Here is a 57671-nt window from a genome sequence, read left to right as displayed (position 1 = left end):
TCCTGGGCAGCGTAGCCCACAAAACTAAAGACCAGTACCACGTCATCGTCGGGCACACTCACCGAAAACTCTCCATCGGGATTGGTCGTCGTACCGCGCTGGGTTCCTTTGATAATCACATTGACACCGGGCAGGGCCTCTCCTTTTTCGGCATCGGTCACCTTTCCTTTCACAATTTTATCAACCATTTTGGCCGCTTCTGGTACGGCAGAAAAAGGCGTTTTCAGGGCATTTTCGGCGGTGCCTCCTACGGCTTTCGGGGCGGTTGGAAGGTCAGTTTCGGGAAATCGCGCCTCACTCTGGTCCGACCTCCTCTCGGCACGTTTGTCACTAATGACGTAGCCGCCGTTCTTTGATTTTTTATACCGCAACCCCAGCGGCTTCAGCACGGCGTCGAGGTTTTGCTCCAATTTCACGTTGGGTTTGACCACGTTGCTCATCACCGTCAATCCTTCCACGTTGCGGTCAAAAAACAATATATCGACCTGATACTGCTCTTTGAGTTCGCGCAAAACTTCTTTCAGTTTCTTTTGGGAAGGTTTATTAGGAGCGTCTTTGCTTTGGGCGGTTTGCGCACTGGCCAAAAGTTGTGAAAAACTTGGCTGTACTCCTCCCAGCAATACCCCCAACAACAGGAATTGTATTGTTTTTTTCATTCGCAGGAAATTTTTATGTTATGGATTGGTGGTAATGATGATCTTGTTTTCTTCTTTTCGGTACGACAGATTGGCGGCTTCGGTGAGGGTTTCCAGCAATTCTTCGGCATTATTGGCCGTAAAAGAGCCAGAAAGCGTCCATTGGGCTAACTCCGTTTCGGGGATTTCAACGGGTATCCCAAAATTATCTTCAAAGAGCTGGGCTACTTCTTTGAGCGTGGTTTCTTCAAATACGAATCGGTGGTCCTGCCAGGCTGCATAGTTTTGGGGCTTGGCAATTTGGCGGAGACTGGCCTTTCCACCAGCATCCATCGTGACCAAGTCGCCGGGTTTCATGGTGAGTTGTTTTTGGGCGTTTCCTTCCTGAAAGCGCAGTTGCACTTTGCCTTTGTTGAGCACCACTTTGGTAGCAGCAGGACGGGTATTGACCACAAATTCCGTTCCCAGCACCACCACATCAAACGCCCGCCCGGTCTTTACCACAAAACTCTGATGGTTAGCCATATGCGTAACAGAAAAATTGGCCTCACCCGTCAGATACACTTCTCGCGTCTGGTGCCCGAATCCAAAACGCGGCACTTTGAGCGACGAGTTGGCATTGAGCACCACTTGGCTGCCGTCTTCCAACTTCAGCGTGCGGGTTTGGCCGTAGGCGGTGGTATGGGTTTTGTACAAAAGATTTTCTCTAAATACCCAACCGCCCAACAGCACCAGAAAAGTAATCGAAGCTGCCATCATTAAACGGGATGAAATACGCCGCTCCGCCACAAACTCTTCGGTTTCCACTTCGTTCTCGTTTTGCTGCGCCATGCGTGCCCGATGCCGTTCCAAAGCGGCCTGCGGGTCAGCCACGTATTGTGGGTGTTCGCGTTCCCACATGGCCAAATAACCGTAAAACAGCTCGCGGTTTTGCGCGTCCTGTGCCCAATTCTCGATCATCTGCTTCTGAAAAACAGTTGCCCTTCCGGAGAAATAATTGTACAGCGTTTCTTTGGTCACTTGCGTTTTCATATTGAAACAATTTAAGAGCAGGACGTTTTTAGCGCCCAAAATAGGTAGTGGTGTGGATAGTAATTAAATTCAAAACCAATCATTGCCTGCAAGGAGCATGAGCATCAGCCATTTATCTTTCAATGAGGTTCGAATCTGACGAATGGCCTGGTATAAATGCGCTTCGATGGTACGAAGCGAAAGGTTTAACTCAGTGGCAATTTCCTGATATTTCTTTCCTTCAAAACGATGCATGACATAGATCTGCCGACGTTTGAGCGGCATATTACTGATGGCATTTTCTAGGTCGTGATACAACTCTTCGTACTGAATGATGGAATCCGGCTCCGACGCCGAAGGGCTCAGGTAGTGGTTGGCACTGTCTAATGAGGTAGTGCGGCGCATTTCGCTGCGTACATAATCAAAGGCTCGGTGGCGCACTGAGGTAAACAAAAACGCCCGATAGGAAGTGGTCACGGTTCTGTACAGGTGTTCGGAATGAAACTCGTAAAAAATATCCGAAACGATATCTTCGGCAATGGCTTTGGAGGATACATAACGCACGGCGTGGCTGCAAAGCAAAGGATAATAATACTGAAACAGCAGCGCAATGCCCGCGTCAGCATTGGCCTCAAAAGCCTTTCGAATCATCAACTCAGGGTCAAGCACGGCCTGTTTAGCCGACGATTGTCCCGAATCGCTCCTCCTGAAAAGCGGTTGTGCCTTATCTTCCTCCTCTTGCATATTCTGCCTGAACGGTCTCATTTTCTATATAAAGATAAGTTTTTTCTTGGAAACGTATAATTTAACCTCTGTTTTAAGATAGACGTTCTGCACCCCAAAAAACACTTAGTGGGTTTTATTTTTTTTTCAATAATTTTTGGGATGATTATAAAAACGCCGCGCTTTCTTTCATTCCAAAGGGTTTCCGAGAAGTAAAAAAAGAGCACATAATCGCTTTAGCATACACCGATTCTCTATTTCGGCAATCTCTTCGATAATTCCCCATGAACACTGTCCCAAAACTATTTTTTTTACTGATTTTCCTGCCATCAAGTCTCATTATGGCCCAAAAAGACACCGTGATTGTCAAAAATATCACCTACGCCGAGGCCGACGACAAAAAATTGACGTTGGATATTTACAAACTCAAAACGCAAAGTGAGCCCTATCTCATTGTGTGGATTCACGGGGGGGCGTGGCACTCGGGGAGTAAAGAAAATCCACCCCTGGGGATGTTGACGCACGGCTACGCGCTAGCAAGCGTTGATTTTCGGGCTAGCACCGAAAAAGCCTTTCCGGCGCCCGTTCACGACATCAAAGCGGCCATTCGTTTTTTGCGGGCCAATGCCACCCAATACGGCTATAAATCAGACAAAATCATTATTTGGGGTGCCTCTTCTGGCGGGCATTTGGCGGCATTGGTCGCCACCACCAACAACAATCCCACCCTTGAAGGGACGCTGGGTAACTATCTCACAACCTCCTCTTCCGTGCAGGCCTGCATTGATTTCTTCGGCCCTACCAATTTTTTGACCATCCTGAGCCAATCAACACCGCACGGGCTGAATGTACGCTTGCCCGCGCTGGCCATTTTGTTGGGCAAACCCGTGGAGCAAGTGCCTGAATTGGCCAAAGCTGCCAGTCCAGTTTATCAGGTCAGTGCAAGTGCCCCTCCCCTTTTTATTGTGCACGGCGAGCAAGACAATCAGGTGCCCATCAACCAATCCATCGAGTTGATGAGTGCCTACAAAAGCAAAAACCTACCCGTTCAGATAGAGTTTATCCCCAACGCAGGGCATTCAGGTCCGGCGTATGGAACCAAAGAACTGATGGATAAGATGGCGGTGTTTTTGAAGGGGGTGGGGTTTTAATAGAAAGACAAACACAAAAAAGGGCAAAAAAAGGCAGACGCAAACGGTCCGCCCCTACCGATTCGGTTTTACATTTTTTATTTTTCAGTTCTGCGGTTTTGCGGTTATTCAAAAAGAGACAGACGCTAGAAAGGACAGACAAAAAAAAGGGCAGACGCAAGCGCCTGCCCTAGAGTTTTTCATTGATGATTACTCCAACGGATGTTCTTTCAACAGTTTTGAAGAATTATAGATGTCGCTTTGACCTGCCGTAGCAGCGCGTACTGCTTTGACTTTTTCGGGCGAAATCGCGGAGGCTTTATTGCCAAACGAGTTACGAACGTAAGTCAATACAGCAGCCACCTCTTTATCGTTTAACAAACCGCCAAAAGGCGTCATCGGTACTTGCCCAGGGTATTGTTTACCGCTTACTTCAATCGGGCCGAGCAATCCTTTCAAAACTATTTTGATTAAACGCTCCTCATTTCCCTGCACCCATTTGCCCGCAAGTGGCGGGAAACCAGAGGCCGATAGCCCCTTTCCATCTGCTTGGTGACAAGTAATACAGTAGCCTTCTTTGCTATAAATGGTTTTCCCCAATTTGAAAGCTTCCAATTCAGCCCCTTTCAATGCCGAAACCACTTCAGCTTCTTTTTTCTTAGCCACATTTTCTCCATTTAAGTGTGCTACTGCTGTTTCGTGGGCATGAATCATCCACTCGTCAAGCGGTTTCTTTTTGGCTTCGGCCAAAACAGCCAAGCCCTTTTCTTTATCAATCCAAGAGGCCGCCACAATCGCCACCAGTCGCACGCGGGGGTTTTCATCTTTGACCGCCTGCATCAACAACGCTGCTTGGTCGGCTACTTGGTGCCCAGTGTAACGCACCACCTGAACCGCCGCCGCTCTAACGCGGTAATCTTTGGCTTTGAGCAATTGACGCAGCAGTTTTTGGTCTACTTTATCCAATCCCCAGCTTACCCACAATGCTTCCAGCAAATGATGTTCGTAACGCGCATCTGCTTTGTTCAAACTTGCGGCCCATTTCGTTATTTTTGGCAATACTTCGGCAGCATCTCTACCTCTCAATTCACGACGGGTACGATAGCGGGTACGGTATTCGGGCAATTTGAGATTGTCCAAAAGTACATCAACACTCGCACCGTCTATTTTGGCGGGAGTAAGCAGCGGACGGGAAGGGTACGTAATCCGGTATACTCTTCCGTGGACGTGGTCGCGCAGTGGATCACGGGCGTTGTGCTGCATGTGTCCGATAAGGATATTATGCCAGTCAATAACATACAGCGAGCCATCAGGTGCAATTTCCATGTCAACGGGGCGGAAATTACGATCTTCACTCACAATCAAATCCTGACGGTGTTTGGTCTTGTAGCCCGTACCATCGTCCCAAATTTGGTGTTGTTTTGTCCCCAAAAATCCGATGGTGTTGTTGATAAGCATATCTCCCTGTACTTCATCGGGAAAATGGCGGCTCCACAAAAATTCCAATCCAGACGTAGGACGCACCATGTGGTCTTTTTCAATCAATTGGAATGACTTGTGCGTAGCCTGTCCGTAGCGCGGCAACACCGAGCCCGGCAACATCCAACGAACGTCAGGGCTGGAAGTTTCAGCAAAAAACGGCTGCCCCCAATCATCAAAAGCAATCCCCCAAGGGTTAGGGATGGCCAATTGGGCGGTACGCTCTAATTTATGCAATTGCGGAGCATAGCGGTAAAACCCACCGTTGGTAGCCCGAACGGGGCCGTAAGGTGTTTCTACATTGGTGTGTAAAAACACCCCTTCTCCCGTATAAATAGCTCCTGAAGGATCGGCGCAAAATGCGCTGCTGTTGTGGTGGGTATCATGGTCGTCAAAACCGCTCAGAAGAATTTCTACTTTATCGGCCTTGTCATCTCCGTTGGTATCGGTAAACAATTTTAAGTTGGTTCCTTGAGAAACGTACACCCCTTCTTTGGCAATTTCAAAGCCAAGCGGCAGGTGCAAGCCATCGACAAACACTGTCTGTTTATCGGCTTTACCGTCACCATTGGTGTCTTCCAAAATCAAGATTTTATCATTGGGTTTAGCATCTCCCGGCTTATAGTGGGGGTAGCTTGGCATGGTTGCCACCCATAAACGTCCTTTGTTATCAAAAGACATTTGTACGGGATTGGCTAAGTCATTAAACTCAGCTTCTGAAGCAAAAAGCTCAATTTTATAGCCCGCTGGCACTTTCAGCTTGTTGAGCGCATCTTGTCCGTAGAGGTAGGTAAGACTACCGTTTTTCTCGGGATTGAAGTTGGTTTTAACGGGAGGCAGCGGTGTGGTGTTTTTGTCGGCGGCGGCAAGGTCTGTTTTTTCGCCTTTAGAAGCGGCCAACCAAATGGCTTTGTCACGAATATCGGTCATTTCCCGAATTTTCTTAATCTCAGCGGGATAGTTGTCGGGGCCAAAAGGATTGTAACGACGCCCGTACACGTGTACCCCATTCGGAATTTTATAGTCGTTGTGCCACATCCAGTTTTTCTCCATAACGGCATCGTGCACCAATTTGCGGTTGGCTTCGGCTTTAGCGGCGGTTTTTCCAAACAGTTGGTCCGTCAATAAAATGCTCAGTTTTTTATAACCCGCTTCGTTGAGTTGCAATCCATCGATGGTCAACGGCTCTTTGCTCTCATTGTACCATTTTTGCGAAGGTGTAAAAACATCCACAAAAAGTACGTTGTTTTGGTCGGCTACTTCCTGCATGGCTTTGGTGTACAAGAGCAAGTTTTCATTCTCCTTTTTGCCATTGGGCAAGTCGTACATAGCCGATAAATCTTCAAACGCAATGGGTGACACGAGCGCCAATTGCGGCGGCGTTGTTCCATTATATTTTTGGCTCAAAGTATGTTTGATAAACGCATCAAGTTCTGCTTTGTAGTTGGCCAAGCCTGCTTTTCCCTGATAGGATTCATTAAACCCAAAAAAAGCCACAATAATGTCCGTTTTAAGGCGAGTTAGCCACTGGTCGGGGGTGTCAAAATGGCCCTCGCTGTTTGAGTAGTTGGCGTATTCGGTCTGAAATTTTTCAGCCCCGGGAAACGCCCAAGGCGAATTTCGGCTGGCGTGCGGGCGAAACCCAGGGGTATCACCGCCATCGCACATGTTGCGGATAAAGAGCGAACTTTCGGGATAGCGAACGTGCATTTCGGTTTCGAAGTGACCGTAATTCATCATTCGTGACCCCAAATTATTGCCAATCAATGAAATATGGGCCCCATTTCCAACTGTCAGGGTATTGGATTGATTGAATTGGAAAGAGCTGAAAACAATCAACATCAATCCAATGGCGATGAGCAATCCCTTGATTCGTATTCTCATTGGGTTTAGTTATTTTAATTTTATAAATCGTAATTAATAATGATGTATTCAGTACTGCTCTACTAGTTTACAATACCTCGGTAAGGCACATTTATTTCAATTTTACCTTTCCATTTTTTAGGAACGGGCTTGCCCAACAACCAATGTATTGCGTTGATAGTGAGCCGCTGAACACCTTCTTGTTGAAAATCTTCGGGGTGTCCCAGCGTCGTAAAAAATACTTTGGCGTTGGCTTTATTTTTCCACGTCCAAGCTACTGGATTATCAATGGCGGCTTTGTCAGGATTTACTGATTTTCCCATCAGCAGCGGGGTTGCATCTTGCGGCGGATAATCGGGGCGAACGCGGTACAACCACGAAGCCGCGTGAAAAGCAGAAGGTACGCCCGTCAGAATCGGGTGCTTGGCCGCTTCAACAATCACCGTTACGTCGGTAGTACTTTTGTGTCCGTAGTGGGTGTGGCCTGCTTTGCCCCAGCCTGGAGGAGAACCAAAAGCCCTTTCTCCGAACGCATTCCAAGCTTCGGAAGCGTGTCCTTTCGGAAAATTAAATGCGTGCGTAGACGTTCTAAAACCCATCACTGGCTTGCCAGAATTAAGGTATTCGTCAAGGTATTGGAGCTGGTCAGGCGGCAATTGACGCCAGCGCAAGAAAAACACTGCCAAATCTGCGTCACGGAGTGCTTCTAACCCAGGGATATTTTTTTCGGCGTTTTGGTTAGGAAATGACTTCAGTACTTGGGTACGTACGCCGTAGTTTTTTTCTAATTCAGCCGCAATGAGCGGGAGGGTTTGTTCGCCGCTGTACTCATGGTCGCCAGCTACAAAAACGACAAGCGGTTTCTTTTTTGGCGGAGCTGTTTTTTGGGGAGAATCAAAGGCAGAAACGGCAGCGATGCCCAACATCAGGAACAAGCCCGAAAACCAATGGTTAGCAACCAGGCGACTTATCGTACGCTTTATCATGCAGTGTGTCATTAAGCGGGTGTTAAACAATTCTATACTTTTTAACCTAAAAGCTATTTGTTGTTATGCAAAATCGCTAATACTTAAAAAGTCATATTTCTAAAATTTATACCGTAAGCACCGAAAAAAAGGTGCCTACGGTAAGAAATCACTTCTATCTACAAAACATTTATCAATAACCAGTATTCTGCTTCAACTTATTGTTGTTGCGAATTTCGGCGGTGGGGATCGGGAAGAGCAATTCTCTTTCTTTGAGCACAGGGCCGTACGAAAACTTATGACCGACAAAATCCTCAAACTTCTTAGTCGTTACGTTAAACGCCTTGCGCAGGCGGGTCATGTCATACCAAGTTTTGTTTTCAAAACTCAGCTCGTGCCAGCGCTCTTTCCAGATTGCCTCTCTGAGTTGTGCTTTGGTCAAACCAGCCAAATCGGGTAGTTGAGCGCGTCGGCGAATGGCATTAACAGCTTCATACACCGCCGCTGAGGGGCCATTTGCTTCGTTTTCGGCTTCGGCATAGGTCAGCAAAACTTCCGCGTAGCGCATCATGGTCCAGTTCAAGCCACTGCTTGTGGTGCTGAGTTGAGCTTCGGTATCGAAGTGTTTGTACAGGTAATAGCCTCCCAAATTACGGGTTTTGGTACGGTCGCTCCGCAGTGAGAAAGAAGTGTAATAAAATTGCTTTTCGGCCGCTCGTTTGTCTCCATTTTCGTACGATTCTACGAACTCTTTATTGGCAAAAATAGCCCCAGTCTCATCCGTATAGGCCGAGATACCTTGATTGTACGGAATAATGGATGTTTGCCAATTGGAAGGCAATACGAAAGCGACATATTGCGCCATGAAAATGTTTTCGCCGATGTTCTTTTTAGCAGGATTACGCAAATCATCATACGAAGGGAACAAGCTAAATTTGCCAGAATCGACTACCTCCTTGGCCTTATCAGCCGCTTTTTTGTAGTATTCAGCGCCTTTTTGCAAGGGGAAGCCCGCCATGGTAAGGTATACGCTCGACAGCAGCGACTTAACCGCCCCTAAAGACACACGCCCAGTGGCATCGGTGTACGGCAAGCCGGAAGCTTCCGCTTCAATCAAATCGGCTACGATTACCTTATATACCTCTTCTGGCGATACCTGCGTAGGGTATAAATCGGGCGATTTCAAATCAACTGGCTCTGTAATGAGCGAAATGTTGCCGAAGATGCGCACCAAATCATAGTAATACAACGCCCGCAGGAATCGTGCTTCTCCCAAATAGCGCTTTTTAGCGGCTTCGTTCATCGAAATACCCGGTATTTTTGCAATCGCAAGGTTGGCATTGGCAATACCCCGGTAGTGACTAGTCCAGTACGTGGCACCGTAACCATTGTCTGAGTTATTGACCAGATTCCGCACAAAAATGCTGTTTTGGGCCTGCCCCAACTCGGTGTTGGCCAAGCCAGTAGCAAATTCAAGCATCATCCATGGCGCACCGCCAAATCCACCTCCCAACACGTTCCGAAGGTTTTCGTAAATGGAGTTCACCACACTTTCGGCGTGTTCGGGCTTGGTGAAATAGTTTTCCATTGTAAAATTTGAACGATCGGGCTCTTCCAAAAAATCGGAGCAGCTCACCCCGCACAAAACCAATGTTCCGCTCAGTATCAGTTGACTAAAAAACTTTATAGTGTATTTCATTAGAGTATCCATTAAAAATTACACAACTATTACAATCCGATGTTTAACCCAACCATAAAAACGCGCGGTTTTGGATAGGCATACAAATCAACTCCTTGGTCAAATGCCGAACCAGAAGTTGATACTTCAGGGTCATAGCCTTCAAACTTGGTGTTAAGGAAGAAGTTTTGTACCGAAACAAAGGCTCTCAAACGATTAAGGTGGATTTTCTCAATCATTTTTGGGGAGAATTTATACGACAGAAGGATGTTTCTACCTCTCAAGAAAGAGCCGTCTTGCACGCGGTCGGTATCGTTGTTGGTGTTGTAACCCGCTGATACAGGGCGCAATTCGGCAATATTGGTATTCTGATTGGTAGGCGTCCACGCATTCAAAACGGTCTTGAAGCTGTTGGCAATTCCTTGGCGGTCTTCGGCCGAGTGCTTGCTTCTAAACAATACGTCGTTGCCGTACATGAATTGCAGGTCAACCATCAATTCCAGATTTTTGTGCGTAAAGGTGTTGATAAACGTACCAAAACCATCTGGAATACCTTTACCAATTACCACGCGGTCATTGTCGTTGATACGTCCGTCATTGTTTACGTCTTGGTATTTGATATCACCTGGCTTTTTGAGATACTTAGCCGCTTCTGATTCTTCAGCTATGCTCCAAGTGCCCTGGTGCACAAACCCGAAAAATGACCCTACTGGCTCGCCTTCGCGGATGATGGTAGAGCCGCTGAAAATATCCGCTCCGCCCGTAAGCGCAATTACTTTGTTGCGGTTGAAGGAGATATTAAATGATGAATTCCACGAGAAATTGCGGCCTGCTACGTTGACGGTGTTGATGCCCAATTCTACCCCACGGTTTTCCATGCTACCGATGTTTTGACTTACCGTCGTAAAACCGCTACTTGAAGGTACGGGTGCGCTCAAAAGCATATCAGTGGTGAGTTTGCGGTACACGTCGGCTTCGAGCATGATGCGGTTGTTAAACAGACCCAACTCTACGCCCGCATCCACTTGTGCCGTTTTTTCCCAACGCAGGTCCGGATTGGCGAGGCGGTTTACCCCGATACCAATTTGGCGGGCGTTGTTGAAAATCACCGAGTAGTTGCCCAAACCAGCCAATGCCTGATAAGCCGTAATTTCCGAGTTGCCCGTTACGCCGTAGCTGGTACGTACTTTGAGGTTAGAAATAAAAGGCACATTTTGCATGAAGTCTTCTTCAATAACTCTCCACGCCAACGCCGCCGAAGGAAATACCGCGTAGCGATTGGCAGAACCAAACTTTGAAGAACCGTCAATCCGCCCCGTAACTGTGAGTAAGTATTTGTCTTTGAGGCCGTAGTTAATCCGTCCGAAGTATGAATTCAAGCCATACGCACTCGTTCCTGACGTAGGAGCAAGCGCCACTGCCCCCGCACCGAGGTTGTTGAATTGAAAATAGTCATCCTGAAAACGCTGTGCTCTCGCCTGAAAATTGAAGCGATCTACGTGCTGCCACGCCAATCCCAACAAGGCATTGACCGAGTGAATTTTGTTGATTTTGGTATTGTAGGTCAGGTAGTTTTCAAACTGCCACGAATTATGACGGTCGCCAGTGATAGATGCATCACCGCCTTGGTTGCGCGAAATATAATTCAGGTTCCGACCTCCGTAGTAATCAATACGCTGGTTGATGATGTTGGTTCCCAATGTGGTGCGCAGTTCTAAGCCTTTTGCCAATGAAATATTGGTATAGATATTCCCCAACATGGTTTGGGTCTTGAGGTAATAAAGCCGCTCAGTAGCTACGTGAATAGGGTTACCGCCGCCTTCCATACCGGGATAGTCTTCGTTGCCTCCCCAACGTCCGTCAGGGTATTTGACTGGAATAATGGGCAGCGCTTCCAATACTTGTCGCATCGCAATGATACCACCAGCACCCAGTGGGTCTACCTGACTTTCGCTCTGGTCATTGTAGCTGAGCGAACCGCCTACCTTTATCCATTTTTTAATTTGGCTATCCATCACAAAACGAGCCGAATAGCGTTTAAGCCACGATTCTTTCATCAAACCATCTTCGTTGCGGTATCCAAGGTACAAGCCAAAGTTATCGCGGGCGTTGCCACCGCTGAACGCAAGTTGGTGATTTTGGGTAAACGCTTTTTGGAACGACTCATCCTGCCAATCGGTGTTGTAAAGCGGCTTACCGCTTGCATCAAACAATAAAGGGTTTGTACGCTTGGTTACTGGATTCACGTACTTGCCACCAGCCCAACCTACGGGGTCGTATTTTTTAGCATTTTGATACGCAATTTCTTCCGTTCTCAAAAATTCTTCCGAATTGAGCAAAGGAATTTTACGGGGCAATGTCCCAACGCTGAAATCCGTATCATAACTAATACGACCGCCGTCCTGACTGCCACGTTTGGTGGTCACCAAGATAACGCCATTGGCGCCGCGAGCACCGTAAATAGCCGTAGCGGAAGCATCTTTTAACACTTCAATGGAGGCAATATCGTTGGGATTAATGTAATCAATGGGTGTGCTTCCGTTGGCCAAATCGGTGGCGTTCAAAATCACACCGTCAATGACGTACAAAGGGTTGTTGGCTACACTCACGGAGGTATTTCCCCGAATACGAATGTTGGCACGACCACCCGGGCGGCCCGAGTTAACCGACACATTCACCCCCGTAATCCGCCCACCAAGGGCCTGATTCAAAGACGCCGACGGGCGTTCCAGAAGGGTTTCACCTTTTACGGTTCCCACGGCTCCCGTCAAGTCGGATTTACGCTGCACTCCATAACCCACCACGATTACCTCTTCCAACGATTTGGTGTCTACTTTCAGCGAAACATTCAACTGTGTTTGCGCGCCCACGGTCAATTCTTGCGTCAGATAACCTAAAAAACTGAACACAAGCACCGCGTTGTTGTCGGGTACATCAAGGTCAAAACGTCCTTCAGAATTGGTCGTTGTACCACGCTGCGTTCCTTTCAAAACCACACTCACACCAGGCAACCCAGCATTGGCTTCATCCGTAACAACACCTGATATTTTACGAACCACGGGGGCCGTGGCTTCGATGGGCACTACCTTTGGCGCGGGAGTGACGGTGGGTGCAGCTTCTTTTTCTGGGGTCAGAATAATCTGATTTCCAATTATTTCATACCTCAAATGAAGAGGTTTTATTAGCTTACCGAGCACTTCCACCAACGGCTCATTGGAAGCACTGAGCGTAATTTTCCGATTGGAGGGAAGCGTAACTGGGCGATACGCAAATCGTATTTTGACCTGTTTTTCAATCACCGTCAACGCCTTTCGTACGTCCTGATTCTCAACATTAATGGTTACTCTCTGCTGGAGTATTTCCTGCGCACTGGCCTCCCGGGCTAAAGAGATACCCGTAAAGATCAATGCCAACACACATTGTATCAACGATATTTTCATGAGATGATACACAAGGGGTTTAAAACGTACCGTTTTTTTCATTAGTTTTGATTGTTTTTGTGAATAATTATAGCAAAAACTCCTCCTTCACGTCTTTACAGGCGCTTGCTGATCGGTCAAAATCACAGGGAGGTAACGGCATCAGCGGTGTGCGACCACTGCTGATGTTTTTTTTGTCAGGAGAAAAACGACGGACTCTTCATAGACATAAAATTGTTAAAGGTTAAAGAAGCATTTTGTTGTTTAGGTAGTATTGTATGTAACAAATGGTGCGTTTTTTGTTAGAAAAATATTCTTTTTTACTCAGGGCATTTTATAAATCAACATCCTTTACTGTATATAATCACCTGACCATCAATCAATTTGTATCGAGCATCTAGCACTTTACAGATTACTTCAAGTTTTTGAAACAAGTTTTCATCGGTCAGGTTAATGGTCAGCGTGCAGTCTTTGAGTACTTCTTCGTCAAACACCACCTTTATCCCGTACGATTTTTCTAGGGCCGCAAATACCTCCGTAGCAGGGGCCGCTTCAAAAACAAACCGGGCCATTTCGACGGGCGGTAACAGCAGCAACGGAGCCTCTACCAATACTTTGCTGATGGTGGACTCGCTACGGTGAAAAACCGCCTTTTGATTGGGAGTCAGTACAACACCCTTTACTTCAGGGTCTTGCTGGGCGTCGTTCCGCTCGGCATACACCGAAACCCGTCCCGACTTTACCGCCACCGTCACATTTGGGTCTTTCTGATACGCCTTTACGTGAAAACTAGTACCTAAAACTCTAGTAACCAATCCATTAGAAAATACCAAAAACGGCCGCTTTGGATTTTTTTGCACTTCAAAAAAAGCGCCGCCTTCTAAATGTACCTCCCTTTTTGAATCATCGAACTCAACTGGATATTTGAGACGACTGTTTTTTTCCAGTTTAACAATGCTACCATCCGGCAGTTGGAGCAACATGGTTTTGTCGGCTCCGTTGACGGCCTCCACCCATTCGGCGGGCGCAGCAGCCAATACCCCTGGAATCTCCAACGGAGTAGAACGACGCCAATACAACCACCCTGCCGCAATCAGCACCACAAGAGTAGCCGCAATGGATAGAATAGGTATGTACCAACGTTGGGGTCTGTGCATACGCTCAGTTGATTGCTCATGCAGCGTGTTCTCAATCCGCGCCCAAATCACTGGCACCGATTGGCTCGCTTCTGGGGTTGGACAAATTTGGTTCAGCCCCTCAATGAGCCGCCGAGCTTCTTCTATCTGATAATAGCGCTCGGGGCAATCCCGTAAAAAGCCCTGCCAAAAGGCGTCATTTTCGGCCGTAGGACAACATACCCATTCCTTAAAGTAGTCATCGGCGGCAAAATCTTCGGCGGTATATTGATAATAGTCCATCTAGGTTAGTAAAAAAATAAATTCAAAAAATGGTAGTGGATATAGATTGTAAAGCCTGCCTTAAGCTCAGGGTATGGTATTGAAAATAATAACACCGATGACTGAAAAAATACGTACTGCTTCGCGCAGGGTTTTGAGAGCGGTATAAATGAATTTACACGCCGATTGATAATTAACGCCCATAATGTGCGCCACTTCTTCGTTGCTGAAATGATGCGTAAAACGCAAATCAATGGCCTGTTGCTGGCGGGGGCTCAGGCGTCCGTATCCTTGCTTGAGTTGGCGCAAAAGCTGTTCCTGACTCTCATCTTTAATCAGGCGGCTCTCGCAGGTATCCTCCTCGCAAGTTCCATCTATTCCTTCTACACTCACCGATTGATAAAAAACATCCCGTTGTTGCGCACGGTTGATTTTATTGCGAAGCGACCGGAACAAATAAAACCGTATAGAATCTGTCTCACTGAGGTTGGTACGGCTTTGCCACAATTCAATGAAAAGATCATGAATACTATCTTCGACCAACTGAACATTCGTCGTGATTTTATATCCATAACTTACCAACTCTTTGGCATACAACTCATAAATGCGCTTAAATGCACACTGATCGCCCTCCCGAAAAGCATTCCAAAGGCCATTATTTGGATGATGTGCTGTCACAGAAAAATTGTTAAAAATAGTACACGGCGCTGAAAACGTTGATTTTGATGGGTGCAACGACCTTCTAATTTACTAATGCCAGAAAGGGTGGATTTTAATCCTATTTTTTCTAAATATTTTTTAATTTTTTTCATAATTACCCCTTTTACCCATCTCCAAAAGACATTCTATCAGGCGTCCCTCTTACGTTATTTTAATGAATAAACGGCTTTGTTCCGTCTTTTCCATCCTGCTTTGACCTGTACCACCATGGATGCCTTTCAGAAAACACCCACCATGCCATAGGAAATATATCTTTACATTTTGTTTTTTAGGGGATAATTTGTAACTACACCACGCACCAACCCCGTAGCCATGACTCCCTACGAAGAACTCGCCCAAAAGGAATTGAACGTATGGCAACGCCAAATGCTGAAAAAGCCTTCGGCCGTCAACCGATTATCAAAATCGGCCCAGACTTGGATAAATAACCTCATTCCCGAAAAAATCCACGATGTTATCACCGCCACCATCAAGCAAATGACGCGGGGGGTGTTGTTTGGGGCTGAATTTATTACCCCTCAACCAATTCCCGCCGTGACATTGGAAGAGCGCGAAGCTGCCGTGCAGAAGCGAATCAATTTTTACAAAACGGCAGGAGCCGCCGAAGGGGGCGTGGCAGGCGCAGGTGGGTTTCTGCTGGCGCTTGCAGATTTCCCACTGTTGTTGAGTATTAAGCTCAAACTGCTTTTTGATATTGCGGCGCAGTACGGCTACCCCATCGACGATTACCGCGAGCGTCTTTATATCTTGCATATTTTCCAACTGGCTTTTTCGAGTCAGGAGCGCCGCAAAGAAGTGTATTTACAAATGGTAAATTGGGACGAAAAAAGCAAACAATTTCCTGAAGACATCCACGCTTTTGACTGGCGCACCTTCCAGCAGGAATACCGCGATTACATCGACCTCGCCAAAATGGCCCAACTCATCCCGGGCATCGGTGCTGCCGTGGGCGTGGTGGTCAACTACCGTTTGATTAACAAATTGGGAAAAACCGCCATCAATGCCTACCGAATGCGGTGGACGGAAGAACAGAAACTGATTAAATGAAATTAGAAAACGATGGCGGCTGATGAAAAAACACCAACAGCTCACTTAGGCACTTGAGCGTACCGCAGGCATTCTACTTCGTGTTTTAACTGAACACCTTCTTCGGCAGGAATTTTAAATTCATCGGTTTGAATCCTAAAACCGCCAATACGCTTACTCAGTAGCAAATTTAATTCGCTTTCGTTAATCCGAAAGAGCGTAGTTGACTCATAGAAGTTGGTTATTTTGGAAGGCTTTACTCCAATGAGCTGCTGCCGACGCAAAATTTTTGAGCCATCGGCAAACTGAATACTTAGGTCAACCAGTGCCGTATAAAACGTTGGATAATAAACCTTTATGTGTACATAATATTTAGTTTCTCCTTTTGATAACGCCTTTTCGAAGTAAATAGGCTCGTCCCTTTTTTTTTCATCTTCTTTAGGCGTAAAAAATCGGTGCTCACCGTCAAAACTGCTGTATTCGTAATGAATTGTTTTTTCGCAGTCATGTTGGGAAAATGCAGGCAATGATAGTAGCAAGGCAAAGAATAATATACTATTTTTCATAACGTTATTTTACTGCAATTTATAACAGGATTAAATAAGGTCAAAAAAGAAAGGGCATAAAAAAGAAAAATCAAAAACACAAAACAAAAACATATTGATAATCAAACGATTACTTATTATGTCCATCGCTTTTTGTTTCAATTTCTTCATAAATGGCCGCGTCGCGCTACTATCACTTTCTGACACTTCAATAAAATCCTTTATTTTGAGACGTATTCCGCCAATCAATGACTCCGCCGGCACGGGATTTTACTAGTCAGAGCATCAATTAACAGCCCTATGAAACTTGACAAAAAAGAAGCTACTACCATTATCAACGCCATTCGTTTTTGGGAAGATTCCCAAAAAATATCCCCTGAACTAGCTGAAGAACTGCGCAACAGCTACGAAGTCCGCAGCTCCAACGTCGACACCATCGCTTGGTATGCCTTTATTTCGGCCATTTCTTGCGGCCTTTTGGCTTTTGGGGCACTGGTGATCGATGAAAAATGGATTGAATTATTGCGCAAACGATGGGAGTTTTCGGAAGCAACCGTAGGCATAGGTTTTACGCTCGTGGCAGGCGTGTTTGTGTACTTGGCCCGTCGCCGAAAACTCAAATACCCTACCTCCCAAATTAGCAATGAATCTTACACCATTACTATTGCCCTCAGCGTAGCCGTCGCGATTGCGTACTGGACCCGCAGTCTGGGCCTTTTCAACGGAAATTACGCCCAACCTTTGCTGATTGCGACCATCGTTTACGGCCTCATCGGCGGCTTTTTGCCCTCACAGCTTTTATGGGTTGTCATGCTTTTGTCGTTGACGGGCTGGTGGGCGCTTCAAATCTACGAATGGTCGGGGGGAGGATTTCGGTTTGCAGGAATGAACTACCCATTGAGTATGACCCTTTTAGGGCTGTTGATTTGGGCATCGTCTTGGTTGGTCGAAAAAATCAAACCGCTGGTTTCGTTCGAGCGTGCCACTTATACTTTTGGACTGGTTTTGTTTCTTTTTGCGGCATGGATGCTCTCCATCTTCGGCAATTACGACGATTTGGGGCGCTGGTCAGCCATCAAACAGGGCACACTTTGGTACTGGTCGGCGGGATTTACGGTTGTTTTGGCCGCGCTTACGGCATACGCGTTTAGAAGCAAAAACGATACCCTGCGCGATATTTGTCTGGTGTTCTTTTTGGCCAATATTTACACGCGGTACTTTGAATATTTTTGGGACCGCACCAACAAAGGCATCTTTTTTGCCATTCTGGCATTCTCTTTCTGGTGGGTGGGGCGCAAAGCCGAGCAATGGCGCAATCAGGAGAAAACGGCCTAAAACACGAAAAGGCGCATCATGGGAGTTTGACCTCCTTCCGATGCGCCTTTCTATCTGATTATGGAATTGTAGCTTGATTATTCTTCGGTCAAACGAACGGGCGTATGATGGTATTTGCTATCAAAGTGATTGATGTTGGTATCTACCAACACACTCGTTACGGTTGTGGCATCCATCGTTGGCAACGAAGCCATCAATTTCGCGCTGCTGATACGAGCGGCGGGCAAGCTCATTGTTTCATCCAAGGTAGGCAATGAAGCCATCAGTTTCGCGCTGCTGATACGAGCAGCTGGTGCTTCGATGTTTTCATCTTCGGTAGGCAATGAAGCCATCAGTTCAGCACTCATTGGATTTGTCGGCATTTCGTTGGTAGCGTCGAGCGTGGGCAATGAAGCCATTAACGATTGAATATTGAGGACCACAAAAGCGGGAGTAGTTGATTCAACATCCTGAGTTGGTAACGAGGCCATTAAATGAGCGGCGATACACGATTGCTCTTTTTGAGGTTGTGCTTCTGCAATAGTACTTAATGCTAAAAGACTTAAGGCGGCGGTTGTGATTAACGATTTCATGATTTTAATGTTCTTAAATTGTTGGCTGTAATTATTTTAATTTTTTGTTTCTGGCTGTTTGTTTGTCTTAATGACATGACAAAAGTGGCAGGTATTTCTGAGCTGAAAAAGGGAAATGGGATGAAGCGTAGGTTTTAAGGGTCGAAGTGCATGAAAAATCATTTGAACGGAATTATATTCGGAAAAGCATTTTTTAAGTCCTTGAAAATCGCCAAAATCAGACTTTATTAGTATAAAACAGGCCATTTTGCAAAATATAATTTGGATTAAAATTATACAACATACGTAAAATATGGGTTCATTTTAGCAATACCTCCAACAGAACCTTCGTCAAAAGTGCCTTTTTGATGCCTATGAACGCAAAAGAGTCCTGCCTTTGAAAAAGCAGGACTCTTCTTTTTTGTGTTGAATGGTTAAGGAGTCAAAATTTTCTACCCATTATTCAGGGGCTATACATCACAAATTTCCACGGCCTGTTTCAACGAAGCAATCGGGTCTGGGCGTTTGGGGATGAATTCCTGCGCCACATATCCCTGATAACCCGTATCCACAATGGCTTTCATGATGGCGGGGTAATTCAGTTCTTGCGTATCGTCGATTTCGGCCCGACCTGGTACGCCGCCCGTATGATAATGCCCGAAGTACTGATGGTCGCGCTTGATGGTGGCGATGATGTCGCCTTCCATAATTTGCATGTGATAAATATCGTAGAGTAATTTAAAACGCTCCGAGCCTACCCGCTTGCAAAGCTCAACACCCCAAGCACTTTTATCGGCCTGATAGTCTTTGTGATTGACCCGACTATTGAGCAGCTCCATAATGAGGGTGATTTTATATTTTTCAGCGGAGGGCATCAGCCGTTTGAGTCCAATGGTGCAGTTTACCAAACCTTCTTCGTCAGAAATCCCTTTGCGGTTGCCCGAAAAACAAATGACAGTGTTCAGGCCCGCCTCCACCAACTTAGGAAAAAGGGCTTCATAACTCGCCACCAAATCATCGTGATAAATCGGATTATTGAATCCTTTTTCGATACCCATACCCGCACCGTTGGGCAGGGCGCACGTCAGGCCATATTTTTGAATAACGGGCCAGTCGTTGGGACCCAACAATTCAATGGATTGCAGACCCATGGCTTTTGCTTCGCGAGCAAGGTCTTCTAGTGGTATTTTGCTGTAGCACCAGCGGCAAACTGACTGCTTGATTCGGCCTTTTAGCTCGGGGCCCAGGGCTTTGTCGGATGCTGCAAAAGCTTCCGTCAGCGTCATAGGCGACGATAAAAGGGCTGCGCTGCCTGCCATATTTTTTAGGGCCGTACGGCGTGATGTGTTTATTGCCATAGTGAATCTTCGTTAATCATTGTTGGTTTCATTGCGGGCACTTTCTCTGACCCATTAAAGCATTTTCAAACAAGATATTACCCCCTTATTGTTAAAATCTACCATAAAAAACCTCGGCGAAACTCACCGAGGCTTTTTTAATTACTAACCAATTGTAAAGTGCTTTCGCACCCGTTAAAATTATAGAAATTCTACCTTTTTTTCACTGAATATTTTAAAATTATACCAAAACGTTGGCCGAGTTCTTAAATAAAGTGATTTATTAAAAAAACCCATAGCCCAACAGCTGTCTTCCTTACAACTCCAACCGCTGTTTGTCTTTCAACAACACCTCACGGAGTTTTTCGTAGGGAAGTTTTTGGAGTGGCGTTTTACCATCAATCGCTAAAACCGCCGCCGTAGCTGCCGATTGTCCCAACACCATAAAAACGGGCTCCATCCGAATAGAGCCATAGGCAATATGGGTAGCACTAAGGCAGATGGGAATCAGCAAATTGCCGCACTCTTCTTTTTTAGGAATAATCGATTGATAACTTATTGCAAACGGTTCTTTTACGCCAGCTTCTACATTTCCTTCATTCCGTATGTAGCCTTCCTTGGTTACGTACCGTTGGGTATTGTGCGAATCCATTCCGTAAGCAGCTAACCCCACGGGGTCAGGAGCCACTTCTAAGCGTTCACAATTGCGTTGGGTCATTACGTAGTTGCTTATCATCCGACGAGCTTCTCTCACATATATTTGCGACTGCCAGCCTTGTCCGTCTTCAAATTCATCTTTACACATTCCCCATTTTGACACCTCTTCCCTAATGAAAGCAGGTATTCTGGGATGATACGCAAGAGACCACATCAATCCTTTCTGATAATTCAAATGGTTTTCAAAAATCCGTTTCCGTTCTGCATAACTGGCTTCTGGATAGGCGTAGTTTTGACCAATAAAATCAGTGGAAAAGCCCCTACTATTATTGGTATCTGTTTTTCGATTAGGCATACTAGAATTGATCCAAGGAACTGCTTTCTCGCCTGCTTCGTAGTTTCTAAAAAGAAGCTCATAATCTATTTCACGATAATCGGTAGGTTTAACAAAGGGAATGCGGTTTCTTTCATCATCAGTCAAACACATTCTAAAGCAGTACGCCTGAATTTTTGAATCGCCTGTACCATCCTTGGGTGGATGTTCTTTTTCAATGAAGGGAAGTAAGCCACTTTTAGGATTTCCTTTTTCGATGTAAGGGTCAACTCCGTTTACAAAATTATGGTTAATTCCATTTTTGGAAATAGTTCCCTTTAAAGAAGGGCTTGTTTCATTGGCCTGTACACCGTTCAAACTTTCGCCGTATTGCGCATTTGATTCTCTACCAACTGCATAAGAAATTCCTGTCGCAGCCATCAGATCACCTTCGTAAGTAGCATCAATAAACATTTTACCGCTATATACTTGGCCGCTTTCCATCTGAATGGACTTGATATTCCCCTTAGATTTTTTTACGCCACTCTTACGGTTCAAGCGTTGCGCATACACCAAGGTTATATTTTTTTCTTGCTCCAGCATTTCCTTCATTATTTTCAAAGCGGCCGAAGGTTCAAAAGTCCACATTGCATCTTCATTGGGGCCTGTTTTAGTTTGCCCACCATCACGATAAGATTCTTTCTTTTGGAATTTCCAGCTTTCTGGGTTTTGATAATGTTTTTTGACATTCTGGTAAAACTCCCTTGAAATCCCACCGATGGCTTGTTTGTTACCAATATCTGTTTGACCTAATCCACCGGTGGTCAGTCCTCCGATTCGTTTTGATGGCTCAATCAACACGATGGTTTTACCCATTCTCGCCCCCTGAATTGCAGCAGCGACTCCCGCCGAAGTACCACCATAAATTACGACATCGTATGCAGGCGTAATCTGACAAAAAGCGCGTTGGAACTTTCCCAAAAAGGAAGAGAAAACCAAAATTGTCAACAAAGACAAACAATTCTTGAACATCCTCGTGATGGTTTAATGATAAACATTTGTTTTAGTGGCGTTACATCCATTTTTACAACTCCAACCGCTGTTTGTCTTTCAACAACACCTCACGAAGTTTTTCGTAGGGAAGTTTTTGGGGTGACATTTTACCGTCAATCGCTAAAACCGCCGCCGTAGCTGCCGATTGTCCCAAAATCATAAAAACGGGTTCCATCCGAATTGAGCCAAAAGCAATGTGCGAACTCGACACGCATACCGGCACCAAAAGATTATTACACTCGTTTTCTTTGGGCAAAATCGACCCGTAAGCGATAGAATAGGCGCTTTTTGGGTGTACGCCAATGTCGCCTTCGTTTTGCACAAAGCCATCACTTTTGACGTACCGCTGCGCGTTGTGGGCATCAAGTGCGTACGAACCCATACCGATAGGGTTGGGCACTTTGGTTTGCGCCAAAGCGTCGGCTTCTTTCATCACAAATTCGCCAATCATGCGCCGCGCTTCACGGATATAGAGCTGGTGGGGCCAGTTGCCATTGTCGGTAAATTCATCTTTGGGCAAGCCCCATTGCTTCATTTTGTCCTGCACATCGGCAGGAACACGCGGGTCGTTTTGCAGAAAATACATCAGACCTTTTTGGTACAACTCATGGTCTTTAATGATTTCTTGACGGCGCTCGTAGCTTGCTTCGGGATAATCGTAGTTTTTGCCGATGTAATCTGTACTAAATGGGCCGTGGTTGTTGGTGTCGGTTTTACGGTTGGGAATGGGGTCAAATTTATCGTAGGTTTCGCGCCAGCCCGTTTTGAACACCCGTGCGTACAATTCATAACGGGCGGGGTCATAACCTTCTGGTTTTGGGAAAGGAATGCGGTTGTCGGGGTTATTGCTGAGGCACATTCTGAAGCAATACGCCTGAATCTTATTGTCGCCAGTACCGTTTTCAGCGATGGGTTCGGCCGATATTTCAGGTAGTAGTCCGCTTTTGGGGTCGCCTTCAATTTTGTAAGGACTGACGTTGGCTTTGAAATAGTGACCGTGTTGAAACACGCCCGCCTGTACGCCGTTCCATTTTTCGCCGTATACGCTGTTGGCTTCGCGGCCTACGTGGTATTTCACCCCCGCCAACGCCATTAAATCGCCTTCGTAGGTGGCATCGATAAACATTTTCCCCTGATATACATTGCCACTCAGGGTCTTAATGGAAGTGATTCCGCCCGATTTTTTAGTGATTCCTTTGGCCGAACGGTCGAGCCATTCGTTACGATAAATGGTCAATTTGTATTCTTTGACAAAATCCTCAAAAACGCCTTCTGCCGCGTGAGGCTCAAAAATCCACATGGTCCGGTTGGTGCCGTCAAGGGCAGGTGTACCTTGTCCTTTGTTGCCGTATTCTTCTTTTTTCTGCCATTTCCAGGAGGCTTCTTTCTGATAATGCGTATAAAGTCGCTGATAAAACTCGCGCGACAAGCCCCCGATTACTTCTTTGTTGCCCGTGTCGGTAAAGCCCAACCCACCCGACGACAAGCCGCCCAAGTGTTTGTCGGGAGAAACAACAATGACGGTTTTACCCATTTTCTTCACCTGTACCGCCGCAATGACCGCCGCGCAGGTGCCCCCATAAATAATCACATCGGCCTGTCGCACCGCCATTGGGCTATTGGGTGCATTTTTCGGAGATTCCGTCAGACCTCCCATTTTATGACTCGGCAATAAAATAACGGTGGCAATCAGCCACACCAGAGAGCGAATTTTGTTCATTGTAAAAAGTGATTATTGGTTAAAAAAGGTGTTTTTAAGCATATTTTACTACCTAAAAACACCTTTAAGATATTAATATCCAGGATTTTGGTCAGCAGGAGTTAAATCGGGGTTATTATCCATTTCCTGCTTCGGAATCGGCCAAAACAAATGCGCATCTTTCACGTCTTTGCCGCGCGCCGTTTTGATGATTTCTTTGAGTTTGGCCACGCCCAATCGTTTGAGATCATACCAACGACTTGCTTCCATCATAAATTCGTAGGCCCGTTCGGTCATGACCAATTCGCGAAAAGACGCCGCCGATTGTCCCTCCAACGTAAAATCAACGGGAGATACCGCCCCTGAAGGATACCCATACGCCCGACGGTGTACTTTATTGAGGCTTTCCAAAGCTTGGGCGGTGGGGCCGTTGTTAGCTTGACTTACCGCCTCGGCATAAATAAGCAAGGCTTCGGCATAACGTAAAAGCGGAAAGTCATTGCCCGCAGGATTGGCGGGCGTATCCCTGAATTTGCGGAAACAAATCGGCTCTGCCGTGGGGAAAGTCGTCAGCCTACCGCTGCGATTGGTATATGACGAATATAGGTTGTAATCTTTGCGCAAGTCTTTGTCAGACCAGTTTTTGATCAAAGGCAAAGTGGGCAAGGTAAAATGCGCCCGTACGCCCGTGGTGTAGGGGCCGTCGGCGGGGTGTTGATAACTCGGATACCCCCATCCCTGACCTGTAATGCGGGCGTATTTAATGTAAAAAACCTCCTCCGAAGTCGTGGTTAAGTCAGCACCGTAAAGTTTTTCAAAATCATCTGAGGTCTTGACTTCAACCAATGAATACAACCCTGACTTAATGACCTCGTCGGCTTTGTCGCGAGCCAAGGCCCAGTTTTCACGGGTCAGATACACACTGGCCAATAGCAGCTTAGCCGCAAACTGCGTGGGTCGTCCTGCCTGCCCAGAGGTAACGGTCTTGGGCAAATTTGTTTCGGCATACTGCAAATCGTCGGTGATTAGTTTATAGACTTCATCTACCGAAGCGCGTTTCCCACGCACCTGCGACACCTCACCGATGGGCGTGGTGCGGAGTGGCACTCCGCCGTAGTTACGCACCAAATTATAATAGTTTAACGCCCTCAAAAAACGAGCTTCTGCTTCGATGGCATTTTTCTCGGCGTCGGTGATGTTTACGCCTTTAACGGCCTGAATCACAATATTGGAGGAATTGATGCTTTGAAACAAGTCGCGCCAAATGACATCCGTACGGCCGATATTGGTACCGTCCAATCCCTGAAATTCGCTGACAGGAATCTGGGTGCCGCGCGAAATACAATAATCCGTCATCCCGTTCAATTGCGCTGGGTAGTTGGTGCCGTACGAGTTTGCCCCCCGTACCTGCGCATACACGGCATTCAGGGCCGCAATGAGGTCCTCCTTGGATTTATAAAAATTCTCTTGCGACAAGCGGTCCGTTGGGACTTCTTCCAATAAACTCTCGCAGGATGTAAACAAAAGGGTAAGAAAGAGAATAGCTATCTTTTTCATAATAAGTTCATTTTGGAAATTAAAAACCTAGACGTGCGCCGAATGTGATGGTTTTGGCTACGGGATACCCAAACTGGTCTACGCCAGGACTAATGGAATTGCCACCGCCGAGGGTGCTTACTTCGGGGTCGTACCACGAATATTTGGTCAAGGTCAATAAATTCTGACCGCTCACGTACACCTGTGCTTTTCGCATCCATTTAAGCCCCCATCGGGCCGTGGGCAAGTTATACGCTAATTGGATATTTTTAACCCGCACAAAAGAGCCGTTTTCTACATACCTATCTGATTCTCTGAACTTTGTATTAACGCTTATTTTGGGATATTTGGCGTTAGGATTAGGGCTTTGCGGTGTCCAGCGATTGACGTACAAATCCTTGATTTGGTTTTCGCCAAAATTGAAACTGTTGGCAAAACTGGCCACGTTGAAGTTAAACAGGTCTACCCCCTGCACACCTTGTACAAACAGGTTCAACTCAAAGTTTTTAAACGAAGCCGACGAGCTGAATCCAAAAATGGCACTGGGGTTGGGGTTGCCGATGATGGTTTTATCATTGGTATTGATAATACCGTCGTTGTTCAAATCTTTGAAAACAATCTCCCCTTTTTCGTTCAGTCCATTTTCTTGATACCCAAAGAAAACCCCCACAGGCTGACCCACGCGCACCAAGCTGACAGGTACTCCAAGCGGGTTTTGCAGGCTGCTACCAAACACGTCGCTTCCTCCTACCAACTGATTCACTTTGTTGCGGTTAAAAGAAACATTGGCCGAAATATCCCACTTAAATTCTCCCGAAAACAGGTTGGCGTCCAGCCCTAGCTCTACTCCTGAATTTTGGATTTCCCCAATATTTTGGGTCGTGCTGGTGTAGCCTGCGGAAGTCGGCAACGAGACAATGGCCAACAAGTCTTTGGTATTTTTTTGGTAATAATCCGCCGTCAGACGAATGCGGTCTTGCCAAAAGCCAATGTCGAGTCCGATGTCGGTCTGGGTGGTGGTTTCCCACTTCAAATCGGGGTTGGATAAACTCCCGCTGGGGGCGTAGCCAATCGAAAGGTCGTTGCCAAAAATCGTTTGATACGATGCCAAACTGTTCAGGGTTTGGTACGGACTCAGCGCCGTGTTGCCCGTTTGTCCCCACGAAACCCGCAGTTTAAGGTCCGACAAAAACGATTTGTCTTTCAGAAAATCTTCTTCAATCACCCGCCACGCAAAAGCGGCCGACGGGAAATATCCCCATTTATTGCTCTTCCCAAACCGCGACGACCCGTCGGCCCGGTAGCTGGCGGTGAATAAATAGCGGTCTTTCATCGAATAATTGACCCGTCCGAGGTACGAAAGCAACGTCCATTCCGACGCCCCGCTGCCCGGAATACCCGGCGTAGCGGCTCCTTGTAATGCATCGGTGGTGAGTACATCGGAAGCAAAACCGCTCCCGCCCGCACTCAACGAATTGTTTTTTTGATTTTGGTACGTCACCCCGCCCGTTAATGCCAAGTTGTGTTTTTCATTAAACGAACGGACGTAGTTCAGGATATTTTCGTTCAAGAGGTTGGTTTGTCGAGACGTGGAAACCGAGGCCGAGCCCGTGGGGGAAGTAGACAGTTTACGGGTCGAATATTGATCCTGACGGCTATTAAAGGTTTCAATACCTCCCGAAATTCGCAACGAAAGTCCCTTGATAAATTCATAATTGACAGCGGTGTTGGCCAAAACGTAGTCCCGCACATCTTTGTCGGTCCGCTCATTGACGAGCGCAAACGGATTGAGCAATACGTTGGAACTGAACGAATACGGAACCACATTGCTATAATCGCCAGACGGTGTAAACGGTGCCACCGTAGGAGGAGCTACCAAAATGGCAGAAAGCGCCCCGTTGCCCCGGTTGCTGTTTTCGCCGTCGATACGCCCTTGGTTGAGTCGGCTCAAAATGGTACTAAAATCAAAGGTCAGTTTATCACTTACGCGGTGATTGATATTGCCCCGAATGGTTCCTTTTTTGTAACTTGAGTTAGGAACAATCCCCTCCTGTGAGAGCAAATTTCCCGAAAATGAATACTGCATCCGTTCGGTCCCGCCCGAGAAAGTCAATCCGTGGTTTTGGATGGGGGCGTTTCGGAGCAATTCCTTCTGCCAATTGGTTCCTTCGCCAAACCCATTGATTTCATCTTGCGTAAAATAAGGCTTTACTCCGTCATTGGTGGCGCGCTCGTTGGCGATTTCGGCCATTTCGCGGGCGTTCATCATTTCAATCAGCTTTGTGGGTGATTGAATCCCGTAAAAGCTTTCCACATCCACTTGGCTTTTACCCGCTTTGCCTTTTTTGGTCGTCACAATCACGACCCCATTGGCACCGCGCGAACCGTAAATGGCGGTGGCGGAGGCGTCTTTCAACACTTCCATGGATTCAATATCGGAGGGGTTTAGCGCGGCAAGGCTTCCCGAAAGTGCGAAACCGTCAACTACGTACAAGGGTTCATTGCTGGCTCTCAGCGAGTTGCCCCCTCGAATCCGCACCGAAATATTAGAGCCGGGCGCTCCCGAGTTCTGAATTACCTGTACACCCGCCACGCGGCCCTGCATTCCCTGCACGGGCGTCGTAATCGGAAACGAAGTAATGTCTTTTGCTTTTACCGAAGCCACAGAGCCCGTCAAGTCACTCTTTTTGACCTGTCCATAACCCACTACCACCACCTCGCTGAGGGCTTTAATGTCGGTTTTGAGCGAAACATCAAGTGCGGTGCGATTGCCTACCACGATTTCTTGCGGCTCGTAGCCCACAAAACTAAACACCAACACCGCTGCCGATTCGCCATCGGGTAGGGCAATGGAATATTCGCCATCGCCATTGGTGGATGTGCCGCGCTGCGTTCCTTTGAGCAAAATACTCACCCCCGGCAGTCCATCCCCTTTTTCGGCGTCAATCACTCTACCCTTAAGAAGTTTATCGACGGGTTTTTCTTTCAGCAAAGGTTCGGCTCGCTCGTTTTCGGGTTCGGTTCTGGGCGGCATTCGGTTGAGCAGGATTTTGTTTCCTACCACCTCATATTCAATATTTAACGGCCGGAGCAAGCCTTCCAGTATGGTGGAAAGCCGCTCATTCTTAGCTACTAAAGTTACTTTTCGTTTAGAAGAAATAAGCTGAGGGCTGTACATAAAATGCACATCCGCCACTTTTTCAATGCGTTCGAGGGCGCGTCCAATTTCTTGGTTAGCCACCTGAACGCTGATTTTTCGTTCGAGTAGTTCCTGCCCTCTGGTATCTATGGCGTACCCTAGGGAAGTGCACAGAATTGTCAGAAATAATTGGTAACAAGTGATTCGCATGATTTTGAGCAGCAACTTGTTGAATTGTCGATGTTTTGACATAATTTTGGACTTTGTTGGTTTACTGAATTGACAAAAACATCCCCGCACTCGTCAATAAACGGGTGTCACGAAGCCTGAGAAACTTTGGGGAAAATTACGGGTCGGTGATGCGGACACATCGCCGACTTTTTTGTTGGTTAATGGGTGATACTTTTCTAAATCATAGCGTCTCCAAGGGGTTTAAAAGGTTCTTTACTTATCGAAGTATGTGGAGTTTAGCGGTTATTATTTGTTTTTTTACTTACATCCCTTCCCTGTCACCACAATCTGCGCGTCTATCAGTTCATAATTGGCTTCCAGTACTTTACAGATAAGGTGCATTTTTTCCAACAACGGTTCATCGCCGAGCGTGGCGGTGAGTTCGCAAGCGCCCATGAGTTCTTCGTCGTACACAATTTTTACACCGTAGGCTTTTTCCAACACCGCAAATACATCTGAAACAGGCGCCTGACGAAACTCAAAACTCTGCTGCTGAATGTCGGACAGCGCCAATAACTGCGGTTTTTCAACCAACGAGCGCACCAATCGGCTATCTGCCCGTCGAAAAGTCACTTGTTGGTTGGGAGTCAGCACCAAGCCAGTCAGTTCTCGATTTTTTTGTTTGGCATCCGCCGTGGGGTCTTCCCGGGTAAACACAGACACTTTTCCGGTTTTGACAATGACCCGAACTTCCTGGTCTTTTTCGTAGGCTTGCACCGTAAATGAAGTACCCAAAACTTTGGTTACCAACCCGTTGGCAAACACAAAAAACGGTTTTTCGGGATTTTTAGAGACTTCAAAAAAGGCTTCGCCAGACAATACAACCTCCCGCTTATCGGTCTGAAAAATGGTGGGATAACTAATGCGCGTTTGCGGTTGTAACACCACAGAACTGCCGTCGGAAAGCATCACTGATTGGGCGCGGGAGGTTGTATTGGTAAATTCGATGAGCTTAACTTCATGCTTAATCTGCTGAACAATTTCGTGGTAAGGGGTTACTTCTTCGCTAAAATTCCGCTGAAAAATCAGCCATCCAGCGAGTGGAATCAACACCAATGCCGCCGCCACGCGCACCCAAGTTTGGCGCCAAAGCGGTACCACCGCTACGCCTTCCTCGGCGCGTTGCACGAGCTGTTGGATGGCCTCGTCTACTTCCGCTTCCGAAATCTCTTCTTGCGCACGATACAATGCCCAGACAACCCGCCTAGCTTGTTGCACAGCCGCGTCCTTTTCGGGATGCTCTGCCAGCCATCGCTCCCAAAAAAGTGATTCCGCATTTTCCAAAACCCACGCCCGAAACGATTCGTCTAAGGCCAACGCCTCGGCGTCGTAGGCGGTATAATCAATCATAGAAAGAATTGTACTTTGATACCCTGTCTATAAAGAGATAGACACATGGCCCGCGGCAATACTCACTTACAAAAACATTTTTTTGATTATTTTACATTGGCCCAGCAGAAAAGCAACATTTTGGCCAACGAAAACCAATTGGTTTTTAAAGAAGTAAGGGCCCGATGCAACAGATTGGCTACCGATTGACGGTTCATGGTCAAAATTTCGGCGATTTGGTCATTGGACAGACCTTCGTAGAATTTTAAAAAGATAATCTCTTGCTGCCGTTTGGGAAGTTTGGCCAAAACTGCCTTTATTTTTCCTTCGTTTTCTTGAAAAAGCTCGCTTTCAATCAAGGTTGATTCGGCGGAGGTATGGTCTGAGAAAGGCAAATCTTCGTCCAAATCTTCCGACTCAAGCATCCACCGTTCTTGACGAAGTTTACGAAATAGGTTGTTACGCAAGGATTTGATGAGGTAAATCCGAACAAAAGGCGTCTCGGTCAGGTGTTCTCGTCGCTCCCAGAGTTCCAGAAACAAATCCTGAATGCAATCCCTGACAATTTCCCGGTCTTTGGTGAATTTGGCGGCGTAATTAAACAACGCCCGATAATGACGCCGCGAAAGCTGCCCCAACGCGCCACTGTCACCCGCTTTGAAGCGCTGCCAGAGAAGTTCTTCTTCGTTATGTAAGAAGGTGATTTTCAAAAGGGAGATTTGTGAGTTTTACCAAAGTTGACATCAAATTAACAAACAAACCCTCACAAATCATACTATTTTTTATAAGCATAATACCAATGCAAAAGCGTCGTATTATTTGGATATTTTTATAAAACAGCAAAGGGCATTCACAAATAACTAATCACTTATTCAGGGAATTAAAAAAAGTCAAATAATATTATTCCATTATTTCAATGAAAAGTAGGTCTCTATTTTTTAGTACAAAACACAGTTTTTTTTAAACTAAACAAACATTTTAAACATTTGTTTAAAATATGCATTTAAATATTTGGCGGATAAAAAAATAGTTTTCAACTTTGGCTCAAGTTTTGAAAATTAGGAGGCAAAAGTGACGTGCATTACTCAATCAAGTGAAGAAAAAATTAAAGAAGCAGCGAAGTCTGTTTTTTTAAAAAAGGGATATGCAGGCACCACCGCAAGAGACATAGCGGAGGCAGCCAGCATGAACATTGCGCTTACGAACTATTATTTCAGAAGTAAAGAGAAACTTTTTTTTGAGATTTTTAGAGACCTGTTCAGTTATTATTGTAAAAACACGCTGAAAATCTTTGAGAAACCAATCAGTATCCGTGAAAAGCTGATTGAGCTTATTGAAGAAGATTTTCAAATGATGAAGAAGGAGCCGAGCTTAGTGTTGTTTTTGATGACCGAAATCCATCGGGACCCCGAACGGCTTTTGCCGGAGTTATCAAGGTTTAAGGAATTATTACATGTTACACTATCAAACCAAATTGAAGAAGAGATCATAAACGGCCGAATGCGCAATATAAGTGTGGAGCATTTGATGCCTTTGATTATGGGGAGTTTGCAGTTTGTTTTTGTGGGTAAGAATATGAATATGAAAATGTATAATGCATCAGAAGAGGAGTTTAATGCATTTGCCGAAAACCATAAGAATCTAATTATCAGCATGATTACCGAATATCTTTTTATTTCTGAGACTGTTAGTTAGTTTTAAAAGCCATTGAAACATTTTCACGCAATTATTGTTCATTAGATTACCCTTCTTTACCCTGCCCGCTATTAAAATTGCTGAGAACCTATGATGAAATTGACCTTTGGTCAATTTGATAAATTTATATATTCTGACACACATTGACAGTATGAGTAAGAAGTTACAAAACAAAGTTGCAGAATTTAAGGATGCTGCTGCTATAAAAGAAAAAGGATTATATCCTTATTTCAGACCTATCGAATCAGGGCAGGATACGGAAGTGATAATTGATGGAAAACCCGTTTTGATGTTTGGTTCCAATTCTTATTTGGGGCTCACAAACCATCCTTACATTATTGAGGCCTCGCAAAAAGCGGCCCAAAAATACGGTACCGGATGCGCAGGCTCGCGCTTCCTGAATGGTACATTAGACATTCACATTGAGCTAGAACGCCGACTGGCGGCTTATACTGGAAAAGAAGCCGCAATTCTTTTCAGTACTGGCTACCAGGCCAATTTAGGCGCAATATCCTCACTTACAGGGCGTAACGACTACATTTTATTGGATGAGATGAACCACGCTTCCATCATTGACGGAAGCCGTTTGTCTTTTTCAAAAGTCATTAAGTACGCCCACAACGACATGGCCGACCTTCGCAAGAAGTTGAGTCTGCTGCCAGACGAAGCCGTTAAACTCATCGTAACCGACGGCATATTCAGCATGGAAGGGGATATTGTTAATCTTCCCGACTTGAATAAAGTTGCCGCCGAGTTTGACGCCGCCATCATGGTCGACGACGCCCACAGCCTGGGCGTAATCGGTGAAAAAGGAGCAGGTGCGTCCTCACATTTTGGACTGACAGACAGTACCGATTTAATCATGGGTACGTTCAGCAAATCGCTCGCTTCGTTGGGAGGATTTATCGCCAGCGACGCCGCCACCGTCGACTACCTCAAGCACCGTGCGCGTTCGCTTATATTCAGCGCCAGCATGACGCCTGCTACCGTGGCCAGCACCTTGGCGGCATTGGACATTATTGAGTCGGAGCCATTCCACATTGAGCGGCTTTGGGCCAACACACGCTACGCCAAAGAGTTACTCCTCATCAGCGGCTTTGATTTGGGCCATACCGAAAGCCCGATTTTGCCAGTTTACATCAGAGATAACGACCTCACATTTATGATGACCAAGCTTCTTCAGGAAGACGGCGTCTTTGTAAATCCCGTCGTTTCGCCCGCTGTTCGCCCCGAAGACACCCTCATCCGGTTCTCTTTGATGGCAACACACACGTTTAGCCAAATTGAAGAAGCTGTCGACAAAATGGCCAGAATTTACCGTAAACTTCGCCCTGAGGCGATAAAAGTAAAACTATGATTCGCGTAGCTTCCGTAGACTCTAAGAAAGAGCTTGGTCAGTTCATTGACTTCCCGCACGATTTATACCGCGACGACAAAAACTATGTCCCTGAGCTATTTATCGCTCAGAGGGATATGCTGACGCCAGGTAAGCATCCTTTCCACGAACACTCTACTGTGAAGCCTTTTCTTGCGTATAGTAATCTACGTGTAGTGGGGCGTATTGCGGCCATTCTCAACCGGAATCACAATACATTTACCGGAAGAAAAGACGGTTTTTTTGGTTTTTTTGACTGCATTGACGACCAAGAGGTTGCCGACGCGCTCATCAAGCAAGCGTCTGAATGGTTGAAATCGCAGGGAGCAGAGCACCTCAATGGCCCAGTCAATTTTTCTACCAACGACCCCTGTGGGCTTTTGGTAGAGGGTTTTGACCGCCCTCCCATGGCTATGATGCCCTACAATGCGCCTTATTACGAAAAACTGTTGCTGAAAACAGGACTACGTAAAAAGACAGATTTGTTGGCCTACGAACTGGAAGTAAGTAACTCCAACGACCGCTCGATAAAGCTGTTGGATACATTACAGCAAAGGTTAAAACGCGCAGGCATTACCATCCGAAAAGTAGACCTCAAAGATTTTAAGAATGAGGTCGTTAAGATTCGGGATGTGTACAACTCGGCGTGGGACAAAAATCTCGGATTTGTGCCGATGACCGACAATGAGTTTGATTATTTGGCGAAAGATTTGAAGTTGATTTTGGACCCTAACTATTGCATAGTGGCCGAAAAAGACGGCAAGTTTGTGGGGTTTGCGTTGGGGATACCCGATATAAATCAAGTACTTATCAAGATTAAGCGCGGACGGCTATTGCCAACGGGTATTTTCAAATTGCTTTTTCAGAAGAAAAACATCACCCGTATCCGTGTTCTGACGCTGGGGGTCCTTGAAGGATACCGTAAAATGGGCATTGAAGCTTGTTTGTACGGGACCATCATCAAGAATACCTACGGAACCAAGATTACAGGGGGAGAATGTTCGTGGATGTTGGAAGATAATTACCTCATGAACCACGCCATCGAACAGATTAACGGCACACTTTACAAAAGATACAGATTGTACGAGAAAGAATTATGAGCAGCAGGGTATTGATTACGGGAGCAAGCGGTTTTATCGGTTATCATCTGATAGAAGCCGCCCAAAAAGAGGGCTTGGAAGTTCACGCTGCCGTCCGCCGTTCCAGTAATGTCAATCACCTAAGAAAATTCAATCCTGTATTTGTCTATCCAGCGTTAAGTGATAAAGAGGCACTGAAAAAACTGTTGAAAGATGGGAATTACAGCTACATTATTCACGCGGCGGGAGCCACACGAGCCAAAAATACCCAAGCCTACAACCTAATCAATGCCGATTATACGCGTTTGCTGGCCGAAGCGGCACTAGAAGCTGATATTCCGCTAAAACGGTTTTTGTTTATGAGCAGTTTGGCGGCACTGGGACCTCTGTCGTATGCCGAAGAGCAGCCCATCACGGAGAACACTTTACCATTGCCCATTACGAGTTATGGCAAGAGTAAACTGTTGGCAGAGAAGATGTTGGAAGAATTAACAGCTTTACCGCTGACGACCATACGGCCCACTGCCGTGTACGGACCAAGGGAGAAAGATTTGTTCATTCTTTTCAAAACCCTCAATCAAGGCCTTGACGCTTACATCGGCAAGGAACCCCAACGACTGAGTTTTGTCTACGTCAAAGATTTGGCAGAAGTGACGGTGGCAGCCTTGCTCAAAGGTCAAAATGAACGTCAGGTCTACAACATCTCCGATGGATTTGCCTACGACCGATACGCCTTGGCCGACGCCTTTAAGGAAACAAGCGGCAAAAAACCGCGTCGGATTCATTTGCCCGTGGGCGTGTTGAAACTAGCCGCCAATATCATGGAATTGGGCGCCACGTTTTCGTCGGTAGCCCCTGTAGTAAACCGTGAAAAAGTAAAAGAGCTGACCGCGCCGAATTGGTTTTGCAGTATCGAAGCCGCCAAACGGGATTTGCAATACCAGCCTCATTATAATTTAAACAAAGGAATTGCCGAAACCTGGCAGTGGTACAAAGCCAATGACTGGATTTGAAGCAATCTACCAAAAGTACCTTTACCGAAGTTTTCTTTCCTAAAAAGAAACTTGATTGGACCCATTTAATGTACAGTCGTGATGAACAAAGGGCCAAAAGCCCACATTAAAATGAAAAAATTAGCCACAGATATAACCAACCTCCTGTCGATTTTATGTCTGACGCTAGGCGTTGCGTTTGCTCAAACAACCACCGTCAAAGGCGTCATTACCGACACTAAATCGGGCGAAACCCTGCCGTATGTAAATGTGCAGGTAGTAGGAACCAACATCGGAAGCACTTCCGATGCCGAAGGCCGCTACAGCCTTACCGTACCCGCCAATAAATCAGTCATTAAGTTTACCTACATCGGGTACCTGAGCATCGAGAAAAACGTCACGCCCGGGATTGCGCAGACCATTAACATAAAGATGGCCGTCGACGCCTTGCAATTGAAGGAAGTGACCGTTAGGGGAAAAACCAGCCGTTATCGAAACAAAGATAATCCAGCGGTTCAGCTCATCCGGGAGGTGATTGAGCACAAAGAACAAAACCAGATGGCGGCCAATGACTACGTAGAATACGAACAATACGAGAAAATCGCCTTGTCGTTGAGCAACCTTTCCGACAGTTTTAAGGAGCGTCGCATTTTCCGGAACTACCAGTTTTTGTTTGTCAATCAAGATTCAACGGGCATGGGCGGCAAAAATCTGTTGCCCGCTTACATGCAGGAAAAACTCTCTAAAGTCTATTTTCGCAAAAATCCCTATACCAAAAAACAATGGGTAGAGGCAGACCGCAAGGCCGAATTTGACTCTAAATTTATCGATAATGACGGTTTGAACGCCTACTTCCGACGTTTGTACGAGGATGTAGACATTTACAAAAACGACATTTCTATTGCCACCAACCTGCTGCTAAGCCCCATTGCCAACACGGCCCCGACGTTCTACAAATTTTTTATTCGCGATACCGTCAAAACCCAAACGCCTTGGCTGATTGAGTTGGGATTTGTGCCGCGCAATAAAACCGATATGCTCTTTGAAGGAAAACTATTTGTGACCCTCGACGGTAACTTCAGCGTTCAGAATGCCTACCTGACGGTCAATAAGGAAATAAACCTCAACTTCATGCGCGATTTGGAAGCAAAGTTGGAGTTTGAAAAAGGTACGGACGGTCGCTACCATCCCGCTAAAACTACGTTGGGAATGGAGTTTGCACTGGGCGATAAATCGGGCGGCCTTTATGGACAACGCGTGGTAAATTTCAAGAACTTTACCATCAATCAAGCCCGTCCCGACAGCGTTTATAAAGGCCCCGCGCAGGAAAACGTGACCGCGCTTTTGGCCGTAAACAAAGGCGAATCTTACTGGAACAACGTGAGGCACTTACCCTTGGACCGGCTAGAGCGCAATATTTACCGAAACGTAGACACGCTCCAAACCATCCCGTCTTTCCGCCGAACAATGGACGTCGCAACCTTGCTTTTGGCTGGTTATAAATCCTTCGGCCTCGTAGAAGTAGGGCCCGTCAACACGTTTTACAGCTTCAATCCCGTGGAAGGATTCCGTCTGCGTTTTGGCGGCCGAACCACCACTGATTTGAGCAATCGTTACTTTTTTGAAACCTACGCGGCCTACGGTTTCAAGGACGAAAAATGGAAGTATTTTTTAAGCGGTACGTATTCGCTCAACAATAAATCGGTGTACCAGTTTCCGTTTCATTACATACGGGCCAGTTTTCAGCGCGATACCAAAATTCCTGGACAAGACTTGCAGTTTGTGCAAGAAGACAACTTTTTGTTGTCCTTCAAACGCGGCGACAATAACCGCTGGCTGTACAATGACATTTTTAAAATCGAATACATACGTGAGTTAGCCAACCATTTCTCTTACCGGGTGGGCTTTACGCAGTGGAATCAAAGCCCCGCGGGCATCCTGCGTTATGAAACCGTTGATAATGAAGGCAACGTACAAAGTGTACCACAGTTGAAAAATACCGAGCTGAGTCTGGAACTGCGATACGCGCCCAACGAGCAGTTTTACCAAGGAAAACTGTACCGCACCCCACTCATCAACCGCTCACCTATTTTCACACTTCGCTACAATGTGGGCGTGAAAGGCTTTTTGTCGGGCCAAAACAACTACCACAACATTACGGCCAATATTGCAAAACGTTTTTACTTCTCGCAGTACGGCTACGCCGACGTCACGACGGAAGGCGGCTACATTGTGGGCAAAAACATTCCGTTTCCGTTGCTGATGATTCACCGCGCCAACCAAACCTACGCCTACCAATTGAACTCGTACAACCTAATGAATTTTCTTGAGTTCGTGAGTGACCATTACGCCAGCGTAGACGTACAATATTATTTCAATGGATTCATTTTCAACAAGATACCATTGCTCAAAAAACTAAAACTCCGCGAGGTGGTCAGCTTGAAAGCACTCGTGGGTGGCCTGCGCGACGAGAACAATCCAAACAAACAAACCTCCGTTTTTCGCTTTCCAGTTGACGAGCAGGATAAGTCCATCAGTTACTCTTTGGGACGCACGCCGTACGTGGAAGGTAGCGTCGGGATAGCCAATATTTTCAAATTATTGCGTCTGGATTTGGTAAAACGTTTCAATTACCTCAATCATCCGGGTGTATCCGAGTGGGGCATTCGGGCGCGGTTTAGGGTTGATTTCTAAACTACCCTCAATCACCTAATTATCAATTACTTAAAGAAGCATAAAGAATGAATTACGCAATCATCGCAGCAGGAGAAGGTTCACGATTGGCGCAGGAAGGGTTTCCGCTTCCTAAGCCGATGGTCGCGCTGCACGGCGAAATGTTGATTGACCGTTTGATTGGTATTTTCAGTAATAATCGTGCCGAAAGCATTCAAATTATCATTAACGAAGCCTCGGAGGCGCTGGAGAAACACTTGTCGGAAACAACCTATGAGGTGCCAGTCCGAGTCATCAAAAAATCCACGCCGAGTTCATTGCACAGCTTTTATGAATTGCTAAAGGCCAATCCCGCCATTGATGAGTTGTGTCTGACCACCACCGACACGGTATTTACAGAAGATGAATTTGAGTCATATATTCTGGCATTTGAGCAAAACCGCGAGCTGGACGGATTAATGGCCGTCACCACCTTTGTGGATGACGAAAGTCCTTTGTTTGTGGCAACCGATGAACAACATTTGGTCACGGCTTTTACCGACACCAACACTTTGAACACACCATTTGTATCGGGGGGCATTTATTGTTTGCGCAACAAAGCCCTCGATTGCGTTACGCAAGCGATTGAAAGCGGCACCAGCCGGATGCGCAACTTTCAACGCCAATTAATTGACAATAAGTTAATTATCAAAGCTTTTCCCTTTTCAAAAATCGTGGACATAGACCACGTGAGGGACATTACCACTGCCGAGCTTTTTTTGAGCCACGCGCAGCAGACACCAAATCATGAAGTTGTTTTATAATGGATACATTTGAATTACTGGGAGTACACCGAAACAAGAAGTTTTCCCCCAATCATATCGGAAATGATGACGCCATTTTTTCATTAACCGCCCAAGCACTCCAACGAATGGGATGCACGGTAAGCATCTGTTGCGAAGATGAGTTTCTGCAAAAAGAGACGGTTGAGCAACGTTTTATTTTTACCATGGCCCGTCAGAAAGAAGTAGTCAAAAAATTGCAAGATTTGGAATTGGCGGGAAAAGTCATTGTCAATTCGGGTTTTGGAATCGAAAAATGTTTTAGAACAAATATGACCAAAGGACTGGTCGAAAACGGCATTCCATATCCCAAAAGTTTTATTGTGCCTACTTCCTACACCGGGAATGATGTTTTTGAGCAACTTCCCGGCAAAGGATTTTGGATCAAACGCGGTGATTTTCACGCCATTCACAAAGAAGACGTGACCTTTGCGGCAAGCGCCGACGAAGCCCGGGAGATATTGCGTGAATACGCGCTCCGGGATATTCCCGACGCTGTCATTTCTGAGCATTTGATGGGCGATTTGGTGAAGTTTTATGCCGTACGCAACACCGATTTTTTCTATTGGTTTTATCCGTACGCCAACAACCACCACAAATACGCCGATTATGAAAACATCAACGGCAAGTCGCTGTACTATCCTTTTGACGAGGATGCGCTCCGCAAAGCCGCCAATGCCTCAGCCGAAGCCCTCGATGTACACGTGTATGGTGGGGATGCCATCGTGGGAAAAGACGGACGGTTTCACATCATTGACCTCAACGACTGGCCGAGCTTTGCTCCGTGCCGTCAAGACGCCGCTGAGTCGATTGCCCAAGCCATTTTTCAACAATTTACCATAGCTGCCTGATGGAAAATTTGACCCAAAAAATACCCACCGAAAAAAAGGAAGAGCCCAAAAGCAGTGCTTTTGAAAACTCACTGAAATCAAGCGATACCGAAGAGCAGATTGATATTTGGTTTTATCGGCCCATTGGCTATCAAATTGCCCTTTTTTGCGCTAAAGTCGGCATTACGCCCAATCCCGTTACCATTGTAAGTATCTTTTTTGGCGTAGGGGCGGGAATTCTTTTCTATTACCAAGAACTGTGGATAAACGTCATTGGCATGTTGTTGTTGGTTTTTGCCAACTCTCTCGACAGTGCCGACGGACAGCTGGCCCGCATGACCAACAACAAGAGCCGACTAGGACGCATCTTAGACGGAGCGGCAGGGGACTTTTGGTTTATTGCCATTCACGTTGCCATTTGTTTACGCAGCCAAAACGAAGGTTGGAGCGCGTTTATTTGGGTACCCGGCGTGGTAGCGGGGGCTTCGCACGTGGTGCAATCAGCGATGGCCGATTACTACCGCAACGTGCATTTGTTTTTCATCAAAGGCACTTCTGGCAGCGAACTAGACAACAGCCGCGAGTTGCAGAAAGAATACGACACGCTTACGTGGGGTAAAAACTTCGGCATGAAACTGGTCGCGAGATTTTACTTAAACTATACCAAAATGCAGGAAAGTTTCTCGCCCAACCTGCAAAAATTATTGGGTATAGTACGCGAAAAATATAGCTCAGGATTACCCGAATGGCTTATTACCGAGTTTAGAGCACAAAATAAGCCGCTGATGAAATATACCAATATTATTCAGTTCAACACGCGGGTTTTATTTCTGTTTTTGTGGTTGTTTATCGACCAAGCCTGGATTTATTTTCTATTCGACATCTTTGTTCTGAACCCCATTCTTATTTACATGTGCGTGAGTCAGGAGAAAGTGAGCCGTCATTTTTACCAAAAAATCGTGTCTTAACGTGAAGAGTACGACGATATACAAAGCCCTATTTTTGGTGCTGGGCGTCATTTTCCTGGGCTATATGATTTATGGCATGGGGCTTGATGTTATCGGGGCCAACATCCAAAAAATGGGTTTTTGGTTTATTCCCGTCATTGGCAGCTGGTTGGTGATTTACGTTTTGAACGCCTTTGCCTTCAAAGCCATCATTGAAGAGCCACAACTGCCCGCAAGCAACCTTTCCTTTTGGTCGGTGCTTCGATTGACAATTACGGGTTACGTTATCAATTACATTACGCCGTTTGTGGCGCTAGGCGGCGAGCCGTACCGCATCATGTTGCTCAAACCCGCGCTCGGAATCCGCAAGGCCACGTCGTCGGTGTTGTTGTACAGCCTGATGCACATGTTTTCGCACGTGTTGTTTTGGTTGGCATCGATTGTGCTCATCGTGGCTTTTGTTCCGCTGAGTACGCTGATGCTGGCGGGTTGTGGCGTTATGTTGGTGGTGGGTTTGGTGCTAGGCTTTTGGTTTATTCGCGTCTACCAACGCGGCTTCACGGTCAGTACGTTTCGATTGTTAGAAAAAATGTACTTCGTCAATAAAATGGTAAAGGGCTTTATGGCCGAAAAAATTGACGCATTGCACGAAATCGACGAGCAAATCCGCATTCTATACGCCGAGCGAAAACCGCGTTTTTATGCTTCGCTGGGGCTAGAATTTGCGGCCCGGGTGGTAGGGTGCGCCGAGATTTACTTCACGGCCCAGGCCGTCGGATTGGATATGTCAATCACCGAATCGCTGATTGTTAGCTCTGGCTCTTCGTTGTTTGCCAACCTGATTTTTTTCTTTCCGATGCAGCTCGGCACCCGGGAAGGGGGTTTGGCGCTGGCGTTGCAGAGCATCGGAATGCCCGCTGCAACGGGCCTTTTTATCGGTATCGTGGTGCGTATCAGGGAGTTGGTATGGATAGGCATTGGGCTGCTTTTGCTCCAACGAACAAACGTTCAACCAGTGAGCAAAGAAACTGCGCTGGAAACCGTTTCAAATAAATTATAATTTTTTTGGTTAATCTGTCACCCATTATTTAAAGTAAATCGTTTATGATAAAAGGAGTTTTGCTGGACTACGGTGGCACAATCGACACCAATGGATTGCATTGGGGCGGTGTATTGTGGAACAGTTACCAAAAATACGGGGTACAAATTGACCAAGCAACATTTTCAAAAGCGTACTCATTTGGGGAGAGAGCCTTGGCGATTCATCCGATTGTGAAACCTGAGCATACTTTTTTAGATACCTTACGGCTCAAGGTGGAGCAACAGTTTCAGTTTTTAAAAGATAACGGTTTTCTGGTTAATCCTGAGCACGTTGAGCTGATTGCAGCAGACTGTCATCTTTTTGCCAAAACAACCGTGGCGCAGGCCGCCCCCGTTTTAGAGCAACTTTCAAAGCAGTATCCGCTGGTGATGGTTTCTAATTTTTACGGAAATATCAATAGCGTTTTAAATGATTTTGGGATTGCTGCGTATTTCAACGCCGTGGTAGAATCGGCCGTGGTGGGCGTAAGAAAGCCCAATCCAGCCATTTATCAACTCGGCGTGGACGCGTTACAATTGCCCGCCGAAGCCTGCGTCGTCATTGGCGACTCATACAGCAAAGACATTGTTCCAGCGCACGAAATCGGCTGCAAAACAATCTGGCTAAATGTACAAGGTTGGGAAGAAACAACTACCAAAACTGACTCCGTCGCCGATGCAGAAATCCATGATTTTGCATTGGTCCCTGAGCAGGTTACGAAATTAAGAAGTTAAGCACCAATGAAGTTAAACAATTAAAAGATAGGCAGTTAAATGAATTTATTGTAAATTCATCATTCTGATTGCTTGCTTTTTAAGATTTAACTTCGACGCATTTTTACAAAAATACTGACACCAAATCATTGAAGAGTATGTACGATATATGCACCATCGGGCACATCACGCTTGATAAAGTGGTGACACCCCACTCGGTCAAATATATGCCGGGAGGCACTTCTTTTTATTTTTCCAAAGCCATCCAAAAGGCGCAATTAGACTATGCTTTGGTCACGGCTTTGGCAACGAGTGAGTTGGGAGTGGTTGCCGACCTTCGCAAATCAGGTATTGAAGTATATGCATTGCCCAGCGAGCACTCGGTGTATTTTGAGAACATTTACCCCGAAAATCAAAACCACCGCGAACAAAACGTATTGCAAAAAGCCTCCCCGTTTGATGTTCCGGTCATGCCCGATATTACCGCCAAAATCTACCATTTAGGGCCTTTACTTTCAGACGACATCTCCTTGGAACTGTTAAAACTACTCGCCACCAAAGGCATGGTTTCGCTCGATATTCAGGGATATTTGCGGTACGTTAAAGACAAAAAAGTACTTTACAAAGACTGGGCCGACAAAAAAGAGGCGCTGCCGCACGTGAGCATTTTGAAAGCCAATGAGTTTGAAATGGAGGTATTGACGGGCAAAAATAAGGTGCAGGAAGGTGCCAAATACTTGGCCGACATGGGCGTCAAAGAAGTAATCATCACCCTTGGCAGCCACGGCTCGGTGATTTATACCGATAATCGCTTTCATAAAATCCCCGCTTTTACGCCCACAAAAGTAGTGGACGCCACGGGTTGCGGCGATACGTACATGGCGGGCTATTTATCCAAAAAGATAGCCGGAGCCGACGTGGAAGAAGCCGGAGAGTTTGGGGCGGCCATGGCTACCATCAATATCGAAGCTTCTGGTCCTTTCTCGGGCGATTTCAACAAAGTTGAAAAAGTACTGAATTACGGAACTCATGAGGGGTACGAAAAGGTTTTTTCATGGGCAGAAGCGTGGTCTTCGGTCGTTTAAAGTTGTTTTTGCAGTAAACTAAAGTCATGAAACTTTCAATTATTTTGTGGTTGCTTGTTGCCCCGCTACTTTTATCGTTTTCGACGCCCAACAGTAGCACCGATAAAGCACCACTCCCCGACCCAGAGAGTTTTCCCGTACCCAACGGAATCAAAGGACTCCTGTTTTATATCCAGCGCGACCCTAATACCAACACGATTTGTTACGAAATCAATGTGGATAAAAACGGGAAACTAGAAACAGAAGACCCCGTTCATGCATTTTGGATTCGCTATCCGGAGGGAGGAATGCGTAAAGATCTGAACTACATTCAACGAAAATTTGCCTACGGAATCAACGTAAAGTCGACGGGAAACGACCGCTACGAATTGCGTTCGGTGGCCTATTCTAAACTACCGCTTTTGTTGAAAAAAGACGCCCAAAACCAATATCAGGTATATACCGCAATCAATAAAAAAGAGTGCGTACTGAGCCGGGTATTTATCCGCATCGATGGCGGCTCGTTTTGGTCTCCCAATGTTCTTTATATTGAGTTAAAAGGAACTGAAATAGCCACTGGCAAAACCGTGACTCAACGCATCAAGCCTGTCTAAGGGCGGCTTAATATCCCACCCCTTCCAAAAAAGCTGTCGATAACTTTTTCAGTTTGGAATTGCTCAATGCGCGGTCAAAAACGGCTAATCCGCCGATTTGTCCCTTAAAAAAATTACCCATTCCCGCTTTAAGCAGCACCGCCCCCACGGTAAAATCAGAACCGTTGTTGCCCATGCCATCAGGAAAGTAATACGGATTTTTGGACTGGGTCAAACCCTCGGGGTAGCCCTCAAAGCCTTTGGTATGGTCGATGAGTTCGGGCGTACGCGCTTTGAAAATACCGTTAAAATACGAGCGAATGTATTGCCCATCGTACGTAAAAGCAACGCAGCACCACTCATTGGCGGGCACGGTCTGTTCACTCGCCGAATAATCAATGGAATACGGAAACGGCAGCGTAGGTTTGCCAGTGAGTGAAATATGCCCGCAAACCTGATTTCGACCGTTGTAATATGGCAACGACACAAACAGCCCATACTGCCGTTTGCCCCCGTCTTGGTATTCGTTCCAAATTCCTCCCACAAATCCCGTTTGTTCTCCCGTCCACTTGACCCAGGCCACCACAGTCACACCCTGATTTTTACCGTAAATATTGAGCTTACCGATTTCAGCATTGGGCAGTGAAAGAAAAGCCTTGTTACCAAAAAGCGCCGAATAGCCCGACAACGGCCCTTCGTTGATGCGGGGCAGTGTGCCGTTTTGTTCTTGCAATGGAAAATCCGCCGTGCCCTGGGCCTTTCTGGGCTGTCCCTCCTCTTCTTTAAAATCCCACAAGGCCACCAAGCCTTTGGTTCTGAGAAGTTTATTGATAGAACGCTTGGGGGCTTGCCCATACACGGCACTGCCTACCCACATCGTCAGGAGACAAAACAGTAGGCACGGGCGAATCATAAAAAGGGCTTTTTTCATACAACTTCGAGGGATTGTCTGAATCAGGTTTAGAAAAACATTTGTACAATGTTAAAGATTATTTTCCCATTTCTACGCCAATCACAAAGCCATTCATGCATGAAAATTATTCTTTATGCTTCCTCCATATCTGCCTCAAGCGTGAACGCTTTTAAAAAATTATTGTTTTATAATTTATACCCATTGCGTTACTATCCACGCCATCACAACTTTCTTAACGTCCCGAATGACTCGTTACACTTTCTAAAAAGTCCATTGGTTTTATCCTATTTAACAGGCAATCAGAAAGAAATATAGTCCGGTCATTTAAGAATTTAAATACTATGAGAACATTGCCCGTATACATCTTCGCTCCTGCTATCACGCACTGGAGAGCGAGGGGTGGAAGTCATTATTCTGCCGATTCTTCTGTTTTTTTACTCCATTTTTTTCCCAACGGTTCTTGAAGTATCCGAACTTCGCACCGCCTAAATATCTTTCAATTTCCTCTTACTTTCATAATTTTTACCCTGAATGAGTTATTGGTCAAAATCAGATAAAAAGTTTTTTTTAGCGCTGATTACCGTTGCATTCCTGTCTCCGCCTCCCAGCCTGCTTTGGGCACAATCGCAGGCATCGGTCGACGGTGGAACCTTGGAAAAAGCCACCTTGGAAGAGGTCGTGAAATACGCTTTGAAAAATCAGCCCGCCATTCAACAATCGGTGATTGATGAGCGCATTACCGAAAACAACATCAAAAGCCGGCTCGCTGATTGGTATCCGCAAATCAACTTCAACTACAACCTGCAACACAACTTTATTGTCCAAACCAGCATCATTGGCGGCAATCCCGTCAAGTTAGGCGTCAGCAATATCTCGGCGGGGCAGTTTACGGTGTCGCAACCACTCTTTAACCGCGACGTGCTTTTGGCCCGGCGCACCCAAAACGAGGTACGATTGCAGGCCAATCAACTAACATCCTCCAACAAAACCGATTTGGCCGTCGATGTCTCCAAAGCCTTTTATGATGTTTTGACCACCAAGCAACAAATCGACGTGGCCAACGAAGACATTGTGCGGCTAGAGCGCAGCCTGAAAGATGCGCAGAATCAGTACAAAGCGGGCGTTGCCGATAAAATTGACTACAAACGGGCGCTGATTTCGCTCAATAATACCAAAGCCTCGAAGAAAGGCAACGAGGAAATTCTGAAAGGAAAAATTGAATACCTCAAATCCTTGATGGCGTATCCGAAAGCGCAGGAGCTAAATCTTCAGTACGACAGCCTACAAATGGAACGTGAGCTTTTTTTGGATACCCTCCAAAATGCCGAATACACGTCGCGCATTGAATATCAGTTACTTAATACCCAAAAGCGCTTATTGGAGTATAATTATCAGTACACCAAATGGAGCTATTTACCTACGGTGGCGGCCAACGGAGCCTACAATTTGAACTTTCAAAACAATCAGTTTTTGGATTTGTACTCCAAAAATTTCCCCAATTCATTTGCGGCCATCACGCTTTCGTTTCCTATTTATCAAGGAGGAAAACGCAAGATTAATACCAACACCGCCGAGTGGCAGCTCAAACGCATTGATTTGGACATTAAGCGCCTGCAACTCAACGTCAACGCCGAATATGTGCGGGCTTTGGGCAGCTATAAAGGGAGCTTGACCAATTTGCTTACCCAAAAAGAAAACATGGAATTGGCGCGCGAAGTCTATGATATTCTTCAACTGCAATACCGGTCGGGCATCAAAACCTACCTCGAAGTCATCGCTTCGGAGACTGATTTACGACTGGCTCGCATCAATTATTACAACGCGCTTTATCAAGTGCTTTCCAATAAAATTGACGTACAACGTGCCCTTGGCCAACTTAATTATTAAAAAACTGAATCTCCGAATTATATGTATTCGAATCCCATACACTATTTTACCGCCGCATTGTCCATCGTTTTTCTGACCTCTTGCGATAAAAAAGAGGAGCAAAAAGCGACCCAACAGGCTCCCCCAGCCGTAGCCGTGACGTTGGAAGAAGTCACCACCACCGACGCCGTTTATTACGACGAATACCCCGCCAGCATTACGCCCATCAATCAAGTGGAACTGCGTCCGCAGGTGACGGGCTTTATTACGGGGGTACATTTTCAGGACGGGGCACGGGTGAAAAAAGGACAGCTTTTGTACTCCATCGATGCGCAACTTTATTCGGCCAATTATGAGCAGGCCGTGGCCAACCTAAAAGTACAGGAAGCCAACGTCAACAAAGCCCAGAAAGACGCCGACCGGTACCATGAATTAGATAAAAACGATGCCGTAGCCAAGCAATTGGTTGACAATGCCGACGCCGCACTCGAAGTAGCCAAGAAACAAGTAGAAGCGGCCAAGGCCAATATTTCGGCGGTATCTACCAGCGTAAGGTATACCAAAGTCTACGCTCCGTTTGATGGTGTGATTGGCATCTCTTTGGTGAAACCCGGCGCAGCGGTTTCGGCAGGACAAACCCTGCTGAATACCGTCTCGACCGACGGACAATTGGCCGTAGATTTTGGCGTAGACCAAAAAGAAATCTATCGGTTTGCGACCTTACTTAAAAACAGAGCTTCCAAAGACTCCACATTTACGCTTGCTTTTGGCCCCGATATTTATCCTCATCCTGGCAAAATTCAATTGCTTGACCGCGCCGTTGACCCGCAAACGGGAACCATCAAAACGCGACTAATTTTTCCTAATCCCGACAATTTACTGCGCGCTGGTATGACTGGAACCGTGCGGGTACTGAACCGCGCCTCTACCAAATCGGTCGTGATTCCTTACAAGGCCGTAACCGAGCAATTGGGCGAGTTTTTTGTCTACGTTGCAGGTGATAGCAGCAAAGTAAGTCAGCGGAGAATTGTGGTTGGCCAACCGTTGGGAACCAAAATCATTGTGAAAGAGGGATTGAAAGAAGGTGAAAAAATCGCCGTAGAAGGAGTCCAAAACTTACGCGAAGGGGCACTAATTAAAACGGACAAATAACTCATTTACAATTGTTTATTTCAATCAGAAATCGACAATCGCAAATACAAAATCTTTCCAAATGATTGCAGATATTTTCATCAAAAGGCCCATTACCGCCATCGTCTCGTCGATTGTGATTGTGTTGGTGGGACTCATTGCATTATCTACCCTGCCCATCGCGCAGTATCCAGATGTGACCCCTCCCACCGTGACGATTTCGGGGAACTTTATCGGAGCCGATGCACAAACGGTAGAACAAACCACCACTACCGCCATCGAAACCCAAGTCAACGGCGTGCCGGGCATGAGTTATATGTCGAGTACCAGTACGAGCAGCGGGCAAAGCGGCGTCAACGTGGTATTTGAGGTGGGCACCGACGTCAACATTGCGGCACTCGATGTGCAAAACCGCGTCAGCGTAGCCGAGCCTTCTTTGCCCGATGCGGTCAAACGTTTGGGCGTTACGGTCCGAAAACGTCAGCCAAGCATCATGGTGGTATTGGCGCTTTATTCGCCCAAAGGCACTCACGATGCGCAATTTATCGGAAACTACGCCAATATTTACCTAAAAGATGCCCTCCAACGGGTCAAAGGCGTGGGCGATATTGTTTCGCGCGCCGATGATTTCGGAATGCGTATCTGGTTAAATCCCGACAAACTCGCCAGCCTCAAAATGACGCCCGCGGATATTTCGGCGGCACTTTCGGAGCAAAACCTTCAGATTGCGGCGGGAACCGTGGGCGGAAATCCGCAACCCAACACCCAGACATTTGAATACAGTGTACTGACCAACAGCCGCTTGAACACCAAAGAACAGTTTGAAGACATCGTGGTGCGCTCCTCGCCTGCCGAAGGGCGCGTGGTGTATCTACGCGACGTGGCGCGGGTCGAGCTCGGCAAGTTTGATTATGGGGTTAACGCCTTTGTCAACGGAAAACCTGCGGCATTTATTCTGATTTATCAGGCGCCCGGTGCCAACGCCCTCGAAACCTACGACGGAGTAGTAAACGCCCTCGAAACCATGAAAAAGACGTTTCCGAAAGACATCGACTACGTCATGCCGACCGAAACTGCCACCGTGGTCCGGGTTTCTATCAATGAAGTATTAAAGACTTTTGGCGAAGCCATGATTTTGGTGATTATCGTGGTGTTTTTGTTCCTGCAAAACTGGCGCGCCACGTTGATTCCGATTCTGGCCATTCCCGTTTCACTCATCGGCACGTTCATCTTTTTTATCCCGTTTGGATTTACCATCAATACCCTCACGCTTTTTGCTTTCGTGTTGGCCATCGGTATCGTCGTCGACGACGCCATTGTGGTCGTGGAAGCTGTTCAGCACAACATTGACCACGAAAAGCTCTCGCCCAAAGAAGCAACCGCCAAGGCCATGAAAGAAATTTCTGGCCCCGTGATTGCCATCGCCTTGATTTTGGCGGCGGTGTTTGTGCCCGTGAGTTTTGTGCCGGGCATCGTGGGGCGTTTGTATCAGCAGTTTGCCATTACGATTGCCGTTTCGGTGCTATTATCGGCTTTCGTAGCGCTTTCGCTAACGCCAGCGTTGTGTTCTACCATGCTTCGCCCTTCCAAAGGAGCGGGCGATAAGAAAAATTTAATGGAGAAATTCTTCGACCGATTTAACAAATGGTTCGAGCGCTTGTCGGTTTCCTACACCAGCGGTGTGGCGAAGTGGATCAAAGGCACGCCCTACGTGATGGTGATGATGGTGTGTTTGTTTGTTGGATTGTTTTTCCTGTTCAAAAATAAACCCACGGGTTTTATCCCCGTTGAAGACGAAGGGCGCCTTTTTGTGACCTATGAAATGCAGGAAGCAACTTCTACCACGCGCAACATTGCGATGATTAAGGAAATCATGACCCGCGTAGAATCCATTCCCGAAGTACGGGTCGTGGGTGGTTTGGCGGGGTTGAACGTGCTCAGTTTTTCCAACAAATCCAACGTTGGTACGCTGTTTATCAACCTGCACCCGTGGGCCGAGCGCAAAGGCGCCGAGCACCACGTGCAGAGTGTCATCAAAGAGATACAAAAACGCACCACCGACATCCGCGAGGCGCGCGTTTTGGCCATTGCACCACCCGCTATTCCGGGCTTGGGTGCCACGTCTGGATTTACGTTTCAGATACAGCAAACCACCAGCACCGATAATATTCAGCAATTTGAGGGCGTAGCCCGTAATTTTCTGGGAGCGCTTACCAAACGCCCCGAAATCGGCGCGGCCTTCACCTTTTTTAACACCCGAACTCCCAGCTATAAAATTGACGTAGACCGCGAAAAAACCAAAAAACTGGGCGTATCGGTTTCAGAGGTATTCAGTTCATTGTCGGCCATGTTGGGAAGTAATTACGTCAACGACTTCAATCTTTACGGGCGAAACTTCCGCGTGGTGGTACAGGCCGACAGCAGTTTCCGCTCGTCGTTGGATAAAATTGAGAAGTTTTATGTACGCAACCGCGAAGGAAACATGATTCCGCTGAGTGCTTTGGTCACGACACAGGTGGTTGAAAACCCCGCCTTGATTTCGCACTATAACATTTATCGTTCGGTCGAAATCAACGGAACGCCCAAACCTGGCTTCAGCAGTGGGCAAGCGATTACGGCGCTACGGGAAGTAGCCGCCCAAACCCTTCCCGCTGGATATGGCTATGAATTTTCGGGCATGAGTAGCGAAGAAATAAAGGCAGGCGACAGCACCACGACCATTTTTGCCATTTCTATCGTCTTTGTCTTTTTGTTTCTGGCGGCCTTGTACGAAAGCTGGTCCATTCCATTTTCGGTGCTTTTTGCCGTTCCCATCGGGGCCTTCGGCTCAATTTTGACGCTGACGTTTTTACCCAACTTATCCAACAACATCTACGCCCAAATCGGGTTGATTACGCTGATTGGATTGGCTGCCAAAAATGCCATCTTGATTGTAGAATTTGCCAAAGAGCGCGTTGACGGCGGTATGGAATTGGTCAAAGCTACGCTGGAAGCCGTACAGTTGCGCCTCCGACCTATCATCATGACTTCGTTGGCATTTATTCTGGGGGTGTTGCCATTGGCGTTTGCCAGCGGTGCCGCTGCCGAATCCCGAAAGACCATCGGTTGGACAGTATTTGGGGGAATGTTGGCCGCTACCTCTCTGGCTATTTTTGTAGTTCCAGTACTGTTTGTCCTGATTGAAAAAATCAGTACGGGCAAGAAAAAACGTACAGCGAACGAAGAAAAAACAAGTACAACTTCAACGGTAGTGGAGTAGGAAACATTTTAGGAAATAACTAAAACGCCCATAAAACAGCTGATTAATCAACTGTTTTATGGGCGTTTTTCATTTAATGATTTTACATTAAGTTAAGCAGGTTCACAAACTGCCCCATAGTAACTATCGTTGTATTATTGTACGTTTCTAAACTTAACAAATCGGCATCACCAGTAACTAAGAAATCGGCATTACAACTTTCACAAATGCCCAGCAAGTAATCATCTTTGGAATCTCTTACTAAAGTAGGCTTTGTTATAATTGGCACCTCCTTCAGAAATAGCATAGCCAGTGACATAAACCTGATAATCTGATTGGGAGCGATAATTTTTGAGAACTTTTTTCGGGTAATTACTCCCTCAAATTCTTGGAGGAGTTCGGCCGAGTAGTAAATCTGCAAATGAGTATTTTTTAGAACCGTATAGTAAAGTGTTCTTCGGGAGTTTCTATTAATGCAAGCTGATATGTACCAATTTGCATCAACCACCACATTAATTTTTTTTCTTTTGGGCATTACGGAAGGCTTTTATCTCTTTTTGAATTTCAGACATTGAAATCTCCACATCTGGCAGTTCAGCATCTAATTCATCAAAAAGCTCATCGGCCATCTGTAATTGAATTTTTTTGGCAATAGCAAGCCTATCCTTCGTAGGAAAAGCATTGAATGTCCTTATAAACTCCGTTTGAGTCATTTCCGAAAAAGTTTAATAATATTATTAATCTTATATCAAATGTAGCACTTTCTCGGCCTCTTGTCAAAACCGAAACGAGGATTTCCTTCTGTTCTTTAGTCTACAATATAATGAACAGAATTACTCTATTTCGCCATCTTTGCGCATAAAACTCACTAATCTCCCCCAATCTAGACCTCCCTAAAAGTTGCATTCTATCTTTTCAAGGGCCTTTTTTTAAACCTAAATAACATTTGCTTGAAAAATCCGTTAAATTCTCGGAGATTTAATGATTAATTTGGCAAAATGTTTGCGGTAGCTTTTGTATCATGACGAGAAGACTTCTTTTAACCCTGCTATTAGGTATATCTTTTTGGGTTGCGCAAGCGCAAGACCCTCAATTTTCGCAATTCTACGCGAACCCCTTGTATCTTAACCCTGCCTTTGCTGGTGGGGCTTTGGCACCGCGCGTTATGATGAACTACCGTAACCAATGGCCCGGCCTAGCCGCCAACTACGTTACCACTTCGTTTGCCGTTGACCATTACTTCTCAGGAGTCAATAGTGGTGTAGGATTGATGTTTGTTAACGACAGTCAGGGAACGGGCAATTTGAGAACTTCCGAAATATCGGCCCAATACGCCTATCAACTTAAATTCAACGAAACAACCGCCCTGCGCATGGGATTACAGGGAACCTACGCCAATCGCCGTGCCGACCTACGCGAATTGACTTTTGGAGACCAGTACACCAACCGTGGTTTTACAGGAAACCCTACCGCAGACCCCCTCGCCGCCAACGGTACGCCTACGATTGGATACATGAGTTTCGCCACGGGATTATTGCTTTATTCTGACCGTTATTGGGTAGGAGTATCAGCGCACCACCTTAACCGCCCGGAGCAAGGATTTTTTCAGATAGCCGACGGTACGCGTCTGCCCATCAAAGGAAGTATTCATGCCGGGTTGGTCATTCCGTTTGGGGGCTATACTGGTTTGGGCGATGAATGGAACCGCGAAATGAGCATTTCACCCGCCATTAACTATAAATTTCAGGGCAAATACGACCAGTTAGATTTGGGGGTGTATCTTACCTATTCTCCTATCGTATTGGGGCTTTGGTACCGTGGGCTGCCCGTTAAGAAATACGTTGATAACATCACCAACCGCGAGTCGCTCATTGCCCTGATTGGGTATCGCCAAGATAAGTTTTCGTTTGGTTACAGCTACGACATTACGATTTCGTCGTTGGGATTGCCGAGTGGCGGTTCGCACGAAATTTCGATGGCTTACACCTTTGATTTTGAGCCTTCGCCCCGTCATCGTCGCTCAAAGAAAGACAAACAGTTATCGTGTCCTAAATTTTAAAGGTCATTTGTTGGCATAAAATTGTCGTGAGGAAAATCTCTGTAATCGGCTCATGACCATTTCATGACCACCTCTTGACAATTTCCTGACATTACCCAACCACCTCCTAACTATCCTTGGCTAAATTTTACAACTTCACCTGCTTCGCAAAGGCATCTTTGAGGCGTTGGTCGTGCGTTACGACGACGAGACTGGCGCCGATTTGCTCGGATTGATTCTTTAGAAGTTCGATTACTTTATCACAGTTAATATCGTCGAGGCTGGAGGTAGGCTCATCGGCCAAAATGACCGCAGGGTTGTTCATCAACGCCCGGGCAATACTAACGCGTTGTTGCTCTCCCTGACTCAATTGATTGGTTTTTTTGGACAGATGATCGGCAAAACCCAATTGCTCCGCTAGTTGTTTTACCCGTGCTTTATCCTGCGGTTTTTGGGCCAAATAACTCGAAAGAAGCACATTATCCATCACGTTGAGCGAGCTAACAAAATGCGGGCGTTGGTAAACAATACCGATTTGACTTGCGCGTACCGCCGCCGCTTCGGCTACCGAAAGGGGCGTAATATCTTGATTATTGATAAAAACCTGACCACCTTCGGGGCGCAACAACAAAGCCATTAAATGCAACAACGTCGTTTTTCCCTTGCCCGATTGGCCCAAAATCAAGAGCGCTTCGCGGTCGTTACAAACAATATCAGGAAAAGAAAAATGCTTTTGGGGAGAATACGAAAACGTAAGGTTGTGGCAAGCAATCATCGGGCGCGGTATATAAGAGTTTCTGCGGTTCGGTTATTAAATACAAAGAAACTTAGAAACGCAGAAACTCCCAACTAAAATGAAGAAAGAGCGATTATTGCCCAAAACGACGTTTTACAATTTCTAACAATTCGCCCACGGTATCACCCGTCATGTCCCATAGATGTTGAGAGGCAAATTTGTAGGTAATCAGACCGCGGGCGGTTTGGAAATCAGGTGCTTGTTCCAATTCGGTTATGGCATTTTCGTAGGCGCTGTTGCTTCCCCCAAACAATTGGTGAATAAACATAAACTTCTGGTGAAGCGGTATATTTTGCGAAATGCTTGCAATCGGCTGCTTTTGATAACTACTTGAAATAGAAGCTTGCTCGGTTCTGAAACGCTCGTTTAGCGACTCCTTGGCGGCGTTTCCATTTCCACCCACGGTTTCGTGGAGGGTCGGAGGCATGGCTGGGGGAGTAAAAGCGGGCACGGGCGGGACGTAGACATCCACAGGGCGCGGAGGCTCTAGCTCATTCAATTTGACGGGATTTGCCACTGGCTCCTCTACTAGCGTATCAAAAAACGACTGGTCGGCCTGCGGCTCTCCTGGAATCACAATCGGCTCGGGACGATTCGTCTTTTTCAGCAGCGACGAAGCATCCAACGCGGCCTTTTCCGAAAACACCGCCACCCACTGGTCGATAGAATCTAGTTCGGCGGTGCGTTGCGTAATGGCTTGCTCCGACCATTCAATGGCCTGATTGACGTACACAAACGCCCGGTCAGCCATGGCTTCGGCGATGGACTGCGGCACAAATTTATTGAATCGAATGTACTTACGCAGTTGCTGAATCGTATCAGAGGTGACGGTAAAATTGGGCTGATTACGAAAAATTTCGTTGAAATAACTGTTGGGGTCAATCAAGAGCACCAACGTATCTTTGGTGGCTTCCACCAAAACTGGCTCAAGCTGCTCTCTTTTTACCGAAATCTTGCGCGACACCACATTCATAAACTGCTTAAGCGCTTCCTTTACCTCGCTGCTTTCAAAGTCAAAAAATGGGCTTTTAAACGCTTCTGCATCGGCTTTCCACTTATCGTATAAACTACTGATAATAAACAAATTCACTTGTGGAATTGCCGTTAAGTTCAGGATATGCTGACCTGATGCGACGGAATTATGCGCAAAAAAATCGTCGCAAACTTTATGGGCAAACTGCTGACTATAGTCATTGAGGGCCGAAACATTAAACTTGTGAAGCATCCTAAAAATCGTTTGTTTTGTAAAAGTAGTTTTTCAAAGCCGGTTTCTGCTATCCATTATTCGAAAATTTTTCGATAAAAATAAAACAAATAACGGTTCTAGTATCACGGCTATTATTTATCGTAATGTTCATCGAACCCAATCACAATACTAAACATTCGCAGCCTCGCATTGGGTGGGTGGAGGTCGTTTGCGGCTCTATGTTTTCGGGAAAAACCGAAGAACTCATTCGTCGGCTCAACCGGGCAAAGATAGCGCGCCAAAAAGTGGAAATCTTTAAACCCGCCATTGATAAACGTTACCACGACCTCGACATTGTTTCTCATAACGAAAATTCGATTCGTTCAACTCCCGTCAACACCTCCGAGGAGATTTTACTTTTCGCCGGTGATTGCGACGTGGTGGGTATCGACGAAGCACAATTTTTAGACAACAATCTCGTGGAGGTCTGCAACAAACTTGCCGGCAGCGGCAAACGCGTCATTGTGGCGGGCTTAGACATGGATTTTGCGGGCAAGCCTTTCGGACCGATGCCGCTGTTGATGTCTATTGCCGAGTACGTTACCAAAGTCCACGCGGTATGTGTTGTCTGTGGAGAAGTAGCGCAATATTCGTACCGAAAAGTGACTTCTCAAGATAAAATTCTTTTGGGCGAAACAGATTCCTACGAAGCGCGCTGCCGGAGATGTTATACGATGGGGGAATTGGCGTGATTATTGCCACAAAAATCTTCATTAACTAAGTTGAACTGATGCGTCTTTCTTTCTACACCCTACTTTTTTTTGCTGTTTTTCAGTGGCTCACTTCAACCTCCGCACAGGCACAGGGCTACTTGCTGCTTTCAGGAAAAGTCGTCGACAAATCGACCCAAAAGCCCATTTCGCACGCATATGTGGGCATGATGAGCAAAAGTACTGGCACATTGACCAACGAAGATGGCCAATTTTTTTATCGTTTCCCACGCATTGCCATCGACTCTGCGGTGGTGGTAGCCGTGATTGGTTACAAACCTTTTCGACAAAAAGCCTCGGCCTATACCCTGAACCAAAAAGACGTGGTGATAGAACTCGAACCCGCCACTCCACGGCTCGTAGACAGCTCTTTCATCAAGACTTTTGAAGCACGAAATCTGGTGTCGGACGCGTTGGGAAAAATAAAGAAAAACAATCCCCAAACGCCTTATTTACTCAATGGGTTTTACCGCGAATCTCTCCAACAAAACGGTGAATACGTCGACATTCGGGAGGCGGTGCTACAATCCGAAAAAGACCCCCGCCCCAAGATTTTGGTTCCAGAAAAAGTAAAAGCCCTGAGAGGACGCCAGTTTTTAAGCGATAATCGTTCAAAAACGCTCGAAGGCTATTCATTCCCCAACGGTGCCACGATTGTGACGCATTCGATTGATGTGGGCATTCCCGAATACCTCGACGGTAAAAACCTTTACGATTATGTATACGAACTGGATGATACCATCGCTTATTATCTCGATAAGCAGGTATACCGGGTACTTTTTCGACCCGTCAATGCAGGCATCAAAGCGGCTCGTACGGGCAGCATCAGTATCAATGCCGCCGACTCGGCCATCATCCAAATTGAATATGATTTTACCGCTGAAGGCGTCAAAGATGTACTCAAAACGAGCACATCTGATAAAGTTTTCGGCAAAACCAAACGCGAAGCCAAACGCGTCTATACCTGCATCAATTACAAGCCTTTTGCGGGAAAATGGTATTTGCAAGATTACAGAATGCTGTTGGACACGCAGTTTGAACAAAACAAAACCCAAACATTGGGAAGCATAAAACTACAATTTGTCACCACCGAAATTCAGAAAAGCAACGGTATGCGCATACCCGAAACGGATGTGTTGATTGATACCGAAAACTTTTCTCCGCAGGTCATTCCTAAATATGATGAGGTATTCTGGGGAAACTTCAACTTCATCATTCCCTCCGACGCCATGCGGCAGATTGTGAATACGCTGGCGAAGTAGGACTTACTGTTTAATCATTCGTAACAGCGACTCCAATTCTCCCTGTTCAAGGTCAGCTTTTCTGGATTTATCATAGATAGTGAGAAAATACACATTTTCGTGTGCAATATGTACGTGAGTGATTACCCGTGCTCCACCACTCTTTCCTTTTCCTTTAGAAGAAATTTTTAAACGTACCTTATAGCATGAATTTCCTAAAGCATCGCCCTGTATAGGGTCTTCTTCTAAGTTTTTCGATAAGTTGTAATAAATCAATTTTAAGCGAAGGATATTTCTTTGCCAAGCGTTTGGCTTCTTTTTGAAATTTTTCGGAAAGGGAAATCTTATAACTCATCAATAAAGTCTCTCGCCGATTTAAGTTTAACTTTTCCTTCCTTAGCCAGATTTACTTCGTCAATAGCCTCCCGAAGGTCTTGCAAAAGTTGTTCTTTACTTGGTTCATCATGCTCCTGAAGAAGAGTAACAAGTCGCAAACGATCTGATTTGGGAAGTTGACGGGCCAGCTCCGCCACTTGATTAAATGTCAGGGTGATATCGGTAGTGAGATGAGCAACCGTTTTCATTTAGGTATTTTTTTGAAAAGATAACGAAAGTAACTAAATTTTTGTTCGCCACTTTCATTCTGACCAACTTTGTAACAACCACTTCGCCAATGAATGCCTCTTCACAGACCACCTCAGTTGTAATGATGATTTCTTCACCAAGGTCTGTGAAGACACCTAAAGTATCAACACATCTTTAGTGATTTCTTTCGAGAGTAAATAACCTTGATATTGATCATAGAATCGCTGTAATCCAGTAAAGAAGTCAGTCGGTCCGGGTGGCCTCTGGCTTTGA

The 57671-nt window shown here is 46.1% G+C and carries 47 protein-coding genes (1 of these 47 running past the window's edge); 21 read left to right on the top strand and 26 right to left on the bottom strand.

Going from position 1 to position 57671, the window contains the following annotated elements; genetic code table 11:
* The 3 genes from NCI00_RS25840 to NCI00_RS25830 form a co-directional block, all read right to left on the bottom strand.
* Positions 1-656 carry the 5' end (the start) of a SusC/RagA family TonB-linked outer membrane protein gene (locus tag NCI00_RS25840; RefSeq protein WP_253532472.1) on the bottom strand. The gene continues 2719 nt to the left of window position 1, outside the view, so only the first 656 of its 3375 coding nucleotides appear in the window; the start codon lies at positions 654-656; its stop codon lies beyond the left edge, outside the window.
* Positions 657-674: 18 nt separating this feature from the next.
* Positions 675-1667, bottom strand: coding sequence for a FecR family protein (locus NCI00_RS25835; protein ID WP_253532470.1), 993 nt, complete (start codon positions 1665-1667; stop codon positions 675-677).
* Positions 1668-1736: 69 nt separating this feature from the next.
* The gene (locus NCI00_RS25830) at positions 1737-2411 is read right to left on the bottom strand and encodes an RNA polymerase sigma-70 factor (RefSeq protein WP_253532468.1); all 675 of its coding nucleotides are present in this window, start codon (positions 2409-2411) and stop codon (positions 1737-1739) included.
* 242 nt (positions 2412-2653) lie between these two features.
* Between NCI00_RS25830 and NCI00_RS25825 the strand changes: the two genes are divergently transcribed.
* Entirely contained in the window at positions 2654-3520 is an 867-nt protein-coding gene (locus NCI00_RS25825; protein WP_253532465.1) for an alpha/beta fold hydrolase, read from the top strand.
* Between the two features lie 189 nt (positions 3521-3709).
* On the opposite strand, the gene NCI00_RS25820 is transcribed toward NCI00_RS25825, so the two are convergent.
* The 7 genes from NCI00_RS25820 to NCI00_RS25790 all read right to left on the bottom strand — a co-directional run bounded on the left by NCI00_RS25820 (position 3710) and on the right by NCI00_RS25790 (position 15112).
* Complete coding sequence (locus NCI00_RS25820) at positions 3710-6862, bottom strand: PVC-type heme-binding CxxCH protein (protein WP_253532463.1); 3153 nt, start codon at positions 6860-6862, stop codon at positions 3710-3712.
* A 62-nt stretch (positions 6863-6924) separates the two neighbouring features.
* Complete coding sequence (locus NCI00_RS25815) at positions 6925-7767, bottom strand: ThuA domain-containing protein (RefSeq protein ID WP_253532557.1); 843 nt, start codon at positions 7765-7767, stop codon at positions 6925-6927.
* A 232-nt stretch (positions 7768-7999) separates the two neighbouring features.
* Positions 8000-9505 carry a RagB/SusD family nutrient uptake outer membrane protein gene (locus NCI00_RS25810; RefSeq protein ID WP_253532461.1) on the bottom strand — a complete coding sequence of 502 codons (1506 nt, stop codon included), beginning with the start codon at positions 9503-9505 and terminating at the stop codon, positions 8000-8002.
* A gap of 29 nt (positions 9506-9534) precedes the next feature.
* Complete coding sequence (locus NCI00_RS25805) at positions 9535-12966, bottom strand: TonB-dependent receptor (RefSeq protein ID WP_253532459.1); 3432 nt, start codon at positions 12964-12966, stop codon at positions 9535-9537.
* 278 nt (positions 12967-13244) lie between these two features.
* Positions 13245-14321 carry a FecR family protein gene (locus tag NCI00_RS25800; protein WP_253532458.1) on the bottom strand — a complete coding sequence of 359 codons (1077 nt, stop codon included), beginning with the start codon at positions 14319-14321 and terminating at the stop codon, positions 13245-13247.
* A gap of 66 nt (positions 14322-14387) precedes the next feature.
* Positions 14388-14978 carry an RNA polymerase sigma factor gene (locus NCI00_RS25795; RefSeq protein WP_253532457.1) on the bottom strand — a complete coding sequence of 197 codons (591 nt, stop codon included), beginning with the start codon at positions 14976-14978 and terminating at the stop codon, positions 14388-14390.
* Positions 14975-15112, bottom strand: coding sequence for a hypothetical protein (locus tag NCI00_RS25790; RefSeq protein WP_253532456.1), 138 nt, complete (start codon positions 15110-15112; stop codon positions 14975-14977). The genes NCI00_RS25795 and NCI00_RS25790 overlap by 4 nt, the downstream gene beginning before the upstream one ends.
* Before the next feature lie 220 nt (positions 15113-15332).
* On the opposite strand from NCI00_RS25790, the gene NCI00_RS25785 reads away from it, so the two are divergent.
* A complete protein-coding gene (locus tag NCI00_RS25785; protein WP_253532455.1) occupies positions 15333-16067 on the top strand; it encodes an EcsC family protein in 735 nt (244 codons plus the stop codon).
* 41 nt (positions 16068-16108) lie between these two features.
* Here the strand turns inward: NCI00_RS25785 and NCI00_RS25780 are convergent, their stop codons facing one another.
* Positions 16109-16612: a hypothetical protein gene (locus NCI00_RS25780; RefSeq protein WP_253532454.1), complete on the bottom strand. Its 504-nt coding sequence runs from the start codon at positions 16610-16612 to the stop codon at positions 16109-16111.
* A 279-nt stretch (positions 16613-16891) separates the two neighbouring features.
* On the opposite strand from NCI00_RS25780, the gene NCI00_RS25775 reads away from it, so the two are divergent.
* Positions 16892-17926: a hypothetical protein gene (locus tag NCI00_RS25775; RefSeq protein ID WP_253532453.1), complete on the top strand. Its 1035-nt coding sequence runs from the start codon at positions 16892-16894 to the stop codon at positions 17924-17926.
* Between the two features lie 77 nt (positions 17927-18003).
* On the opposite strand, the gene NCI00_RS25770 is transcribed toward NCI00_RS25775, so the two are convergent.
* The 8 genes from NCI00_RS25770 to NCI00_RS25735 all read right to left on the bottom strand — a co-directional run bounded on the left by NCI00_RS25770 (position 18004) and on the right by NCI00_RS25735 (position 30481).
* The gene (locus NCI00_RS25770; protein ID WP_253532451.1) at positions 18004-18498 is read right to left on the bottom strand and encodes a hypothetical protein; all 495 of its coding nucleotides are present in this window, start codon (positions 18496-18498) and stop codon (positions 18004-18006) included.
* 449 nt (positions 18499-18947) lie between these two features.
* Positions 18948-19835, bottom strand: coding sequence for a hydroxypyruvate isomerase family protein (locus NCI00_RS25765; RefSeq protein ID WP_253532449.1), 888 nt, complete (start codon positions 19833-19835; stop codon positions 18948-18950).
* A gap of 295 nt (positions 19836-20130) precedes the next feature.
* Positions 20131-21816, bottom strand: a complete 1686-nt coding sequence (locus NCI00_RS25760; protein ID WP_253532447.1) for an FAD-dependent oxidoreductase — start codon at positions 21814-21816, stop codon at positions 20131-20133.
* A gap of 52 nt (positions 21817-21868) precedes the next feature.
* Positions 21869-23494: an FAD-dependent oxidoreductase gene (locus tag NCI00_RS25755; protein WP_253532553.1), complete on the bottom strand. Its 1626-nt coding sequence runs from the start codon at positions 23492-23494 to the stop codon at positions 21869-21871.
* Between the two features lie 135 nt (positions 23495-23629).
* On the bottom strand, positions 23630-25093 hold the full coding sequence (locus tag NCI00_RS25750) for a RagB/SusD family nutrient uptake outer membrane protein (protein WP_253532445.1): 1464 nt from the start codon (positions 25091-25093) through the stop codon (positions 23630-23632).
* A 19-nt stretch (positions 25094-25112) separates the two neighbouring features.
* Positions 25113-28463 carry a TonB-dependent receptor gene (locus NCI00_RS25745; protein WP_253532443.1) on the bottom strand — a complete coding sequence of 1117 codons (3351 nt, stop codon included), beginning with the start codon at positions 28461-28463 and terminating at the stop codon, positions 25113-25115.
* Between the two features lie 237 nt (positions 28464-28700).
* Positions 28701-29792, bottom strand: a complete 1092-nt coding sequence (locus NCI00_RS25740; protein WP_253532441.1) for a FecR family protein — start codon at positions 29790-29792, stop codon at positions 28701-28703.
* A gap of 86 nt (positions 29793-29878) precedes the next feature.
* Entirely contained in the window at positions 29879-30481 is a 603-nt protein-coding gene (locus NCI00_RS25735; RefSeq protein ID WP_166559861.1) for an RNA polymerase sigma factor, read from the bottom strand.
* 361 nt (positions 30482-30842) lie between these two features.
* On the opposite strand from NCI00_RS25735, the gene NCI00_RS25730 reads away from it, so the two are divergent.
* The 12 genes from NCI00_RS25730 (at position 30843) to NCI00_RS25675 (ending at position 43655) form a co-directional block, all read left to right on the top strand.
* A complete protein-coding gene (locus NCI00_RS25730; protein WP_166559860.1) occupies positions 30843-31466 on the top strand; it encodes a TetR/AcrR family transcriptional regulator in 624 nt (207 codons plus the stop codon).
* A 151-nt stretch (positions 31467-31617) separates the two neighbouring features.
* Positions 31618-32823 (top strand): serine palmitoyltransferase, encoded by a 1206-nt coding sequence (gene spt, locus NCI00_RS25725; protein WP_253532440.1) that lies wholly within the window; start codon positions 31618-31620, stop codon positions 32821-32823.
* Positions 32820-33941, top strand: coding sequence for a GNAT family N-acetyltransferase (locus NCI00_RS25720; protein ID WP_253532439.1), 1122 nt, complete (start codon positions 32820-32822; stop codon positions 33939-33941). Before spt ends, NCI00_RS25720 begins: the two co-directional genes overlap by 4 nt.
* Positions 33938-34933 (top strand): NAD-dependent epimerase/dehydratase family protein, encoded by a 996-nt coding sequence (locus tag NCI00_RS25715; RefSeq protein WP_253532438.1) that lies wholly within the window; start codon positions 33938-33940, stop codon positions 34931-34933. The genes NCI00_RS25720 and NCI00_RS25715 overlap by 4 nt, the downstream gene beginning before the upstream one ends.
* 111 nt (positions 34934-35044) lie before the next feature.
* Positions 35045-37606, top strand: coding sequence for a DUF5686 and carboxypeptidase-like regulatory domain-containing protein (locus NCI00_RS25710; RefSeq protein WP_253532437.1), 2562 nt, complete (start codon positions 35045-35047; stop codon positions 37604-37606).
* A gap of 47 nt (positions 37607-37653) precedes the next feature.
* Positions 37654-38388, top strand: a complete 735-nt coding sequence (locus tag NCI00_RS25705; RefSeq protein WP_253532436.1) for a nucleotidyltransferase family protein — start codon at positions 37654-37656, stop codon at positions 38386-38388.
* Positions 38388-39257, top strand: coding sequence for a hypothetical protein (locus NCI00_RS25700; protein WP_253532435.1), 870 nt, complete (start codon positions 38388-38390; stop codon positions 39255-39257). Before NCI00_RS25705 ends, NCI00_RS25700 begins: the two co-directional genes overlap by 1 nt.
* Positions 39257-40204, top strand: a complete 948-nt coding sequence (locus NCI00_RS25695; protein ID WP_253532433.1) for a CDP-alcohol phosphatidyltransferase family protein — start codon at positions 39257-39259, stop codon at positions 40202-40204. Before NCI00_RS25700 ends, NCI00_RS25695 begins: the two co-directional genes overlap by 1 nt.
* Position 40205: 1 nt before the next feature.
* Positions 40206-41243 carry a lysylphosphatidylglycerol synthase transmembrane domain-containing protein gene (locus tag NCI00_RS25690; protein ID WP_253532431.1) on the top strand — a complete coding sequence of 346 codons (1038 nt, stop codon included), beginning with the start codon at positions 40206-40208 and terminating at the stop codon, positions 41241-41243.
* Positions 41244-41287: 44 nt separating this feature from the next.
* Complete coding sequence (locus tag NCI00_RS25685; protein WP_253532429.1) at positions 41288-41998, top strand: HAD family hydrolase; 711 nt, start codon at positions 41288-41290, stop codon at positions 41996-41998.
* A 137-nt stretch (positions 41999-42135) separates the two neighbouring features.
* Entirely contained in the window at positions 42136-43062 is a 927-nt protein-coding gene (locus tag NCI00_RS25680) for a PfkB family carbohydrate kinase (RefSeq protein WP_253532428.1), read from the top strand.
* A 26-nt stretch (positions 43063-43088) separates the two neighbouring features.
* Positions 43089-43655 carry a DUF4833 domain-containing protein gene (locus NCI00_RS25675; RefSeq protein WP_253532427.1) on the top strand — a complete coding sequence of 189 codons (567 nt, stop codon included), beginning with the start codon at positions 43089-43091 and terminating at the stop codon, positions 43653-43655.
* 7 nt (positions 43656-43662) lie between these two features.
* On the opposite strand, the gene NCI00_RS25670 is transcribed toward NCI00_RS25675, so the two are convergent.
* Entirely contained in the window at positions 43663-44565 is a 903-nt protein-coding gene (locus tag NCI00_RS25670) for a LamG domain-containing protein (RefSeq protein WP_253532426.1), read from the bottom strand.
* 513 nt (positions 44566-45078) lie between these two features.
* Between NCI00_RS25670 and NCI00_RS25665 the strand changes: the two genes are divergently transcribed.
* The 3 genes from NCI00_RS25665 to NCI00_RS25655 all read left to right on the top strand — a co-directional run bounded on the left by NCI00_RS25665 (position 45079) and on the right by NCI00_RS25655 (position 50803).
* Complete coding sequence (locus NCI00_RS25665; RefSeq protein WP_253532425.1) at positions 45079-46434, top strand: TolC family protein; 1356 nt, start codon at positions 45079-45081, stop codon at positions 46432-46434.
* A gap of 21 nt (positions 46435-46455) precedes the next feature.
* Positions 46456-47565 carry an efflux RND transporter periplasmic adaptor subunit gene (locus NCI00_RS25660; protein ID WP_253532424.1) on the top strand — a complete coding sequence of 370 codons (1110 nt, stop codon included), beginning with the start codon at positions 46456-46458 and terminating at the stop codon, positions 47563-47565.
* 61 nt (positions 47566-47626) lie between these two features.
* Positions 47627-50803 (top strand): efflux RND transporter permease subunit, encoded by a 3177-nt coding sequence (locus NCI00_RS25655; RefSeq protein WP_253532423.1) that lies wholly within the window; start codon positions 47627-47629, stop codon positions 50801-50803.
* Positions 50804-50885: 82 nt separating this feature from the next.
* Here the strand turns inward: NCI00_RS25655 and NCI00_RS25650 are convergent, their stop codons facing one another.
* Together NCI00_RS25650 and NCI00_RS25645 are read right to left on the bottom strand one after the other, a co-directional pair.
* Positions 50886-51317, bottom strand: a complete 432-nt coding sequence (locus NCI00_RS25650) for a putative toxin-antitoxin system toxin component, PIN family (RefSeq protein ID WP_253532422.1) — start codon at positions 51315-51317, stop codon at positions 50886-50888.
* Positions 51295-51495 carry a hypothetical protein gene (locus NCI00_RS25645; protein ID WP_114460314.1) on the bottom strand — a complete coding sequence of 67 codons (201 nt, stop codon included), beginning with the start codon at positions 51493-51495 and terminating at the stop codon, positions 51295-51297. Before NCI00_RS25645 ends, NCI00_RS25650 begins: the two co-directional genes overlap by 23 nt.
* Before the next feature lie 308 nt (positions 51496-51803).
* On the opposite strand from NCI00_RS25645, the gene NCI00_RS25640 reads away from it, so the two are divergent.
* Positions 51804-52841 (top strand): PorP/SprF family type IX secretion system membrane protein, encoded by a 1038-nt coding sequence (locus NCI00_RS25640; RefSeq protein ID WP_253532421.1) that lies wholly within the window; start codon positions 51804-51806, stop codon positions 52839-52841.
* Positions 52842-52968: 127 nt separating this feature from the next.
* Here NCI00_RS25640 and NCI00_RS25635 read toward each other — a convergent pair whose 3' ends face one another.
* Both NCI00_RS25635 and NCI00_RS25630 read right to left on the bottom strand, forming a co-directional pair.
* Complete coding sequence (locus NCI00_RS25635) at positions 52969-53595, bottom strand: ABC transporter ATP-binding protein (RefSeq protein ID WP_253532419.1); 627 nt, start codon at positions 53593-53595, stop codon at positions 52969-52971.
* 94 nt (positions 53596-53689) lie between these two features.
* Entirely contained in the window at positions 53690-54841 is a 1152-nt protein-coding gene (locus NCI00_RS25630; RefSeq protein ID WP_253532417.1) for a DUF8457 domain-containing protein, read from the bottom strand.
* 125 nt (positions 54842-54966) lie between these two features.
* On the opposite strand from NCI00_RS25630, the gene NCI00_RS25625 reads away from it, so the two are divergent.
* Together NCI00_RS25625 and NCI00_RS25620 are read left to right on the top strand one after the other, a co-directional pair.
* Positions 54967-55554, top strand: coding sequence for a thymidine kinase (locus NCI00_RS25625; RefSeq protein WP_114460309.1), 588 nt, complete (start codon positions 54967-54969; stop codon positions 55552-55554).
* A 38-nt stretch (positions 55555-55592) separates the two neighbouring features.
* Positions 55593-56834 (top strand): carboxypeptidase-like regulatory domain-containing protein, encoded by a 1242-nt coding sequence (locus tag NCI00_RS25620; RefSeq protein ID WP_253532415.1) that lies wholly within the window; start codon positions 55593-55595, stop codon positions 56832-56834.
* Between the two features lie 3 nt (positions 56835-56837).
* Here the strand turns inward: NCI00_RS25620 and NCI00_RS25615 are convergent, their stop codons facing one another.
* Both NCI00_RS25615 and NCI00_RS25610 read right to left on the bottom strand, forming a co-directional pair.
* A complete protein-coding gene (locus tag NCI00_RS25615; protein WP_310586792.1) occupies positions 56838-57089 on the bottom strand; it encodes a type II toxin-antitoxin system RelE/ParE family toxin in 252 nt (83 codons plus the stop codon).
* A gap of 68 nt (positions 57090-57157) precedes the next feature.
* Positions 57158-57397, bottom strand: a complete 240-nt coding sequence (locus NCI00_RS25610; RefSeq protein WP_253532413.1) for a hypothetical protein — start codon at positions 57395-57397, stop codon at positions 57158-57160.
* Positions 57398-57671: the final 274 nt, after the last annotated feature.

Source organism: Runella salmonicolor (genome assembly GCF_024158025.1).
Taxonomy (GTDB): Bacteria; Bacteroidota; Bacteroidia; order Cytophagales; family Spirosomataceae; genus Runella; species Runella salmonicolor.
The sequence above is the reverse complement of the archived record's forward strand: the minus strand, read 5'-3'. Positions and strand labels throughout refer to the sequence as shown.

Bases quoted from the DNA above. Each gene is read 5' to 3' on its own strand.
- NCI00_RS25625 (WP_114460309.1), top strand. From the start codon at position 54,967: ATGTTCATCGAACCCAATCACAATACTAAACATTCGCAGCCTCGCATT.
- NCI00_RS25805 (WP_253532459.1), bottom strand. From the start codon at position 12,966: ATGAAAAAAACGGTACGTTTTAAACCCCTTGTGTATCATCTCATGAAA.
- NCI00_RS25705 (WP_253532436.1), top strand. From the start codon at position 37,654: ATGAATTACGCAATCATCGCAGCAGGAGAAGGTTCACGATTGGCGCAG.
- NCI00_RS25700 (WP_253532435.1), top strand. From the start codon at position 38,388: ATGGATACATTTGAATTACTGGGAGTACACCGAAACAAGAAGTTTTCC.
- NCI00_RS25645 (WP_114460314.1), bottom strand. From the start codon at position 51,495: ATGACTCAAACGGAGTTTATAAGGACATTCAATGCTTTTCCTACGAAG.
- NCI00_RS25640 (WP_253532421.1), top strand. From the start codon at position 51,804: ATGACGAGAAGACTTCTTTTAACCCTGCTATTAGGTATATCTTTTTGG.
- NCI00_RS25820 (WP_253532463.1), bottom strand. From the start codon at position 6,862: ATGAGAATACGAATCAAGGGATTGCTCATCGCCATTGGATTGATGTTG.
- NCI00_RS25790 (WP_253532456.1), bottom strand. From the start codon at position 15,112: ATGAAAAAAATTAAAAAATATTTAGAAAAAATAGGATTAAAATCCACC.
- NCI00_RS25750 (WP_253532445.1), bottom strand. From the start codon at position 25,093: ATGAAAAAGATAGCTATTCTCTTTCTTACCCTTTTGTTTACATCCTGC.
- NCI00_RS25695 (WP_253532433.1), top strand. From the start codon at position 39,257: ATGGAAAATTTGACCCAAAAAATACCCACCGAAAAAAAGGAAGAGCCC.
- NCI00_RS25610 (WP_253532413.1), bottom strand. From the start codon at position 57,397: ATGAAAACGGTTGCTCATCTCACTACCGATATCACCCTGACATTTAAT.
- NCI00_RS25620 (WP_253532415.1), top strand. From the start codon at position 55,593: ATGCGTCTTTCTTTCTACACCCTACTTTTTTTTGCTGTTTTTCAGTGG.
- NCI00_RS25655 (WP_253532423.1), top strand. From the start codon at position 47,627: ATGATTGCAGATATTTTCATCAAAAGGCCCATTACCGCCATCGTCTCG.
- NCI00_RS25825 (WP_253532465.1), top strand. From the start codon at position 2,654: ATGAACACTGTCCCAAAACTATTTTTTTTACTGATTTTCCTGCCATCA.
- NCI00_RS25635 (WP_253532419.1), bottom strand. From the start codon at position 53,595: ATGATTGCTTGCCACAACCTTACGTTTTCGTATTCTCCCCAAAAGCAT.
- NCI00_RS25745 (WP_253532443.1), bottom strand. From the start codon at position 28,463: ATGTCAAAACATCGACAATTCAACAAGTTGCTGCTCAAAATCATGCGA.
- NCI00_RS25755 (WP_253532553.1), bottom strand. From the start codon at position 23,494: ATGGGAGGTCTGACGGAATCTCCGAAAAATGCACCCAATAGCCCAATG.
- NCI00_RS25775 (WP_253532453.1), top strand. From the start codon at position 16,892: ATGAAACTTGACAAAAAAGAAGCTACTACCATTATCAACGCCATTCGT.
- NCI00_RS25665 (WP_253532425.1), top strand. From the start codon at position 45,079: ATGAGTTATTGGTCAAAATCAGATAAAAAGTTTTTTTTAGCGCTGATT.
- NCI00_RS25785 (WP_253532455.1), top strand. From the start codon at position 15,333: ATGACTCCCTACGAAGAACTCGCCCAAAAGGAATTGAACGTATGGCAA.
- NCI00_RS25765 (WP_253532449.1), bottom strand. From the start codon at position 19,835: ATGGCAATAAACACATCACGCCGTACGGCCCTAAAAAATATGGCAGGC.
- NCI00_RS25835 (WP_253532470.1), bottom strand. From the start codon at position 1,667: ATGAAAACGCAAGTGACCAAAGAAACGCTGTACAATTATTTCTCCGGA.
- NCI00_RS25720 (WP_253532439.1), top strand. From the start codon at position 32,820: ATGATTCGCGTAGCTTCCGTAGACTCTAAGAAAGAGCTTGGTCAGTTC.
- NCI00_RS25675 (WP_253532427.1), top strand. From the start codon at position 43,089: ATGAAACTTTCAATTATTTTGTGGTTGCTTGTTGCCCCGCTACTTTTA.
- NCI00_RS25650 (WP_253532422.1), bottom strand. From the start codon at position 51,317: ATGCCCAAAAGAAAAAAAATTAATGTGGTGGTTGATGCAAATTGGTAC.
- NCI00_RS25715 (WP_253532438.1), top strand. From the start codon at position 33,938: ATGAGCAGCAGGGTATTGATTACGGGAGCAAGCGGTTTTATCGGTTAT.
- NCI00_RS25770 (WP_253532451.1), bottom strand. From the start codon at position 18,498: ATGAAATCGTTAATCACAACCGCCGCCTTAAGTCTTTTAGCATTAAGT.
- NCI00_RS25660 (WP_253532424.1), top strand. From the start codon at position 46,456: ATGTATTCGAATCCCATACACTATTTTACCGCCGCATTGTCCATCGTT.
- spt (WP_253532440.1), top strand. From the start codon at position 31,618: ATGAGTAAGAAGTTACAAAACAAAGTTGCAGAATTTAAGGATGCTGCT.
- NCI00_RS25810 (WP_253532461.1), bottom strand. From the start codon at position 9,505: ATGAAATACACTATAAAGTTTTTTAGTCAACTGATACTGAGCGGAACA.
- NCI00_RS25670 (WP_253532426.1), bottom strand. From the start codon at position 44,565: ATGAAAAAAGCCCTTTTTATGATTCGCCCGTGCCTACTGTTTTGTCTC.
- NCI00_RS25830 (WP_253532468.1), bottom strand. From the start codon at position 2,411: ATGAGACCGTTCAGGCAGAATATGCAAGAGGAGGAAGATAAGGCACAA.
- NCI00_RS25780 (WP_253532454.1), bottom strand. From the start codon at position 16,612: ATGAAAAATAGTATATTATTCTTTGCCTTGCTACTATCATTGCCTGCA.
- NCI00_RS25685 (WP_253532429.1), top strand. From the start codon at position 41,288: ATGATAAAAGGAGTTTTGCTGGACTACGGTGGCACAATCGACACCAAT.
- NCI00_RS25815 (WP_253532557.1), bottom strand. From the start codon at position 7,767: ATGTTGGGCATCGCTGCCGTTTCTGCCTTTGATTCTCCCCAAAAAACA.
- NCI00_RS25680 (WP_253532428.1), top strand. From the start codon at position 42,136: ATGTACGATATATGCACCATCGGGCACATCACGCTTGATAAAGTGGTG.
- NCI00_RS25630 (WP_253532417.1), bottom strand. From the start codon at position 54,841: ATGCTTCACAAGTTTAATGTTTCGGCCCTCAATGACTATAGTCAGCAG.
- NCI00_RS25710 (WP_253532437.1), top strand. From the start codon at position 35,045: ATGAAAAAATTAGCCACAGATATAACCAACCTCCTGTCGATTTTATGT.
- NCI00_RS25740 (WP_253532441.1), bottom strand. From the start codon at position 29,792: ATGATTGATTATACCGCCTACGACGCCGAGGCGTTGGCCTTAGACGAA.
- NCI00_RS25760 (WP_253532447.1), bottom strand. From the start codon at position 21,816: ATGTTCAAGAATTGTTTGTCTTTGTTGACAATTTTGGTTTTCTCTTCC.
- NCI00_RS25800 (WP_253532458.1), bottom strand. From the start codon at position 14,321: ATGGACTATTATCAATATACCGCCGAAGATTTTGCCGCCGATGACTAC.